General features: G+C 47.3%; 20 protein-coding genes, 1 pseudogene and 1 riboswitch (2 of these 22 running past the window's edge). Of the genes and pseudogenes, 19 read left to right on the forward strand and 2 right to left on the reverse strand.

What is annotated here, in order from left to right; genetic code table 11:
• Positions 1 to 314 carry the 3' end of an ABC transporter permease gene (locus tag JSQ80_RS21660; RefSeq protein ID WP_206096647.1) on the forward strand. Its footprint begins 412 nt before the window's first position, so only the last 314 of its 726 coding nucleotides appear in the window; its start codon lies off the left edge, out of view; the stop codon is at positions 312 to 314.
• Between the two features lie 132 nt (positions 315 to 446).
• On the opposite strand, the gene dcuC is transcribed toward JSQ80_RS21660, so the two are convergent.
• Positions 447 to 1808: a C4-dicarboxylate transporter DcuC gene (gene dcuC, locus JSQ80_RS21665; RefSeq protein WP_206096648.1), complete on the reverse strand. Its 1362-nt coding sequence runs from the start codon at positions 1806 to 1808 to the stop codon at positions 447 to 449.
• A gap of 652 nt (positions 1809 to 2460) precedes the next feature.
• Positions 2461 to 2631: riboswitch (M-box (ykoK) riboswitch) on the forward strand.
• Between the two features lie 332 nt (positions 2632 to 2963).
• Between dcuC and JSQ80_RS21670 the strand changes: the two genes are divergently transcribed.
• Together JSQ80_RS21670 and JSQ80_RS21675 are read left to right on the forward strand one after the other, a co-directional pair.
• Positions 2964 to 3668: an MgtC/SapB family protein gene (locus JSQ80_RS21670; protein ID WP_206096649.1), complete on the forward strand. Its 705-nt coding sequence runs from the start codon at positions 2964 to 2966 to the stop codon at positions 3666 to 3668.
• Positions 3669 to 3708: 40 nt separating this feature from the next.
• A complete protein-coding gene (locus JSQ80_RS21675) occupies positions 3709 to 4065 on the forward strand; it encodes a magnesium transporter MgtE N-terminal domain-containing protein (protein ID WP_206096650.1) in 357 nt (118 codons plus the stop codon).
• A gap of 236 nt (positions 4066 to 4301) precedes the next feature.
• Here JSQ80_RS21675 and JSQ80_RS21680 read toward each other — a convergent pair whose 3' ends face one another.
• Entirely contained in the window at positions 4302 to 5186 is an 885-nt protein-coding gene (locus tag JSQ80_RS21680) for a MoaF-related domain-containing protein (protein WP_206096651.1), read from the reverse strand.
• A 403-nt stretch (positions 5187 to 5589) separates the two neighbouring features.
• Here JSQ80_RS21680 and JSQ80_RS21685 point away from each other — a divergent pair, with 403 nt between their 5' ends.
• From JSQ80_RS21685 to JSQ80_RS29550, 16 genes and pseudogenes are all read left to right on the forward strand, one after another.
• Positions 5590 to 6876, forward strand: a complete 1287-nt coding sequence (locus JSQ80_RS21685; RefSeq protein ID WP_206096652.1) for a helix-turn-helix domain-containing protein — start codon at positions 5590 to 5592, stop codon at positions 6874 to 6876.
• An 806-nt stretch (positions 6877 to 7682) separates the two neighbouring features.
• Positions 7683 to 8204, forward strand: a complete 522-nt coding sequence (gene loaP, locus JSQ80_RS21690; protein WP_206096653.1) for an antiterminator LoaP — start codon at positions 7683 to 7685, stop codon at positions 8202 to 8204.
• A gap of 330 nt (positions 8205 to 8534) precedes the next feature.
• On the forward strand, positions 8535 to 9305 hold the full coding sequence (locus JSQ80_RS21695; protein ID WP_206096654.1) for a 4'-phosphopantetheinyl transferase family protein: 771 nt from the start codon (positions 8535 to 8537) through the stop codon (positions 9303 to 9305).
• A gap of 19 nt (positions 9306 to 9324) precedes the next feature.
• On the forward strand, positions 9325 to 10002 hold the full coding sequence (locus JSQ80_RS21700; RefSeq protein WP_206097682.1) for an MBL fold metallo-hydrolase: 678 nt from the start codon (positions 9325 to 9327) through the stop codon (positions 10000 to 10002).
• A gap of 12 nt (positions 10003 to 10014) precedes the next feature.
• Positions 10015 to 11016, forward strand: coding sequence for an acyltransferase domain-containing protein (locus JSQ80_RS21705; RefSeq protein WP_206096655.1), 1002 nt, complete (start codon positions 10015 to 10017; stop codon positions 11014 to 11016).
• Positions 11017 to 11070: 54 nt separating this feature from the next.
• Positions 11071 to 13338 (forward strand): ACP S-malonyltransferase, encoded by a 2268-nt coding sequence (gene fabD, locus JSQ80_RS21710; RefSeq protein ID WP_206096656.1) that lies wholly within the window; start codon positions 11071 to 11073, stop codon positions 13336 to 13338.
• A complete protein-coding gene (locus JSQ80_RS21715; RefSeq protein ID WP_206096657.1) occupies positions 13335 to 13586 on the forward strand; it encodes a phosphopantetheine-binding protein in 252 nt (83 codons plus the stop codon). Before fabD ends, JSQ80_RS21715 begins: the two co-directional genes overlap by 4 nt.
• On the forward strand, positions 13561 to 14874 hold the full coding sequence (locus JSQ80_RS21720; protein ID WP_206096658.1) for a beta-ketoacyl synthase N-terminal-like domain-containing protein: 1314 nt from the start codon (positions 13561 to 13563) through the stop codon (positions 14872 to 14874). Before JSQ80_RS21715 ends, JSQ80_RS21720 begins: the two co-directional genes overlap by 26 nt.
• Positions 14874 to 16139: a hydroxymethylglutaryl-CoA synthase family protein gene (locus tag JSQ80_RS21725; RefSeq protein ID WP_206097683.1), complete on the forward strand. Its 1266-nt coding sequence runs from the start codon at positions 14874 to 14876 to the stop codon at positions 16137 to 16139. The genes JSQ80_RS21720 and JSQ80_RS21725 overlap by 1 nt, the downstream gene beginning before the upstream one ends.
• A 10-nt stretch (positions 16140 to 16149) precedes the next feature.
• Positions 16150 to 16914, forward strand: a complete 765-nt coding sequence (locus JSQ80_RS21730; RefSeq protein WP_206096659.1) for an enoyl-CoA hydratase/isomerase — start codon at positions 16150 to 16152, stop codon at positions 16912 to 16914.
• Positions 16915 to 16917: 3 nt separating this feature from the next.
• A complete protein-coding gene (locus JSQ80_RS21735; RefSeq protein WP_206097684.1) occupies positions 16918 to 17682 on the forward strand; it encodes a polyketide synthase in 765 nt (254 codons plus the stop codon).
• 39 nt (positions 17683 to 17721) lie between these two features.
• Positions 17722 to 18534 (forward strand): hypothetical protein, encoded by an 813-nt coding sequence (locus JSQ80_RS21740; protein WP_206096660.1) that lies wholly within the window; start codon positions 17722 to 17724, stop codon positions 18532 to 18534.
• 101 nt (positions 18535 to 18635) lie between these two features.
• Entirely contained in the window at positions 18636 to 19379 is a 744-nt protein-coding gene (fabG, locus tag JSQ80_RS21745) for a 3-oxoacyl-[acyl-carrier-protein] reductase (RefSeq protein ID WP_206096661.1), read from the forward strand.
• A 113-nt stretch (positions 19380 to 19492) separates the two neighbouring features.
• Positions 19493 to 25546 (forward strand): annotated as a pseudogene (locus tag JSQ80_RS21750) (SDR family NAD(P)-dependent oxidoreductase); the annotation flags it as partial.
• 52 nt (positions 25547 to 25598) lie between these two features.
• Positions 25599 to 48980, forward strand: a complete 23382-nt coding sequence (locus JSQ80_RS21755; protein ID WP_206096663.1) for an SDR family NAD(P)-dependent oxidoreductase — start codon at positions 25599 to 25601, stop codon at positions 48978 to 48980.
• Positions 48981 to 48984: 4 nt separating this feature from the next.
• Positions 48985 to 57671, forward strand: the 5' portion of a protein-coding gene (locus tag JSQ80_RS29550; RefSeq protein ID WP_418888879.1) for an SDR family NAD(P)-dependent oxidoreductase. The gene runs 15748 nt beyond the window's last position; the window shows 8687 of its 24435 coding nt (coding positions 1-8687); its start codon is at positions 48985 to 48987; its stop codon lies off the right edge, out of view.

Consider the following 57671-nt stretch of genomic DNA (forward strand, 5'->3'; position numbering starts at 1 on the left):
TTGCAATGCTTTATATTGGATTTGGTCTGCTGCTTGGCACTTACTTCACAGACAAGCAAGTTGGCGGGATTTTTGCCATCTTCGTCAATATTACAACATGGTTAAGTGGCACATGGTTTGATCTGGCCATGATTGGCGGAGTGTTTAAAACAATAGCGTATGCGCTCCCATTTGCTCATGCGGTTGATGCAACACGAGCTGCTCTTGCAGGAGAATACGGTGAGCTCGCAGTACCCTTATTATGGGTGATTGGCTATACAATCGTCATAATTGTCATTGCGGTTACTGGTTTCAAGAAGAAAATGAAAAGCTAATTAAGAAAATAAGCTATTTGAACATATTAGTCATAGATAATATGTCAAACAGCTTATTTTTATTGATTTTTTTAAAGTTAGCTCTTGATAATTTCTAAGGGGAGGGGCTAACTTCCTCTGTCTCTTGATGCCTTATGTGAAAAAGATGAACGATAAGATAAAGCAAGAGACGATCCCGACCAGAATCGGCACGGATGTGCGTTTGACGATTTGTATCGGGTTGACCTTAATAATCGAAGCAACGACGATGATGACCGCCGCCACCGGCGATATGGAACGAACCAAGTTCGCAATCAACTGCATCGGCAGCGCGACCATAACGCCGTTTATGCCGAGCTTCTCTGAAATTTCCGGAATGATGTTGATCACGGAGTAGAACACGGCCAAGCCGCTTCCGCTAATGAAAGTGATCAAGCCCTCAACGCCCGCGAACGTGAGCATCAGGATAACGCCTGCACCTTCGATGTGTCTAACCGATTCGATGAGCATATCGATGATGCCCATCGACTTCAAGCCTTCGACCAGCATGCCTGCTGCTACGAGGAGTGAGACAACCTGTGCCAATCCGGTGCCCATACCGGTGAAGAAAATCGAGAGCTGCTTGGAGGTTTCCTTGAAGGAACCTTTGCGGATAATCTCGATGATAAGGGCGATGGCCATACAAATGAATGTAATTTCCACCAACCCGAGCTTGACACTCGTTATGATTAAACCGAATAACAAGACGAGAATGAGCGGCAAAATCGGCAGCAAACCGTAGTAGGCCGGCGGCAAATCATTCTTCACGGCAAGCTTCTCGTCGTTGATCTCGTGCCGGAGCGTGCCCTGCTGCCGCTTATCCATATACTTCTGCCAGAAATAGTGCACGACCGCCATGATAAGAAGCACAGGAATCGAAATCTTGGCATGGTAGGAGAAGACATATTCAACAAGGTTTATGCCTAGATTCTCCGCCGCGACGACGCTGTCCGCTCCAAGGGGCGTCGGCATAATCGTAGCCGTCGTTGCAATGATAGCGCCGGCCGTCAGCGAGGACATGCCCGTATTCTTCAATACCGGATACAGCGTCGCCATAAGCAGGACCGCCAAGCTGGATGCGCTCGGCACGACGAGTGAAAGCAAGTTGCCAAGCAGGAAGACGATAGGCACGAGAATGTACTGCGACTTGATGCGGCCAAGCGGCTTCGTCAACAGATGCACGGCAACATCACTGGCGCCGATATGCGTCATATAGCTGGAGAAACCGAACAGCACCATGATCGTTAAACCGACACCGCCTAATTGTTTGACAAAGATCAGCCCGATTTGCTTGAACGGATCCAACAGGACAAGACCGGTGGAGTCCTCAGGCTTCAATACAGGGTGGCCAAGCAGCACGGCCGCGATCATGATCACGATACCGGCAGTGAGCAGCACGAATTTGGCATCATAGTTTTTGGCGATTAAAAAACCAGTTGCAACAAGGAGAACTAAGCTAATGATAATCTCCAACACGTGGAACACGCTCCTTTTCTAAGATAGGGTTAAATCGCGTTGCGAAGCACTTCGACCGCCCATTCGCGGAAAGGGAATGGAGTCGAATAGAGAGATATGAAATAACGGATACTTGCGATTTTCATATGTGTAACCGGTTACACATCGAACGAAAGAACTTCTTCATCCCAGACGTGAAACAAGTGGCGGCTCCCATCAATGACGATTACGGGCAATCCGTTTCCGCTTGGAACGGGCATGAAGAGTGCAGCATGTTGCGTTTCGCCGATGGAAAGGGGGCGGTTGGCATGTATTATTTCCCAACGGTTGTATTTCTATTACGTCATTATGGCTGACTTGCGCTCTATCGAGTCGTTCCCCGCGTCCTTCATTGTGGTGTAATCCCTTCACTGTGTAACCGGTTACACAACGCGTTTATAGTTATAATACTGCCCATGTATTCGACTTGTCAATCAACTAATATTTATCAATTATGTGAAATGGGTGATATGCACCATATTACGAAGTGACAATAAGAATATAGAAAATATTGTTATATTGAGTTGTAATAAGGAAAAATGTTTTACGCTTTGATAATATTGACTGAGCAAAAAAATTCATGAAAACAGTTGACAATATGAGCCGTATGGCGTAAAGTTCATTTTTGTAATGAATATGTCCTCGTTAGGTGAGGCTCCTATACAAACAGAGGCCACTGCCCAGAAACATCGAAAGATGCCCATGGGTAGAACAGGAATTGCCGGATTAAGGCTCTTCATAAAGTGGCTAAGAGCACCGCTCTTTACGTTGTATAGTGCCAAAACTCGAGCCAGGGGGAACGAACGTGTTTTTAAGTGCGCTCTTTGAACCCTCTGGAAATCTGGAGGGTTTTTTATTTTCTTAGGAAAGGGGAGGGTATCCATGGAAGGAAGTCCGAGTCGGTGTTATAACCCATTATTCTTTTTATATCCTGTGAAGAGGAAGAGTCCTGTTCTAGCGGCCCTCCCATGTTTCCCGCACCTTGTTTTGCGCCTGTTTCGCGATGAACGTTGGGTGTATTTCAGCGGGCGTATTTGACATGTGAGCAAAATAACGCTGGAACGATGTTGCAGGCTCTCTCTTTGCGAGGGAGCTTATTTGCGTGTTGCAACAAGTATAATCAAAGAGGTGATCGCGATGACTATGGAAATGATGATGAAGCTGGGGCTTGCCTTGTTATTCGGCCTGCTGATCGGGCTCGACAGACAAATTAAACAAAAACAGTTAGGGTTAAGACCCAGCATGGTCATCTGCATCGCCAGTTGTCTGCTGACCATCGTCTCGATCCAAGCCTTCGGCAAATTTGGCGGAGCGGATCATCCCAATATGGATCCGATGCGTCTGGCTGCGCAGATTGTAAGCGGAGTCGGGTTCATTGGGGCCGGCGTTATTCTGCGCAGAAGCAATGAAGTCATATCCGGTCTGACCTCTGCGGCATTAATCTGGTCGGCTTCCGCTCTGGGCATTGCGATTGGAGCGGGGTTTTACGCAGAAGCGGCGTGCGGCGCCATTCTTCTCATCGCAGCTGTTAATGTCATTCCCAATCTTATTAAATCGCTGGGATCGGCAAAATTGAACCGGAATGATGTGGCGATGAAAATTGTGGTGGAATCTAATTATCGAATGACCGAATTAATCAAGAGAATTCAACGCAAAGATCAACAGGAGCAATCCGCTAAGGCCGAATTCAAAATCCGGCATTTTAAATTGAAAGACCTTGATAACGAGCGGCAATTAATCGATTTGGTATTGTCCGTGCCGGAAGAGCATTATTTGACGGAAATCTATTATTACATCAAGAAAATTGATCATGTATTAAGCGTTGAAGTAGAACAACTATAAGCTATAGCCTGTAAACAGCTAACAAAGGGAGGGGCGTGCCATGATTAGACTGAACCAATACCCATTCAAAGAAGAGTACACCTATTATATGCTGCAGGCGCTGAAAGCGGGGAAAAAAGGAGCTTTTCGCAAAGACTTTCTGGATTTGCATCCAACCGATCAGGCCGCCATTTTTATCGAGTTGGATAGCAGCAGACGCAGGCGGGTCTATCCTTTTTTGTCGCCTGCAGAATTTGTGAAAATTTTCAGCCGGCTGGCTCTCGCGATGCAGAAGCGCTGTTTGCTGGAGCTTGATCGTCGCTACGTCATAGATATGCTGAATGAGCTTCCTTCCGCAGATGCGGCGTATTTTTCGGGACTGCACACCCATCAAGAAGCAGATTTCGCTCCTGTATAGAGAAATGCCGCTGCCCAGAAATGTCCAAAGACGCCAATGGGTCAACAGAAACCATCGACATAAGGTGTATCAGCATTCACAAGCTGATAACAGCACAAAAAAACCGCGGGCAAACATACCTGCGGCTTGTAATCCTAATCGCTCTTCTGCTTTACGGATGCATGATACGCCTTATCATGAACTGACATAGTATAGGTGCATTTACCGTAAATAAAGGATACAGTCAAAGCAATTGTTTAAAACATCGAGTTTGTGTTAGCCGATTGCTCGGGAATGGATTGAATAACGTCCCAATGCTCGACGATCTTTCCTTTCTCCAAGCGGAAAATATCGACGATTGCCTCTCCTTTTTCTGCCGGGCTTGACTTAAAATGAACGTGCAGCGTCACGTAGTCGCCATCTGCCATCACCCGCTTGACTTGAAAAGTCGAATTCGGAACTTCTGTGTACATTCCTTTCAAGAAACTGATAAAAGCCTGGCGGCCATCAGCAACTGCCGGATTATGCTGCTTGTAATCTTCCGCTACATTCGAAAGCACGGCGTTGATGTTTTTCTTGTTGAACGCTTCTTCGTAAAAGGCTGTTACAATCTTCTTGTTGCGCTCTTCCTGTTGTTGTTGCTCCAGCATCTTTTTCGATACGGATCCGGTGATGTCAGTTACTGTGCCGGCTGTATATGTTTCTGCTCGTCGCCCCTCCACATTGGAGTCATCGTTATAAGTAATATGAGAATATGCCTGCATCTTGTTCAAATCAAGGATTTGACTGACATCCAGACCATCCTTCTCGACCCAGCCGATGAAGTACAATCCTTTGGAAATTTCACGAATCGTGTAACGTTCGCTGCCGCTCTCTCCTTTTGCAGGTCCTTCTATACCTTCCCAGCGCAAACGGTTTGCATCGGCATACTCGATGTTGAATACAGATCCATTATCATAAACGATGCGAAATGTCTTCCCCGTAACGGCCTGATGCGCTTGAGATTCGTTCTTGACAGAAACAGCATGATTGATCGGAGTATCGGAATCTGCTTTAGCTATGGAAGCTTGTCCTCCTGAAAATGCCGTTAACAAGCTCATTGCGGCAATCGTTGCCACTGCAATTTTTCTCCAATGTTTCATGTGAAATTCTCCTTTGATGTTATATTTTGTTCAGAGCATATTCCGGCGTGCATGCCTCTCTTATCGTGCGCCTGCCGCCACGCCATTACACTACAATGTGTAGTGTAATGGCGTGAAAAATATCCGTATACAACGCAAGGAATTCGAGTCCATTCCTCGAAAGATGACATAGAAAACGGCTACTAGATTTTTCTGTCATCATCGCTCCGATTCTCACACTATGTATTGTAGTGTGAGAATCGGTTTCATGTCAACCCTCGGTGTTGGAGAGAACACGCTCGTGACCTGAGTGGAGTGCAACTATGTACTATATAACTAATATGGAAAGTATTGTTTTGTTTTTGTGACAGACATGGTAAAATATAGGTTGTAAATTATTTGCGCCACAAAGGAAGGTGAGGTTGTGAACACCGTTGCTGCGAAGCCTAGAAGCTTGGGGGAGCTAATACAGCATTATCGTCAAAAGAAAGAAATGAGCTTATCGAAGCTGCAAGAAGCGGTTGGTGTTGACAAAGGCAGCCTGTCGAGAATTGAAAAGGGTGAAATTAAACGCCCTGATTTTAACATCATTCAATCCATTGCGGGTGTATTAGACATCCCCGGTGACGACATCGTAGAGCAGTACATCGAGATTGGGCATAAATCAGATGTCATTTACTCCGTTTTGCAAAAAGTTCTCGAAGCGCCAATCAACACATCTTTAGTAACCAAGATAGCGGCCAAGTTTCTCGAATCACCGAATGAAGACAGCTTAGACTTGATTGAGAAGCTGTACCAGACAGCAGTCTCCGTAAAAAATGAACCTATTCAAGTATCTCTATATAACCTCATTGTTAACTACTCACGCTCCCATGGAATTATGCCCTATATTGCAAAAGGACTATACCAAAAGTACATGATTGAACGAAATGATTTCAGCAGATTGAACCAAACCTATCAATCAGGTAAATATGTATTGGACTATGTTAATTTTTTGAGCGATAAAGAGCGCATACTGCTGCATTATGGGCTGAGTGTTCACGCTTATAGTCTTATGAATTATCATGATGCTATAGAGTTTGGTAATTATGTTGTGGAAAATGGAAAAGGCGAGTCTCAAGCGAATGCAACGCATAATGTATGCAGTGCTTATTACCAGTTAGGAAATTACGACGCTTGCCAATCATTTCTTGAGAATTACAGTCGTTATTCGTATTCTTTTGTCACTGATAATGTAAAACTAATGACAGGATTCATTAACGGAAAAACAGGAAATATTGACTTAGCGATTGCTCAGTTTAAAAAATATTTAGACGATCCGTCCGCATATAATTTGATTCATGCTGTGACTGAGTTATTGGAACTTTATCTCAACAAAAACGATCTGCTTGCAGCAAATCAACTCCTTTTTTATGAGAATCAATTGACAGAAAGCATTTCACAATCTCATACTACACCTTATAAAAAGTCAAGATTGGCTTACTACTATCGAATCAAAGGACAATTGCTAATTCGCAGCAATCAAGAAAAAGAGGCAATTGACAGTCTTTTAAAAAGTACGTTGGAATATGCAAAAATAGGACGTTTTACGGAAGCTTTTGATTCATTGTCATTTATTACACAAACAATGATGCAGAACAGTTCTATAATTAACAGCGAGATGATTCAAAAAGTCGATGTTGTATTTAAAACGATTACAGCAAATAACTGAGGGAAGGATTGGATGATATGAGGAAACTTAAGTTTCTTTTAGTCGCTGCCCTACTATCTATAGGAGTAAGCAACATGGAACATATCACTTCACTCATTGATGCTCCATGGATAACCAACGCCTAGTTTAACAAAAAAAGTTGAGGCGCCTGCATAGGCGTCTTTTTGTTTTTAAAACTACAGATAAATTGTTGCATAAAAATCCAAAATTACGAGAGTAATACCAACGGAGGTTATAATCAAGTCAAAGATACAATATTTGGGTAAGTGTGCTAACCATTTACGTTGTCATTACATTCAAAATTTTGCGGACGGACAAATAGCTCTTTAATTCGACAGGATCCTTTTGGGGAAGACCGATCCTATTCAGCGAAAAAAGATGATAATTGAGGGTTATTGCAATAAGGAACTCGAATCCTAGCGAATTAACGCGTAATCAAGTTGAGATATATTGACATATTTCGAGTATTTGTGTAGAATTGATTGTATTAAGTTACCAATTCGTATTATAAATGAATTAGAAGTGAAATTTTATTAAAAAAGTTTATTTATAGTAGATAAGAAATGTTTATATAAAACATTGAATTTCGTTTTGCAGAAGGTTAGATGTATTACATGCAAATATATAAAAGACAAATTTAAGCATATCATAGATTTATTTCAAGCACTTATTGGTTGTTAATCGCTGGCGGGTCACGTTAACCACTGATGAGGAATATAAAGTGAAAGTTATTTGTAGCTTATTGAATAGGATAAGTGAAAGGGCGAAGCTATGTAAAAAAGGAAGCGTATATGTGAGGTGATGAGGTGAAATGGTATGTATTGTTTGTGCGAACGGGCAAGGAACACGTGATCAAGCAACTCTTTAATGAAAGGTTGGATTCTGATGTGTGTAAACCAATTGTGCCACTCCAAGAGAGGTTCTTCAAGATTGCGGGAACAGTAAAAAAGGAACTAAAGCCTTTGTTTCCAAGTTACGTGTTTCTAGAATCTAAATTATCTAGCCTGGAATTCATAAAAAGCACGAACGCACTAATCTACACTTCACGAGATATATTTCGCTTATTGAGATACTCGGAATCAGAGGTTTCAATGAGAGATTCCGAGAGGCAAGCGTTGGTAAGTTTATGTAATGACGACTATTGTATTCGATCATCATGTGGGATTATAGAAGGAGACAGTATACAGATTACAGATGGTCCTCTCAAAGGATGGGATAGTAAAGTTAAGAAAATAAATAGACATAAAAGGCAAGCAGTGATTGAACTGGAATTAATGGGTGACATAAGGTTAGTAAATGTGGCTTTGGAAATTGTAAAGAAGATTTAAGGTGAGCAGTTTTATAATTATTAAAAAAATGATGGGTATCTGATCTTCATATTGATGATGATAAGAATAAGAAGTGAATAAATAATTTATCTATAAAGCATGATATTATCATTATTGCAGGGGATATCTCTGACAACATACTGCTGAATGAAGAAGCTTTTAAAACCATGGCCATAAGGTTTTATAAGGCTTTTTTTGTGCATAGAAATCAATATTTGCGGGTTCGGAAATTGGATGGAAATTTATGCATTAATAATGCCTTTGGATACTGCGTCTAAAGAATTACTGTGTATTTATAACTTTGATTAATATACAGTACAGGGGGCTATCATGAAGGAGTATTCGAGTATTCGCTTAATTGAAAAAGTGATTTTAAGAACGGAAGAAAAGTCGCATCAAGCACGAATATCTTTATGCAACTTCAGTAGTTCTCCGGATTATTACGAGAGAGTTGTTGATTTTTTTCACCCCCTTGAGGTTGAATATTATAAAAGTTTAAAGTCTGAAAAAAGAATCAGAGACTATACAATAGGAAGATATTCTGCAAAATTGGCTATATCCGCTTTATGTGGTCAGAAAAAGCTGGATTCCATTCTTATAAGAAGCGGTCTGTTCTATCAGCCTGTTGTTAATTGTGATCGGGGAAATAATATTCAGGTCAGCATAACCCATTGTGATCAAATCGGCATGGCAGTGGCATTTTTGGAGGACTATCCCTTAGGAATAGATGTGGAAAGAATCAGTGAGAAAAACATTCAAATTATAAAAAAACAGTTTACCCCATCTGAAAATCATTTAATAAAGAGAATGTTCCCAGATCATGAATATATGATGATTGCTTTTTGGACAGCCAAGGAATCACTGTCAAAAGTATTAAAGACAGGTTTGCGGACTCCATTGGAAGTATTTGAAATTGACAAGGTTAGCTTGGATGAGAGGCATATTGTCTGCAGCTTTAAAAACTTTTCCCAGTATCAAGCTCTGTCAGAGAGAATAGGAGATTATGTTTTTTCAATCGTATATCCACGTAATGCGATAATCTTTCTTGATCTAAGTAAGTTGGAAGACGTGATTAGCTTAAGAGAATCTTCTATTGAATAAGATATGGAGCAACAGAGCGATGAATGGAAGTCACAAAGTTTATACCTTAAAACTTTGTTTTAATCATTTTATCAACTATAGCTATATCATACTGGATGAAGCAAGCCGACAGGCTGTCATTGTGGATCCGGCATGGGAAATGGACAAGATATGCAATACAATCGATCGGCTTGATGCGGTATTGGTTGGCGTGCTCTTGACACATTCCCATTATGATCATACAAACCTGGCAGAGCAGATTGCAAAGAAATATCATGCCAATGTATATATGTCAAGCAAGGAGATAGATTATTATCATTTCATTTGCAGCAAGTTACTTCCCCTCCACGATGAAGAGATACTAAGCTTAGGGGATACTGCCATAAAGTGCTTATATACACCGGGACATACAGCAGGAAGTGCTTCTTTTCTTGTGGATGGCAGCTTGTTTTCTGGAGATTTCATTTTCATTGAAGGGTGTGGAATCTGTTCTTCAGAGGGGGCTTCGGCGGAGGATATGTTTTTAAGCATACAAAAAATCAAGTCGATGATTCCTTTGGATACGCGGATCTATCCGGGACATTCCTTTGGCAAATCACCCGGGTACCCTCTCAACTATCTTCTTGAACATAATATTTATTTTCATATAAAAAATAAGGACAGGTTTGTTGAATTTCGGATGCGAAGAAATCAAAAAGGTATTTTTAATTTTAAATAGGATTGGTGAACTATGACAGGGGTTTCAAATGAAACAGAGTTCAATTATAACAAGATCGATACGAATCAAAATATCATGTTTATGTATCCGGGACAAGGATCGCAATATTTTGGCATGGCAAGGACGCTGTTTATTGAAAGCGCTATTTTTAGGAGGTGGATGGAAAAATTAGACGGAGTCGTGGAGAGCATTACTGGAAAATCAGTCATTCAGGAACTGTATTTTAGCGATAAGACGGCGCTTCAAACTTTTGATCGAATTATATACACTCATCCTGCCATATTCATGGTTGAGTACTCGTTGACCCAGATGCTGAAAGCGGAAGGAATCAGGCCTACGGCGCTTATTGGATCAAGTCTTGGTGTGTTTACCTGCCTATCAGCGGCAGGTTCTGTATTGCCTGAAGAAATGCTGGAGTTTATTGTGCGGCAAGCCATGATATTTGAAGATAAATGTCAAAGTGGAGGAATGATCGCAATTATTGATGATTACAGGTTGTTTTGTAATCTTCCACTCATCTATTGCAATGCAGAACTGGTTTCAATCAACTATGATAATCATTTTGTTGTGTCTGGGGATAGGGAAGGTATTAATATCGTCGAGGATACCCTGATCAAAAGCAAAATCACCTATTTAAGACTTCCTGTTTCTTTTGGATTTCATTCCAAAAACTTGGACCCGGCATATGATGAATTTATTCACTTAGCTCGAAAATTGCATATTGTTCCGCCGAAGTTGCCCATTTATGCAAACAAAGATCTTACGATTGCAGAAAATATAAATCCTGAGTTTTTGTGGAAGACAGTCAGAGGAAACATAGAGTTCTCGAATATATTACAAGATCGAAATCTAAATCAATTCAAGATGCTTCTCGATGTTGGACCTTCGGGAACCCTAGCCAACATTGCAAAATCAGTTTTGAGGCAGGAAAACGAAATCGATATATTTGGTATTATCAGTAAATTTCATGAAGAGAAAAATAATATTGAAAAGATAAAGAAAAAAATAAATTAAAGTATGGTGCAATTTTCGAGTTTGTTAAATACAGATTATGAGGTGAATATTATTGTGTTAGCCTATTTATTTCCAGGACAGGGCTCTCAGCAAAAAGGGATGGGAGCGGAGTATTTCGATGAGTTCAAGGGACTTGTTGATGAAGCTGATCGCATACTGGGTTACTCCATAAAGAGACTCTGCCTTGAAGATCCGGAAAACCAACTGGGGTTCACACAGTACACGCAACCCGCACTCTATGTGGTGAATGCAATGAGTTATTTGAAAAAAATACAGGACACGGGCGTAAAACCTGAATATGTTGCCGGCCACAGCCTTGGAGAATATAATGCGCTTCTGGCGGCAGATGTTTTTGATTTTGCAACCGGGTTGAAGCTTGTGAAAAAGAGAGGCGAGTTGATGGGACAGGCATCACACGGTGGAATGGCTGCCGTTGTGGGCCTTAAAGAGCAAGATGTAAGGGAAGTTTTAAAAAAGAATAGACTTGATTCGATTGACATTGCCAACCTGAATACTCCAACACAAATCGTTATTTCAGGTATGGAATCAGACATAGAAGAAGCGAAGCGTATTTTTGAAGAAGCAGGGGCAAGACACTATATTGTAGTAAAGGTTAGCGGTGCCTTTCACTCCAGGTATATGGAAAGCTCGAGGATATTATTTGAAGAATATCTGGAACAGTTTGAATTGAAGTCTCCCGTAATTCCTGTGATATCGAATGTATTCGCAAGACCTTACCAAAAGAAAGATGTCAACATCACATTGGTCAATCAGATCACGTCTTCGGTCAAATGGTCGGAAAGTATTCAATACCTGATGGGAAAAGGTGAAGTAGAATTTGTACAGGTTGGTCCCGGCAACGTCCTGACTGGAATGATTAGAAGTATCCAGAGAGAAGCGAAACCGATTTATGTGAATGAGGATCCAACTGATGATCCAGAGGTACAATGCCATGAATCAAAAAGCAGCTTTATGGGTGAACATCTTGGGAACAGGAGCTTTAAACAGGACTATGGTTTGAAATATGCGTACCTTACAGGTGCTATGTATAAGGGGATTGCATCCAAAGAATTAGTCGAAAAAATGGGCAAATCAGGCATGATGGGCTTCTTTGGCACAGGGGGACTTGCACTTGATGAGATTGAAGAGGCGATCCGGTATCTTCAAAAGCAATTGAGCGGAGGAGTAGCCTTTGGAATGAACTTGATTTACGATCAAAATGACCCCAGTAAAGAAGAGGAAGCCGTCAATCTCTTTTTGAAATACGGAGTAAGAAACGTTAAAGCTTCTGCATTTATAAGCATGACGCCTGCAATCGTAAAATACAGACTGAAAGGAATTAGACGCGATGAGTCGGGTCATGTAGTCGCAACCAATAGAATTGTAGCGAAAGTATCCAGACCTGAAGTTGCCGAAGCATTTTTAAGTCCTGCACCTTCCAGAATTGTTGAAAAATTGTTGAATGAAAATCAGATCACTTCCACGGAGGCAGAGCTTTCAAAGGAACTGCCGATGGCTGAAGATCTATGTGTCGAAGCGGATTCAGGCGGGCATTCCGACCGCGGTGTGGCTTATGCATTGATGCCTGCCATGCTGCGCTTGAGAGACGACATGATGAAAAAGTATAACTACAAAAAAATGGTCAGAGTTGGCGCTGCAGGCGGAATCGGTACACCTGAAGCTGCAGCGGCATCCTTCATCATGGGAGCAGACTTTATCGTTACAGGTTCCATTAATCAGTGCACCGTTGAAGCACGGACAAGTGATTTGGTAAAAGACATGCTTCAGCAAATTAATGTTCAGGATACCGAATATGCTCCAGCAGGAGACATGTTTGAGTTTGGCGCTAAGGTGCAGGTCATGAAAAAGGGCGTCTTCTTCCCCTTTCGTGCCAACAAGTTATATGAATTATACAGACAGTATGATTCCATTCATGAGATAGACGAGAAGACAAAGATACAAATTCAGGAGAGATATTTCAAGAGAAGCTTTGAACAGGTATACGAAGATGTGACAGACTCCTTCCCCCAGAGTGAGATCGATAAAGCGGAAAAAAACCCAAAGCATAAGATGGCTTTGATCTTTAGATGGTATTTCGAATATTCCACACGGCTTGCGCTTAGCGGAGACGTGGATAACAGGGTTGATTACCAAGTACACTGCGGACCTGCCTTGGGTGCATTTAACCAGTGGGTGAAGGGATCTGACCTAGAAGATTGGCGGAAGAGACATGTGGATGTGATCGGCAAAAAATTGATGAATGATACGGCCGAGATTTTACAAAAAAGATTCAGTAAATTAAAGGATGGAGGTATAAAATGACAAAGGATAAAATATTCGGAATAATCAAAGGAAGTATCATTGAATTTCTTCCTGAAGTATCTGCCGATGAGATTAGCATGGAACAAAGCCTTAGAGACCTGGGGGCAAACTCTATTGACAGAATGGAGATCATCGTAAAATCGATGGAGGATCTGAAAATCAAAATACCCATGGTGCAATTCGGAAATTTAAAAGATATTCAGGCATTGGTGGACTTGCTCTATGAAAAGAAATTGGAACTTGGATGATGTGCTGTACAATGGGCGTCCCCGAAGTGTCATCACAGGAATGGGTATAGTCTGTTCGATTGGCAGTAATATAGGGGATTTTTTAACTTCCCTCAAGAAAGGCAGCAACGGCATATCATTTGAGATGCCGGGTGATAACTTGCCTTTGCCATTGGGGATTTCAGCGCGAATCACCAATTTTTCCTTCGATGCCAGGATGAAGGAGATGGAGAAAGAACATCCTCATTTCGTTTACAAGGCAAGAAACGCTGCAAAGAGATCCTCAAAGTCGTTGCATTGTTCGGTGGTGTCAATGATGGAGGCATGGATACACGCCGGGCTTGATACTTGCCCGGCAAGTGCTGAAAAGATCGGAATTGTGGTTTCTGGCAGCAACCTTTCCCAATACGCCAATTTTGGTGCTTATAAAAAGTTTGTTGATTTGCCGGAGTTTGTTTCTCCCGGCTATGCCCTTCAGTTTATGGATACGGACCAGGTAGCAACCTTGAGTGAGATTTTCGGTATCACGGGAGAAAGTTTTACTGCGGGAGGCGCTTCGGCCAGTGGAAATGTCGGGATTATAAAAGCCATGCAAATGATTGAACTAGGCATACTGGATGTCTGTATCGTGGTTGGTCCTCTTACAGAGCTGTCGGATGTGGAGAGGATGGGATTTTATAACCTGGGTGCGCTTGGGGGCAAAAATTTTCAAACTCATCCGGAAAAAGTATGTAGACCTTTTGATAAGAAACATGATGGATTTGTGTGTGGAGAAGGTAGTGCATGCCTTGTGGTTGAATCCTTGAAATCGGCAAAGCAGAGAGGGGCAAAGGTATTGGCCGAGCTGGCGGGAGGGGCCATTGTCCTGGATGCCAACCGTCTTGCCAATCCAAATGAGGATGGGGAAGTTCGAGCTATGATGTTGGCTTTGGAGAGGGCAGGCGTGGAAAGTCATGAAATTGATTATGTGAATGCCCATGCCACCTCAACGCCCATGGGAGACATAACCGAGGCAAAAGCAATTAAGAGAGTGTTGGGAAAAGAGTCCAGAAAAATATGGATCAATTCAACCAAATCCTTAACAGGTCACTGTCTGTTCGCAGCAGGGGTTGTTGAAGCTGTGGCAACGGTGCTGCAAGCGAATGAGGGCTTCGTCCATCCCAATCTGAATCTGGATGACCCCATAGATGATCAGCTGCTTTTTTGCACCGATGGATCAGAAAAAGCCGAGATTGATATTGCGATGAGTAATTCATTTGGATTTGGCGGAATGAATACAAGCATCCTTATAAAAAGGGGGGTTCAATGATGAGCGGACTTTCAGTTGGAATTGAAGCAATTAATTTTTACGGTGGTTCAGCATACCTGAATGTCCGAAAACTGGCACAACACCGCAACCTGGAAAATGAGCGCTTTGAAAACCTGTTAATGAAAGAAAAAACCGTTGCCCTTCCTTATGAAGATCCAATATCCTTTGCGGTTAATGCGGCAAAACCCCTGATAGACTCCCTTACCCAGCCGGAAATAGACCGTATCGAAATGGTGATAACCTGCACGGAATCGGGTGTTGATTTTGGGAAATCCTTAAGTACCTATATTCACCATTACCTGGGATTAAATCGCAACTGTCGGCTCTTTGAATTGAAGAATGCCTGCTACTCGGGAACGGCGGGTCTTCAGATGGGTATCAATCTTGTTCTCTCACAGGTATCTCCCGGGGCCAAGGCGCTGGTGATTGCGACGGATACCGTTCGATTTATAGCCGCGGATGCGGGAGAAGCGCTTTCTGCAGATTGGTCATTTGCCGAGCCGAGTGGAGGAGCGGGGGCAGTGGCAATGCTGATAAGCGAAACCCCTTATGTGTATCAAGCCGATGTCGGTGCGAACGGATATTACGGCTTTGAGGTTATGGACACGTGCAGGCCAATCCCCGACAGTGAGGCTGGAAATGCCGACCTGTCCCTCATGTCCTATCTAGATTGCTGCGAAGCGGCTTACTTGGAATATCAACAACGCGTAACCGGTGCTGATTATGCCGATTCCTTCCACTATCTGGTCTTTCATACCCCATTCGGAGGGATGATTAAAGGAGCCCACCGTACCATGATGCGCAAAATGTGCAAGGCAACACCCGAGTTGATTGAAGAGGATTTTATTAAACGGGTTATCCCGGGATTAACCTATTGCCAGCGAGTCGGAAATATTATGGGGGCAACGGTATTCTTGTCCTTAATCAGCACGATCGATAACGGCAGATTCGATTCCCCGAAAAGATTGGGCTGTTTCTCCTACGGTTCAGGCTGCTGCTCGGAATTTTACAGCGGGGTCGTAACGGCCAGGGGACAGGAGCAGATAAAACGAATGAGAATCAAACAGCAATTAGATGAACGCTATGAGCTGAACATGGATCAATATGAATCCCTGTTGAAGGGGAATGGGGCAGTTCAATTTGGTACCCGCAATGTAAAGCTCGACTTTGACTTGGTGCCTGAGGCTCTTGCTGCCATTAAGGGCAAAGGAAGACTGCTGCTGAGTGAAATACGCGAGTTTCACCGGGAATATGTCTGGGTTTGAGGTGCATTCTATGGACTGGAAAACAATTAAGGTCAGATTTGAAGAGTCGATCTGTTTCGTGCAATTTAACCGACCTGAAGCGAAGAATACGATTGATGCCTTGCTAATAGAAGAATGTCATCAAATTCTTAGGTCGTATGAAGATACAATCAACATCGTCGTATTCGAGGGATTGCCTGAAGTATTCTGTTTCGGCGCTGATTTCCAAGGGATTCATTCCCACCGACAGAGCCAGGAACGGAGCGAAAATAATCCGGCGCCGCTCTATGATTTGTGGCTGAAAATGACAACCGGTTCTTTCATTACAATCTCGCATGTGCGCGGACAGACAAATGCCGGCGGGGTCGGTTTTGTAGCTGCAAGCGATATTGTGCTTGCCGATGATACCGCAACTTTCAGTATGTCCGAGCTGTTGTTCGGGCTTTTTCCGGCAATGGTTCTGCCTTTCCTGATCCGGAGGATCGGATTTCAGAGAGCGCACTATCTGACTCTCATGACCAAACCTATCCCTGCACAGCAGGCCTATAACTGGGGACTGGTCGACGCATACCAAGAGAAGAGCGAGAATCTGCTGCGGCAGCACCTTTCCCGTCTTAAAAAACTGCCTAAAGCAGGAATTGAACAATACAAAAACTATATGGCAAGGCTAAATGATACGGTATTCAAATGTAAGGAAATCGCTATTGCGGCCAACCTCGAGATTTTTTCAGACCCCCGGAACCTGGAAAAGATTTATCAATTTGCGGAAAAAGGAATATATCCTTGGGAGGGTTGAATGATGAACGAGTCCGTAGTGGAGTTAAAAGAATTACAACCGGATATCGCCCTGGTGACGATGCAGGACAAGGTGAATAAAAACACGTTTACCGAAGAATTGATATCCGGTTTGCAACATGCTTTTGAAACTATCGATGCGAATCCCCGGTATAAAGTCGTGATTCTAACCGGTTACGATAATTATTTTGCGTCAGGCGGCACCCAGGAGGGGTTAATCGCCATATACGAAGGCAGGGCGACATTTTCTGTAACATCAACGGGGACTCAGAATATATATAGTCTGCCTTTGGATTGCAAGATTCCGGTGATAGCCGCGATGCAGGGTCATGCAATTGGAGGCGGACTGGCCCTTGGATTGTGTGCCGATTTCATTATCATGGCTTCTGAAAGCATATACACGGCCAGCTTCATGAAATACGGGTTCACACCAGGTTTTGGCGCAACGTGCATATTGCCCGCAAAATTGGGCATAAGTCTGGCTGAAGATTTTTTGATAAGTGCCCGTACTTACCGCGGCGCGGAACTTGAGAAACGGGGCATTCCTTTTGAAGTCTATCCGCGAAAGGATGTCCTGGAGCAAGCGATGGAATTGGCTGCAATAATTGCCGAAAAACCAAGATTCTCCTTGATTACCCTTAAGGACCATCTTGTAGCGGATCTACGCAATAAACTTCCGAGCGTAATCCAGCAAGAACTCAAGATGCATGATTTGACATTTCATCAGCCGGAGGTCAAAGAGAAGATCATGACGCTATACCAGAATTGATAGGGAATACATAGAAGCAAAGATAAAAGGAGAATGCAAATGAAACGGCTGCATTTATTTGAATTTATGGATTATGATTGGTTCCCCAAAATGTTGCGTGATCTTATCACGGATGTGCTTCAGGAAATGGTAACGAAGAGTCAGCTTTTTGACGGAATCATTCCGATCATCCAAAAGGTAATGCAAAAAGCAAATACCAATCAAATTATCGATCTCTGTTCCGGCGGTGGCGGCCCTTGGCTGCGGCTGATTGAGCATCTTCAACATGAGGACAAGTCTGTAAAGCTTATACTTACGGACAAATATCCCAACAAAGAAATTACAGGGAGAATTACCAGTGAATACAAGGGTAAGGCGGATTATTTATCCATACCGGTGGATGCTGCTAAAGTAACGCCTGAATTGAAAGGGGTAAGAACTCTTATCGGTGGATTCCACCACATGAAGCCGCCGATCGCCCGGGCTATACTCGCGGATGCGGCAGAACAGCGCGTGGGGATTGGTGTTTTTGAAACGATGTCTATGTCGCGTCGAATGAAATGGCTTACTCTGCCGATCCAGATTCTGTTTTCCCCCCTGCTCCTTATCTATTTATGGGTCATTTCAGCAAAAGCCATGCGAGGGAGCCTGCCGACTGTCAGTGCCCGGTTGTTTTTTACATATCTTTTCCCCGTTGCTCCCCTTGTCATGATGTTCGAAGCATTCGTGTCGGGTGTGCGAATCTATACAAAAGAAGAGCTCGAAGAAATGACCGCTTCGCTTCAGATCAAGGGCTATACCTGGGAAGTGGGTATGTCACGCGCCCAGAAGAACCTGCCGCCGATTATATACTTGATAGGTTATCCGGAATGAAAACACGGTAATGAAACATCTCTTCTTATTGAATTAATTCACGGGAGGAAAATCCATCGTGATTATTTGTTACTGTTTGTAACAGGATCGGAGGTAAAGAAATGAGTTTAAAAGGAAAAGTTGCCCTTGTTACTGGGGGATCTAGAGGAATAGGAAAGGCAATTGTTTTGAAACTTGCACAAGAAGGGGCAAATGTTGCCATAATATACGCGAGCAATGAGGCAGATGCCATCGCAACCTGTAAAGAGACGGAGAATATCGGAGTGAAAGCGAAGATATATAAGTGTGATGTGTCTGAGTTTGAAATCGTAAAGGAAACGGTAAAAAACATTGTTGCGGATTTCGGTGGAATAGATATTCTTGTAAACAATGCGGGAATCATAAGGGACGAGCTGGTATTTTCTATGACGAGCGAGGACTATGATGATGTGTTAGATACAAATTTGAAAGGTGCATTTAATACAATAAAATGCTGTTATTATGGATTTATAAGAAGGCGCAGTGGAAAAATCATAAATATATCATCTGTTTCTGGTATATTTGGCAATGCGGGTCAGGCAAACTATTCTGCCGCAAAAGCAGGGATAATAGGCCTTACAAAATCTATTGCAAAGGAACTTGCGGAGAGAAATATCTGCTGCAATGCTGTGGCTCCCGGACTCATAGATACAGAAATGATCGAGAGTATCAAAGGAGACCGCAGGCGTTTGGATTTGGAATTAATACCCTTAAAGCGCGTTGGGAAACCTGAGGATGTGGCAAATGTTGTGGTATTTCTAGCTGGCAGTCAAAGTGATTATATTACTGGTGAAGTAATAAGAGTAGATGGAGGAATGGCAATGTAAGCTATCACATTGGATATTTCCGTTTTACTATCATAATGGGCGGAAAGTAGTCATGGTAAACTGCGAAGAACCTTTTATTTTATAATACATAATTATCGAATGAGAGGGATACTATGATAAAAAAATCCAAGAAAAAAACATCAGCGAGTAAAAATAAGGAAATAGATATTGCAATCATTGGTATCGCGTGCAGTTTCCCGGGGGCAATGAATTATAATGAATATTGGGAGAATCTGAAAGAGGGGCGCTCCAGCATCCAAGAAATTCCCGCCGACCGGTGGGATTGGAGGGAATATCATGAAATGCCTGAATTTGAGAGGAATATAAGTGTAAGTAGGTGGGGCGGATTTATTAAGGCTATTGATGCTTTTGATGCCCGCTTTTTTGGCTTATCCAACAGGGAAGTAGATGCCATGGACCCCCAGCAAAGAATCATGTTAGAACTTTCCTGGTCCTGCTTTGAGGATGCGGGAATTTGTCCGTCTACTATAACAGGAAAGAATATTGGTGTTTTTATTTCCGCTTTTAATTTTGATTTTAAAGAACTTGTAGAGAAGAATCAAGAAGCAGTCGAGGCACACCATTCCACAGGTACGTCTTCAGCCTTGATTCCCAATCGTATTTCATATTTTTTTAATATAAAAGGTCCCAGCTTACAAATCGATACTTCCTGTTCGGGTTCCCTTACAGCCATACATACTGCGTGTCGATCCATAATGAGTGGAGATTGCGAGATGGCTTTGGCAGGGGGGATAAGTATGTTGCTTTCTCCTACAAGACAGATTTCTTTTTCTCAGATGGGGATGTTGTCTCCTTCAGGTTCCGTTAAGACGTTTGACAAAAGTGCAGACGGCTATGTACGTGGTGAGGGAGCAGGGGTTATATTACTAAAATCGCTTGACAAAGCTTTGGCAGACGGTGATCCCATTCATGGTGTTATCAAAGGAAGTGCCATCAATCACGGCGGAAAAACGTACACCGTGACCTATCCGAATCCTGATGCACAGGCTGACGTTATCATTGAGGCCATAAAGAGGACAGGAATCCCACCCGAAAGCATCAATTACATCGAAGCTCATGGAACTGGAACCCCGAAAGGTGATCCCATCGAGTTCCAAGGACTTCTAAAAGCCTTCGGAGCCCTTTGTCCCGACGACGAACTCAATCAACCAAAGAAAAATTACTGCGGTCTGGGCTCAGCCAAAACCAATATTGGCCATTTGGAATCTGCAGCCGGAATTGCCGGGGTGATTAAGGTCCTCCTGTCCATGAAACATGGACAGCTGCCGGGATTGTTGAATTTCAATCAATTAAATCCAGCGATTTCAATTGATGAAACTCCCTTCTATATTGTTGATCAAACACAGGAGTGGGTCCGTGTAAAAGATGGAGAAGCGGATATCCCTCGAAGGGCGGGTGTGAGTTCTTTTGGGTTCGGTGGTACCAATGGCCATGTAATTCTGGAAGAAGCCCCCGCGATTCCTAATTCATCCGAACACTCGAATTTCTGTCACCTTATCTGCCTGTCCGCAAAAACAAATGAATCGTTACGGCTAAAAGTAATCGATTTGGAAAATTGGCTGGAAAGAAATAAGCAGGAAACCAATCTCGCTGACATAAGCACCACTTTACTTCTGGGCCGGGATCATTTTCCTAGCAGAATCGCCTTCGTTACAGACAGCGTAACGGATTTAAAGGATAAATTGACAGAGATTTTGAGTGATAAGGAAAATAAAGAATGTATTAGTAGGAGCGATGCAGCAACTCACACCGAAAATCTTGCTCCATCTCTTTCATTACAACAAATCGATAAATTGGTGGAAACAATTAGCGCAAGCAAGGGTTTCCGGGATATTGAATATAGAAAACAACTTCTGATTCTGGCTGAATGCTACATAAATGGATATGATTTTGACTGGAAAAAAGTATTTCCATCCCTTGGGAAGCGAATGAATCTCCCAACTTATCCGTTTATCGGGGAACGCTTCAAGATACCTCGTACTCGTAATTTGCTGAAGAGGGAAAAAGATCTGGACTTGGTGATCCATCCGCTACTTCATCAAAATAAATCGACTTTATTAAGACAATTTTACCGTTCGACTTTCACCGGGGAGGAATTTTTTTTAAAAGACCATGTAATCAATGAAGGACATGTATTGCCAAGCGCAGTTTATTTAGAGATGGCCCGGGCTGCATTGGCGCATGCAGGCAATGGTCTTGCCGAAGAAACAAATAGAATCAGACTTCAGAATGTGGTATGGAATTTGCCGGCTTCTGTTGGCTTGGAATCGATGGAACTTCAGATTAGTGTCTGGCCTGAAGAGGACGGGTCCATTTCCTTTGAAATCTATAGCGACATAGAAAAAAATGGACAAGAACGACTTGTGTACAGCCAGGGGAGTGGAATTTTCGTTCCTGCTGATGAAACCGTTATTTTGGATTTGGAAACGACGAAAACTAGGTGTAATTTGAATTATCTTACGTCTGATGAATACTATAATCGTTTACAAGCGGTTGGCATAAGTAATGGGTTTGGATTTAAGAGCCTACAGGAAATGTATGTTGGTCAAAATTGTGTATTAGCAAGATTGGAACTTCCAGATTGCGTTTCCGATGATTTGGATTCTTTTGTGCTTCATCCGAGTTTGCTCGAGAGTGCCTTACAGTCGGTAAATGGGTTGATGGTGCGAGAGGAGAAAGGTGAAGATCAGATTGCGATTCAACGGACAGTTGCCGTGGCATTCGATGAACTTGAAATTATCGCTGCCTGCAGTAAAAAGATGTGGTCGCATGTAAGCTTGAGTGCGGAGAACAGCAAGGCAGCTTTGGCGCAAGACGTAACTCAAAGGGTAGATATTGTCCTGTGTGATGAGACTGGAAAGGTTTGTATTAGATTGAAAACGTATTCATATCAGGTGCCAGGGTTAAATTCAAGCGAAGAAACAGCAGAAAATATGATGATGGTTCCTGCATGGAATCCGGTCAGAATGGAGATGAACGGGACATATTCATCCCCGGATAAAAACAAGCTAATTGTCGGTGGAACAAAAGAGATCAGAGCTGAATTTTTAAGGGGAAATTCTAACGCCCGGATGTGGGATTGTGAGGACAAGGAAAGTAGTATTGAAGAAATTGCCGAAAAGTTAGAAAGCTATGGAGCTATCGATCATGTCGTCTGGATAACGCCCACTCACGAGGTGAAATCCGTTGTGGATGAAGGGATACTCAAGGCTCAAGCGAGTGGAGTGTTTTTTCTTTTCCAAATGATAAAATCTCTTCTTAAACTAGGTTATAGCGACAAGGAACTGGAGTTGACCATCATCACGATTAACAGCCAAGTTGTATTCCAAAATGAGCGGATAAATCCGGTTCATGCAGGAATTCACGGTTTGGTTGGAACGATGGCGAAAGAGTTCCCTCAATGGGGTGTACGCCTATTCGACATGGGTTCTGAATCGAATTGGCCGGTTACCGAGATGCTTAGCATCCCTGCAGATGCTGAAGGAAACGCACTTGCACACCGAAACGGCAGTTGGTACAGCTTACAGCTCATGCCTTGCCGTATGGGGAAATTTCCGGTAGATAGCGGAGAAACGATTTATCGAGAATCAGGAACCTATGTCGTTATTGGCGGCGCAGGGGGGCTTGGAGAAATATGGAGCGAGTATATGGTTCGCACCTATAAGGCAAACATCATCTGGATTGGGCGAAGACAAAAGAATAAGGAAATAGAGGGGAAGATTAAGAGACTTAGTGCTGTGGGTCCAGCTCCGCACTATATCTCTGCGGATGCGACTGATTTAGAGTCGTTAGAAAAGGCATATGTGGAAATAAAAAGAATATATCCATCGGTGAATGGCATCATTCATTCGGCTGTCGGATTACTTGACCAGAGCCTATCGGCCGTGGATGAGGATTTGTATAAAGCTATCGTAGGGGTTAAAGTCAATGCGAGTGTTTTTATGGCAAAAGTTTTTGAAAAAGAATCTCTTGACTTTGTTGTCTTTTTTTCGTCGATTGCTTCCTTTCAAAAGTTGGCGGGACAAAGTGGTTATGCAACGGGATGCACATTCAAGGATGCATATGCACAAAGACTTTCAAAGGAATGGCTGTCCAAGGTTAAAACCATTAACTGGGGATTCTGGGGGGGAGTCGGCATAGGTGAGGTTATGCCTGAATCATCTAAAATTATGCTTTCCCTATTAGGTGTGGACTCAATTGAGCCTGATAAGGCCATGGAGGCCATGGAATTGATCATGCGTACTTCTACATGTCAGATCGTGTACATGAAAACTGCTAATTCAATAGAAGACAAGGTATCTGAGAATAAAATGGAATGTAAACCAAAGGTGCAAAAAATACAATATAAAGATATGCAGGAAAATTTAGATGCGGCGCGAGTAGAAAGCCTGCTTCGTGAGAAAAGTACAGCTTATATGAAACAGTTGGTCGGAAAAGCACTCAAAATTCATTACCAGAAGTTAGATTCAAGCGCGCCTCTTGAACAATATGGGATAGATTCAATCCTGATTACTCATTTGACCGATGCCTTGCGCAAGGTGTTTCACAATATCAGTAGCACCTTATTCTTTGAATGTCACACCATTGATGATTTGGTGGAGTATTTCATACAAAACCAAAGTAATAAATTGACGGAGCTTTTTGGATTGACGGGAGAGAACTCAGAAAAACTGGAAGAACAACAGACCCGGAAAGAGATTATCAGTGAAAAAGTAACATTACCATTTTTATTGAAACGAGCGGGAAAGCAGTTTAACGATTCTAATCCGTTTTGCCAAATGTCGAGAGTGAATCTTGTGGAAACTGTGGATTCTGCTAATATGCCGATAGCGATTATTGGCATGAGCGGACGTTTTCCTCAAGCTAATAACCTGGATGAGTATTGGGATAACCTGAAATCTGGGAGGGATTGTATCACCGAGATTCCACAGGAACGCTGGGCTTTAGATGGATTTTATGTGAACGATGTAAGAAAAGCATTGGAACAGAAGAAGAGTTACAGCAAATGGGGAGGATTCATTGATGGATTTGCTGATTTTGATCCTCGCTTTTTTAGAATTTCACCCCATGAAGCAATGAATATGGATCCTCAAGAACGGTTATTTCTGCAAGAGTGTTGGCGGACATTTGAGGATGCAGGTTATACAAAGGAAAAGATTGCTCTGCGGCACAAAGGCAAGGTTGGAGTTTTTGCCGGTATTACTAGAACCGGATTTGAATGGTACGGCCCTGATCTATGGAAGCAGGGTGAAGATATTCGTCCAAATACTTCTTTTAGCTCAATAGCGAATCGTATCTCCTATATATTAGATTTGCATGGCCCAAGCTTGCCGATTGACACAATGTGTTCTTCCTCTCTGTCTGCAGTACACGAAGCCTGTAAGCATCTAAGATGGGGAGAATGTGAGATGGCTATTGCAGGTGGAGTTAATGTGTATACGCATCCTTCGACTTATGCTTATCTGTGTGAAATGCGGATGCTGTCGCAGAGCGGTAAATGTAAAAGCTTTGGGAAAGATGCGGATGGTTTTGTTCCGGGTGAAGGCGTAGGAGCCATACTGTTAAAACCATTATTCCAGGCGATTGAGGATAGAGATCACATATATGGTGTAATACGAAGCACCAACATCAATCATGGTGGTAAGACCAATGGCTATACAGTCCCCAATCCTAATGCTCAGCGGGATCTGATTCGCCATGCACTGGATAGAGCAGGCGTGGATGCCCGTACGATCAGTTATGTTGAGGCCCATGGCACGGGTACAGAACTGGGGGATCCGATAGAAATTACTGGACTTACACAAGCATTTAGAAGCGATACAACTGATTCGCAATTTTGTGCCATCGGTTCTGCTAAGTCAAATATCGGTCACCTAGAAGGTGCGGCGGGTATTGCTGGATTGATGAAGATTATTCTTCAGATGAAAAGCGGCCTGCTGGCACCTTCCTTGCATGCTGCGGAATTAAATCCCCATATCGACTTCGCGAACAGTCCCTTTTATGTCCAGCGAGAACTTGCTGCATGGAAGCGTCCCGTGATCGAACATAACGGTATCAAGAGGGAATATCCGAGAATGGCGGGTGTATCATCCTTCGGTGCCGGAGGAGCTAATGCCCATGTCATCCTTGAAGAATATCTTTCGGAAAATGAAAGAACTCAACAGACCCGATCTGGCCAAATAGGGAGGGATATATAAAGTGTTACAGCAACCGAAAAATGAAACAATCCATCAGATTCAATTCAATGACAGCTATCAGGCGATTATCGTTCTGTCCGCGAGGGATAAGGAGCGGCTTCGTGAGCAGGTACAGCAGTTAGCGGCAGTGATAGAAAGTCGCGGGTTTACGGATAGCGATCTCGCTAATATCTGTTACACGCTTCAGGTAGGGCGTGAACATATGGAAACCCGGCTGGCACTTTTGGTGAAATCAATAAAGGAACTTAAAGAAAAACTTCTCTCGTTTATGGCGGGTAAAGATGAAATAATTGATTTGTATCAGGGAATAGTCAATGAAAATAAAGAGACGATGTTTATTTTAAGTAAGGAAGAATTGCAAGACGTTATTGAAAAATTGATTCAGCAAAAGCAATACGGAAGACTCCTTGATTTCTGGGCGAAGGGACTTCATTTTGACTGGGATGCATTATATAACGATATCGAAATTAAGCCGTGCTTAATCAGTCTTCCGACCTATCCGTTCGCCCGGGAAAAATACTGGGCGCCATTAAATATTGAACAGCTATCCACTCAAAAGAGCCAGCGCGATTTCATTCATCCTCTGGTGCATGAGAATACCTCAGACTTTATCGGTCAACGCTTTAGTTCAACTTTTACAGGCAAAGAGGGCTTCTTGACAAACGAAGCAATAGAGGGGCAAAAACGATTGCCAGAGGCAGCGCATTTGGAAATGGCGCGTGCGGCAGTAGCACGTTCGATGGATGGTAAGGGTACAGGTATCCTGCTGAAGGATGTAATCTGGAATGAACCGATTCTCTTTGACGAAAGCCCGAAACAAGTCCATATTGCCCTTAATGTTGGCAACCAGGGTGAAATTGACTGGGAGATATATGAAAGGTCAGAAGAGCAGGAAGAGGAGTTTATCATCAGCACTGAGGGGAAAGCGAGCCATCAGGCAATTGTCCAAGCTCCACCGCTCGATCTTAATGACCTGCGCTCGCGATGCTCTCATAAGATCGATTCCATCGAAGAGGTGTGGGCAGATGGGGCGGTGCTTGCCGAAGGTGCTGGGCAACTTTTGGTCCAATTCAAGCAGCCCGTTGCTGATATGAAGGAAAGGTACAAAGAGCTGATGCTGCTCGATCCGGCTCTGTTGGAATCTTGCCTGCATGCGTTGCATATATACGGCGGTGATCAGTTGCCTGCACGTAGATTGTTGAGCCTCAAGGCATTGGAGGTTACAGCGGAAGCTGGGTCAGGTGTCTGGGCTTTGATCCGCATTACGGCAAATGCAAGTGGATGGAATCTAGACATCGACTTGTGCGATACGAACGGGAATATTGTAAGCCGCATTCGGGGGCTGCAATACGGGCAGGCAACCCGGGCGAAAGCAGAATACCGACCGGAATTGGAGAGCTTGTTGGCTGCCACAAGCCATGCGAACAAGCCCGACGAGCCCTTTGAGATGATGACGTTTGAAGAAGTGTGGCAAGAGGAAGAGGTGCTGGGCACAGAGGAAAGGCAAGAGAACAAAACCTTGGTTCTCTTTTTATCAGAATCCAAGTATCAGCAAGAGGTCAAACAGCGTATAGAGGAGCTTGGTGCGGGTAGTACACGGGTGGTATGGATTGCCCAGGGTGCCGGTTATCAGAAGGAGTCCAATTATAGCTACACCGTTTCCTTAACAGAGAAGAGTGGTTATCTCGCAAGCTTGCAAAGCGTTAAGGATGATTTTGGGAGTGTGGATGGGGTGCTTTTCCTGTGGGCGCTGGAAGACAAGAATTGTGTGACCGATTCTACCGGGATCGTGTACATGCTCCAAGGTTTGGCGAAAGCCAATCTAAAACCGGAAAGGGTTCTGCTGGTCGGCGGTTACGAAGATGGGCTGGAGCGCTGTTACGTAGAATCGTGGATCGGCATCGAGCGATCCATCGGACTGGTCATGGCCGACGCTAACGTGAGTGTGGTCTGCCGGAAAAAGCAGGCGGAAGACTCCTTCGCGGAATGGATGAATGTGCTATGGACCGAACTGCATACGTCAAAGCCCAAGAGCGTGCTGTATGAAGGGGAGCAAAGAAAGGTGTGCCAGATTCGCCCGGTATCGGTTAGCCGTGGTGGCGAACAGCTGCTCAAACGAGGAGGAACCTACTTCATCACAGGCGGTATTGGCGGACTGGGACTAATCTTCGCCCACTGGCTGGCTACCGAGTATGGGGCGCAGCTGGTCCTGGTCAACCGCAGTAAACTGGATGAGACGAAGCAGGCCAATCTTGAAGCGTTGAAGAGAGCGGGTGCGGAGGTTATTTATCTCCAGGCCGATGTGTGTGACGCAAGCCAAATGAAAGAGGCAGTAAAAGCGGGAAAGAAGCATTTTAAGCGGATCGATGGGGTCATCCATGCCGCCGGGATAGAAGGCGGGAAGCGGTTAGTTGATAAGGAACTGGAAGAGTACCAAAGAACGTTGGAGCCCAAGATTAAGGGGACCTTGGTGCTGGAAGAAGCGCTTCAAGGAGAACAGCTTGACTTTATCTGTTACTTTTCCTCAAGCTCGGCGATAATCGGAGATTTCGGCTCCTGCGATTATGCGGTTGGCAACCGGTTCCAGATGTGTTATGCCCAGTATCGCAACAGCAAGGGGGGGACTGACGGAAAGAGGATCGTGATCAACTGGCCGTTGTGGAAGAGCGGGGGGATGGGCTTCGCCGATGAGGCGGGCAGCCTAATGTATCTGAAATCCAGCGGTCAGAGGTTCCTGGAGGCTGCGGAAGGAACAGCCTTGTTCGAGCAGATGCTGAGCCAGGAGCGAGCTCAACATCTGGTGCTGGTGGGGCAGCGGGAGCGTGTACATCGGTTCTTGGGATTGAGTGAAGCGGTATCCTCCGCCCCGCCCGTACAGAAAGTAAAGGCGGCAGGCAAAGGCAAACGGCCGGAGATGAAGGGCTGGACAGTCGAGCAATGCGTGCTATGGGAATTAAAGGATACGGCCGGCCACATAATCAAGATCCCGCGGGAAAAGCTTGATGTAGATGAGAATCTGGCGAATTTCGGCTTTGACTCGATCAGCTTGGCGAGATTTGCAGATGCTCTAAGCAACCGCTATGAACTGGAAATTACCCCGGACCTCTTCTTTGGCTATCCAACGCTGGAGAGCTTGAGTGAATATCTTCTTGCCCAATATGCCATACAGATGAAGCAGTTCTATCAGGAGGAAGAGAAGCATGCTCCTGTGGTATTCAAGGAAATCGCAATATCTCAGGAATTTAGGGAGCGTGCCGTCAAGGGAGGGGGGACCAAGGCAAGGCGGACTCGGTCTGGCAGAAAAGGCTGGAGTGACAACGAGACGGAGCCGATCGCTATCATCGGGATGAGCGGCAGGTTCCCGGATGCGCGGAGTGTGGAGGAGCTGTGGTCGATCCTGTGGGAAGGCAGGGATGTGGTTCGGGAGATTCCCCAGGAGCGTGCCCAGTGGTGGGAAGCATACGGGTATCCGCAGAATGAGGCAGGAAACAGCAAGAGAAGCGGATTTATCCCCGGAGTGGCCGAGTTTGACCCGTTCTTTTTCGAGATATCGCCGCGGGAAGCGGAGAGCATGGACCCTAGACAGAGGCTGCTGCTGCAGGAATCATGGAGAGCGTTGGAGGATGCAGGCTATGGAGCCAAATCGCTCGTTGGTGAAAAGATCGGGATGTTTGTGGGAGTCGAAGAGGGAGACTATCATTTTCTGGCGGGAAATGAAGGGGGAATCACGGCCAATCATAATGCCATTCTGGCTGCAAGACTCTCCTATTTCCTGAATCTGAACGGGCCGAATATGGCCATCAATACCGCCTGTTCTTCTGGCTTGGTGGCTGTGCACCAAGCCTGCTTAAGCTTGCGGAATGGAGAATGTGATACGGCTATTGTGGCGGGGGCTAATCTTATGGTGACACCTGCCGGCTACCTGGGAATGGAGCAGGCCGGAATGTTGTCTGCGGATGGGAAGTGCTATGCCTTTGATAAGCGTGCCAACGGGATGGTGCCTGCGGAGGCAGTGGCCGTGGTGGTGTTAAAACGGCTCTCGCAAGCAGAAGCGGATCGGAATCCGGTATATGCAACGATTGTGGGCAGCGGAATCAACTATGATGGGAAGACCAACGGCATTACGGCTCCGAGCGGCCAATCCCAGACCAAGCTTTTGAAGGAAGTGTATGAGCGTTTCCATATTCATCCGGAAGAGATCAGCCATATCGTCACCCATGGAACCGGGACCAAGCTGGGAGACCCGGTCGAGATCAATGCGTTAGTGGATGCATTCAAGGATTATACCACCGGCAAGGGCTACTGTGCCTTAACCTCGACCAAGTCCAATCTGGGCCATTCTTTGGCGGCATCGGGCATCGTGAGCCTAATCAGTCTGGCGCTAGCCATGAGAAAGGAGACCATTCCCGCCAGCATTAACTGTGAACAGGTTAACGATTATATCCGCTGGGAGGATAGTCCGTTCTATATCAACCGCGAGCGGATGGAATGGACCGATCAGGAAGGGAAGCGGAGACTGGGCGGAGTGAGCGCCTTTGGAATGAGTGGTACGAATGCGCATGTGGTGCTTCAAAGCCATGGTTCTGAGAGCGGCGATAAGAGACGCGGAGGCGAGCAAGAGCCGATGCCTTACTACTTGCTTGCCTTCTCCGCCAAGACCCCCGAATCGCTGCAGAAGCGGATTGAGGATCTGGCGGTGATGCTGGAAGCGGAGCAGGATATCGGAGCAGGAGTGCTATCCGCAATCAGCTATACGTTGTTGGAAGGCAGGCAGCACTTTAACCACCGGTGTGCGGTTGTCATTCGCGATCGAGAGGATGCCATTCGGGTGCTGAAGCAGGCAGGGGGCATGGAGCGCTTGCCCAACCTGTTCAAGGGCTTGGTGGCGAAGAATTTTACCGGTCAGACAGCCATTCAGAAGTATGCGGAAGATCTGTTGACACAAAGCAGGACGCTGCTAAGCGCTCCGGATAAATATCAGGAGATCCTATATGCGCTGGCTGAGCTGTATTGCCAGGGCTATGAAATGGCCTGGAATGGCTTTTTTGGTGATACGCCACCTGGCCTAATCAGCCTGCCGACCTATCCGTTCGCCCGGGAAACATACTGGGCACCGTCAAACATGGAACAGCCATTCACGCAAAGGGGCCAGCGCGGTGTTATCCATCCCCTCGTGCATGAAAACATATCTGGACTTACGGGCCAGCGCTTTAGTTCCACGTTTACAGGCGGAGAGGGTTTTTTGACCAACGAAGCAATAGAGGGGCCAAAACGATTACCAGAGGCAGCACATTTGGAGATGGCGCGTGCGGCAGTAGCCCTTTCGTTGGATGGCAGGAGCACAGGCATCCTGCTCAAGGATGTTATCTGGAATGAACCGGTTATCGTGAGTGGGAAGGGGAAGCAAGTCCATGTTGCCCTCTATCCAGGTAACCATGACGAGATTGACTGGGAGATCTACGAGGGCTCAGAGGATAAAGAAGGCGTCATCGTAAACAGTGAGGGCAAAGCGAAACGTCAATCGATTGTCCAAGCAGGGTCACTCGACATTAATGCTCTGCGGTCGCTTTGTTCCCATAAGATCAATATTCATACTGAGGAAGATAAAGAAAACATCACTTCTCCACTCTCCGGTTTCATGGAGGAGGTGTGGGCAGCTGAAGCGGTACCTGTTGAAGGTGCCGGGCAGTTGTTGATTCAATTTAAACCGTCTGTTGCCAATAGGGCGGGAAGATATAAAGAAGCGGTGATACTTGACCCGGCTCTATTGGAAGCCTGTCTGCATGCAGTGAATCTATATATGGGTAACCGGTGGCCTGCAGGAAGAATACTGGGTATGAAGGAATTGGAGGTTGTCGTTGAAGCCGGGTCCATTGTATGGGCATTCATCCGTATTGAAGAGGAAAGCGAGACCGGTGCAGGGGTATGGAAGCTGAACATGGACCTATGTGATACAAGTGGGGATATCGTTAGCTGCATGAGAGAATTGCAATACGGGCAGGCCAACCAAGTTCAAGAAGAGCATGAACATCGGGTAGCGATGGAGGATCTAACGGCTGCTGCGAGCCCGGCTGGAAAAGGCAGACGGTTGGAGATGAAAGGTTGGACGCTAGAGCAATGCGTGCTGTGGGAATTAAAAGATACGATCAATCTGATACTTAAAATTCCGCAGGAGAAGCTGGATGCAGATGAGAATCTAGAGAACTTTGGTTTCGACTCCATAAGCTTGGTGGAGTTTACGGGCGTGTTAAGCGAGCGTTATGAGTTGGAAATCAAGCCTGATCTCTTTTTCAGTTATCCAACGCTAGAGAGATTGAGTGAATATTTACTTACCCAATATCCTGAACAAATGAAACAGTTCTATCAGGAGGAAGAGGCGCATGTTCCTGCGATATTCAAGGAAATCGCAGTATCGCAGGAAATTAGTGATCGTACCGTCAAGGGCAGGGGAAGCAAGGCAAGGCGGCCTGGGTCCGGCAGAAAAGGCTGGAGTGACAACGAGGCCGAGCCGATTGCAATCATCGGGATGAGCGGCAGGTTCCCGGATGCGTGGAATGTGGAGGAGCTGTGGTCGATCCTGTTGGAAGGCAGGGAAGTAATCCGCAAGGCCCCTAAAGAGCGTGCTGAATGGTGGGAAGAGCATGGGCATGCGGAGAATGGAGCAGAAACCGGTAAGAGAATTGGGCTTGTTCCGGGAGTGGCCGAGTTTGACCCGCTCTTTTTCGAGATATCGCCGCGGGAAGCGGAGATCATGGACCCTAGACAGAGGCTGCTGCTGCAGGAATCATGGAAAGCGCTGGAGGATGCGGGCTATGGGGCCAAACAGCTCGCCGGTGAAAAGATCGGGATGTTTGTGGGAGTCGAAGAGGGCGATTATCAGCTGCTGGTGGGAAATGAGGGAGGTATCACCTCCAATAATAATGCAATCTTGGCCGCGAGGCTGTCCTATTTTCTGAATCTGGACGGGCCGAATATGGCCATCAATACGGCCTGTTCTTCTGGCTTGGTGGCTGTGCACCAAGCCTGCTTAAGCTTGCGGAATGGAGAATGTGATACGGCTATTGTGGCGGGGGCTAATCTTATGGTGACACCTGCCGGCTACCTGGGAATGGAGCAGGCCGGAATGTTGTCTGCGGATGGGAAGTGCTATGCCTTTGATAAGCGTGCCAACGGGATGGTGCCTGCGGAGGCAGTGGCCGTGGTGGTGTTAAAACGGCTCTCGCAAGCAGAAGCGGATCGGAATCCGGTATATGCAACGATTGTGGGCAGCGGAATCAACTATGATGGGAAGACCAACGGCATTACGGCTCCGAGCGGCCAATCCCAGACCAAGCTTTTGAAGGAAGTGTATGAGCGTTTCCATATTCATCCGGAAGAGATCAGCCATATCGTCACCCATGGAACCGGGACCAAGCTGGGAGACCCGGTCGAGATCAATGCGTTAGTGGATGCATTCAAGGATTATACCACCGGCAAGGGCTACTGTGCCTTAACCTCGACCAAGTCCAATCTGGGCCATTCCCTGGCGGCATCGGGCATCGTGAGCCTAATCAGTCTGGCGCTAGCCATGAGAAAGGAGACCATTCCCGCCAGCATTAACTGTGAACAGGTTAACGATTATATCCGCTGGGAGGATAGTCCCTTCTATATCAACCGGGAGCGGAAGGAATGGACCGATCAGGAAGGAAAGCGGAGACTGGGCGGAGTGAGCGCCTTTGGCATAAGTGGTACGAATGCGCATGCAGTGCTTCAAAGCCATGTTTCTGAGAGCAGCGACAGAAGACGCGCAGGCGAGCAAGAGCCGATGCCTTACTACCTGCTTGCTCTCTCGGCCAAAACTCCTGAATCGCTGCAGAAGCGGATTGAGGATCTGTCGGTGATGCTGGAAGCGAAGCAGGAGATCGGAGCAGGGGAGCTATCCGCAATCAGTTGCACGCTGTTGGAAGGCAGGCAGCATTTCAACCACCGGTGCGCGGTTGTCATTCGGGATCGAGAGGATGCCATCCGGGTGCTAAAGCAGGCAGGGGGCAAGGAGCGCTTGCCCAACCTGTTCCAGGGCTTGGTGGCGAGGAATTTTACCGGTCAGACAGCCATTCAGAAGTATGCGGAAGATCTGTTGACACAAAGCAGGACGCTGCTAAGCGCTCCGGATAAATATCAGGAGATGCTCTATGCGCTGGCTGAGCTGTATTGCCAAGGCTATGTAATTCCCTGGCCGAGTCTTTTTGGTAATACGGCACCTTGCCTAGTCAACCTGCCGACCTATCCGTTTGCCCGGGATAAGTACTGGGCGCCGGAGATAACATCAACTCAAGCAGCAAGTCAATCCAAAGCTATCATCATGCATCCGTTACTCCACCAAAACACCTCTGACCTGTCGGAACAGAGATACAGCTCAAGCTTTACCGGAGAGGAATTCTTCTTGGCAAATCATGTCATTAAAGGCAAACGGGTCTTGCCGGGAGTAGCCTATCTGGAAATGGCGCGGGAGGCGGTGCAGCAAGCAACCGGGAGCACAACCGAAGAGCGGGCCGGCATTCGGTTGAAAAACATGGTCTGGGCCCAGCCGATTGCAGTCACTGGGCAACCGGTCAAAGTGAATATCGGACTCTACCCGGAGAATAACGGGGAGATCGGCTATGAAATATATACCGAAACAGAAGTAGGGAGCAATGGTCCCATCGTTCACAGCCAAGGCAGTGCGGTACTCGTTAGGAGAGGGGAAACGCCAACGTTAGATTTGGAGTCCATCCAAGCCCAATGCACCGAAACGATCAGTTCAGCCCAATGTTACAAAACATTTCGCAGGATGGGAATCGATTACGGCCCGGGACACCAGGGGATTGAAGAAATCCGGGTAGGACAAGGCCAAATCTTGGCCAAGCTCACTGTGCCCGGCTCTATAATGGATACCCATGACCAATACATCTTGCATCCCAGTATCATGGATGGGGCCCTGCAGGCGTCTGTCGGATTTATAATCAACACTGAAGTATCGGAAGCAGGAAATCATCTAAACCCCAGCCTGCCATTTACGATGGAAAAGCTAGAGATATATGACCGTTGTGTCTCGCTGATGTGGGCGGTGATCAAGAAGGAAAATGCCAATAAGCAATTGATCAAACTCGATATCGACATCTGTGATGAAACCGGGAATGTTTGTGTCCGAATTAAAGGATACGCCTCACGTGTACTGAAAGGGGAAATAAGTTCAGCAGAAGAAGCGGCAACTGGGACCATGAGGCTGCAAATGAACTGGGAAGAGCAACAGATTTCTCCGGAAACATCAGCCCTTGAATATATCCAACAGCTAGTGATCTTCTGTGAACTGGAAAACGTCCCGAAAGAACTGGAAGATCAACAAAATGGAGCCGTCACAAGCCTTCGCAGCCTCAACCTGAGCAACAAGCAGAAAGAAATTGGTTTACAATTCCAAACCTATGCCGGTCAAGTTTTTGAGGAAATACAGACCATCCTCATGGAAAAACCCGGAGGCACGGTATTGATCCAAGTCGTCGTTCCCTGTCAAGAGGGGCGGAAACTTTACAGCGGGTTGTCAGGACTGTTGAAAACCGCCCGGTTGGAGAACCCGAAACTCATCACGCAGTTGATCGAGATGGAACCAACCGAAGATACCGCCGGAATTATCGCCAAACTCAATGCGGAAAGCAACAGCCCGGCAGATAACCACATACGGTACCAGGATGGGAAACGATATATCCCCGTGTGGAAGCAGGCGCAAGCAACGGGAGAAACCGGCTTACCGTGGAAAGAAGGTGGGATTTACCTCATCACCGGAGGAGCCGGAGGGCTGGGGCGGATATTTGCGAAAGAAATTGCGGAAAAAGTGAAGGAAGCTACACTCATCCTGACGGGACGTTCGCCGCTTAGTGAACGTCTACAGGCGCAACTTAAAGCGATTCAGGCGCTAGGTGCGCGGATTGAATACCGGCAGATGAATGTCACGGATAAGACAGCGGTACAGGGATTAATCCGAAAGCTTCTTGAGGAATTCGGCGGTTTGGACGGGATCATCCATAGCGCCGGAATCATTAAAGACAACTACATCATCAAAAAAACAACGAATGAATTTATGGAAGTCTTAGCACCGAAAGTATCAGGGGTGGTGAACCTAGACGAAGCAACCAAGGACATCCCGCTTGACTTTTTTATACTCTTCTCTTCACTGTCGGGAAGCCTGGGCAACGCCGGGCAAGCAGATTACGCCGCGGCCAATGCCTTCATGGACGTGTATGCCGGACATCGGAACGACCTCGTTAAGCAAGGCCAACGATGGGGTAAGACTCAATCCATCAACTGGCCGTTATGGCAGGAAGGCGGAATGAAGATTGATGCAGAGGCAGAGCGAATGATGGAGCAATCCACCGGGTTAACCGCCCTGCCGACCACAAGCGGAATTCAGGCTTTCTACCAATGCTGGGCCTCGGAGCAGGGGCAAATCATGTGCATGTCAGGGGATTCCAACAAAATTCAGGCTTTAATTAAGAAACCAATTCCGAGCAAAAACTTAGCCAAATATCGATCCGCTGCGAAAGAAGAAAATAGAACCAGTCTGGAAACAGATCAAGAAATCCTCCGGGAAAATGTGGCCAATTACTTAAGAAGAATTGTATCGAGCACACTCAAACTACCAGCCCACGTGATAGAAGCGGATGCACCGATGGAGGAATACGGGATTGATTCGATCTTAGTCATGCAGCTGACCAACCAATTGGAGGAAATCTTTGGCTCATTATCTAAGACCTTGTTCTTTGAATACCAAACCATTTGGGAATTAAGCGGCTACTTTCTGGAATCTTATCGGGAACAACTCAAGGAAGTGCTAGGAGCCGAAGCCAAAGCAGCGGTAACCCAAGAAAGCAGCAACGAAGCCGCGGAGGCGGAAAAGGTGGTTCAACCAGTCACCCGAAACCGGAGACAAACAAGATTTGTGAAACAACAAGCGTTCTCCGAAGAAGATAAACACCGCGGTGCCCTGGACATCGCCATCATCGGAGTATCAGGGCGGTATCCGCAAGCGCGGAATATTCAAGAGTTTTGGGATATTTTGCGTAACGGAACGGACTGCATCACTGAAATTCCCAAAGAGCGTTGGAACCACAGCCTCTACTACGACGAAGACAAAACCAAACCCGGAAAAACTTATTGTAAATGGGGAGGATTCCTGGAAGGAGTAGACCAGTTCGATCCCTTGTTCTTTAACATCTCTCCCCGGGAAGCGGAGCTCATGGATCCCCAGGAGAGATTGTTTTTGGAATGCGTTTACGAAACCCTGGAAGATGCGGGGTATACTCGAGACGAGCTTGGAAAATACCAAGAGTTAGGGTTGGCAGGCAATGTCGGAGTCTATGTCGGTGTACTGTACGAAGAGTACCAGCTTTACGGAGCGCAGGAACAGAGCCAGGGGAGACCAATCGTTTTAGCAGGAAGTCCCTCCTCGATCGCCAACCGGGTTTCATATTACTGTAACTTCCATGGGCCGAGCATGGCGATAGATACCATGTGCTCCTCTTCTTTAACCGCAATCCACCTGGCTTGTGAGAGTCTGAAACATGGGGGTTGCGAGGTGGCCATCGCCGGAGGAGTGAACATCTCGGTTCATCCGAATAAATACCTGTTGCTGGCTCAGGGCAAATTTGCCTCCAGCAAAGGGCGGTGTGAAAGTTTCGGGGAAGGAGGGGACGGTTATGTACCGGGAGAAGGAGTCGGAGCAGTATTGCTTAAACCGCTATCGAAAGCGATAGCCGACGGGGATCACATTTATGGAATCATCAAAGGGACGGCAGTCAATCACGGGGGAAAGACAAACGGATATACAGTGCCGAATCCCAACTCCCAAAGCGGGGTTATCGGCCAAGCACTGAAAGGAGCAGGGATCGATCCGCGCTCTATCAGTTACATCGAAGCGCACGGTACCGGGACTCCATTAGGGGACCCAATCGAAATCACGGGATTAACCAAGGTATTCCATGATTATACTCAGGACAAGCAATTTTGCGCCATCGGATCGGTCAAATCGAATATCGGGCATTGCGAGAGCGCGGCGGGGATTGCCGGAGTGACCAAAGTACTGCTGCAACTGAAGCATGGGAAAATAGCGCCATCCTTGCATTCGAAGGTCTTAAATCCGTTTATAGATTTTGAACAGACTCCGTTCGTGGTTCAGCAGGAGCTCGGGGAATGGGTGCGGCCGGTTTCAGAGGAAAATGGAGTAACCATAGAATACCCGAGAAGAGCAGGGATATCTTCCTTTGGAGCGGGAGGCTCCAACGCCCATGTGGTGATCGAAGAATATGTACCGCCAGAGAACAAGCAGCCAACGATACAATTAAAAAACGAACAGAACCCGGCGATTATTGTTTTGTCGGCTAAAAGCAAGGAACAACTGAAAGAACAAGCGAGGCGCCTAAAGGAGGCTATCCGGGTAAATCAATACAGTGACACTGATTTGCCCGCGATTGCCTATACTCTCCAATTAGGGCGGGAAGCAATGGAACACCGGTTTGGATTGATAGTGGCAACCGTGAAGGAACTGGGGGAGAGACTGACTGATTTCACAGAAGGCCGGGAAGATATCGAAAATAGCTATCAAGGGCAAATGAACCGCAATAACGAGAGTTTAGCAGTCTTGGCAAATGATGAAGATATGGTCAGAACCGTCGATGCATGGGCAACCAAAGGGAAATATGGAAAATTGCTGGGCCTGTGGGTGAAAGGGCTGAGTTTTAATTGGAATGAGTTATATAGCAATACGAAACCCGGCCGGATAAGCCTGCCGACCTATCCATTTGCCCGGGAAAAGTACTGGGCACCGACCGAACAGACATTTGCCCCAAGGGAGCAGCGCGGTGTTATCCATCCGCTCGTGCATGAGAACACATCTGGACTTACCGGCCAGCGCTTTAGTTCCACGTTTGCAGGCGGAGAGGGTTTTTTGACCAACGAAGCAATAGAGGGGCCAAAACGATTACCAGAGGCAGCACATTTGGAGATGGCGCGTGCGGCAGTAGCCCTTTCGTTGGATGGCAGGGGCACAGGCATCCTGCTCAAGAATGTTATCTGGAATGAACCGGTTATCGTGAGTGGGAAGGGGAAGCAAGTCCATGTTGCCCTCTATCCAGGTAACCATGACGAGATTGACTGGGAGATCTACGAGGGCTCAGAGGATAAAGAAGGCGTCATCGTAAACAGTGAGGGCAAAGCGAAACGTCAATCGATTGTCCAAGCAGGGTCACTCGACATTAATGCTCTGCGGTCGCTTTGTTCCCATAAGATCAATATTCATACTGAGGAAGATAAAGAAAACATCACTTCTCCACTCTCCGGTTTCATGGAGGAGGTGTGGGCAGCTGAAGCGGTACCTGTTGAAGGTGCCGGGCAGTTGTTGATTCAATTTAAACCGTCTGTTGCCAATAGGGCGGAAAGATATAAAGAAGCGGTGATACTTGACCCGGCTCTATTGGAAGCCTGTCTGCATGCAGTGAATCTATATATGGGTAACCGGTGGCCTGCAGGAAGAATACTGGGTATGAAGGAATTGGAGGTTGTCGTTGAAGCCGGGTCCATTGTATGGGCATTCATCCGTATTGAAGAGGAAAGCGAGACCGGTGCAGGGGTATGGAAGCTGAACATGGACCTATGTGATACAAGTGGGGATATCGTTAGCTGCATGAGAGAATTGCAATACGGGCAGGCCAACCAAGTTCAAGAAGAGCATGAACATCGGGTAGCGATGGAGGATCTAACGGCTGCTGCGAGCCCGGCTGGAAAAGGCAGACGGTTGGAGATGAAAGGTTGGACGCTAGAGCAATGCGTGCTGTGGGAATTAAAAGATACGATCAATCTGATACTTAAAATTCCGCAGGAGAAGCTGGATGCAGATGAGAATCTAGAGAACTTTGGTTTCGACTCCATAAGCCTGGTGGAGTTTGCGGGTGTGTTAAGCGAGCGATATGATCTGGAAATCACGCCCGACCTCTTTTTTGGCTACCCAACGCTGGAGAGACTGAGTGAATATTTACTTACCCAATATCCTGAACAGATGACACAGTTCTATCAGGAAGAAGAGAAACTTGTACCTGCGGCAGGGAAGAAACAAGTTGTATCCAAGACAATGAGCAAGACCACAATCAGAAAAGGGAGGAAGCCTCATTCCGGCAGAAAAGGCATGAGTGAAAGCGAGGCCGAGCCGATTGCAATCATCGGGATGAGCGGCAGGTTCCCGGATGCGTGGAATGTGGAGGAGCTGTGGTCGATCCTGTTGGAAGGCAGGGAAGTAATCCACAAGGCCCCTAAAGAGCGTGCTGAATGGTGGTTAGAGCACGGGCATTCGGAGAATGGAACAGACACCGGCAAGAGAATTGGGCTTGTTCCGGGAGTGGCCGAGTTTGACCCGCTCTTTTTCGAGATATCGCCGCGGGAAGCGGAGATGATGGACCCTAGACAAAGGCTGCTGCTGCAGGAATCATGGAAAGCGCTGGAGGATGCGGGCTATGGGGCCAAACAGCTCGCTGGTGAAAAGATCGGGATGTTTGTGGGAGTCGAAGAGGGCGATTATCAGCTGCTGGTAGGCGATGAAGGTGGCGTTACATCTAATCATAATGCAATCCTGGCTGCAAGACTCTCCTATTTCCTGAATCTGGACGGACCGAATATGGCCATCAATACCGCCTGTTCTTCGGGATTGGTAGCGGTGCACCAAGCCTGCTTAAGCCTACGGAATGGAGAATGTGATACAGCCATTGTGGCAGGGGCGAATCTCTTGCTTACTCCTGGCGGCTATTTGGCGATGGAGAAAGCAGGAATGCTGTCTCCAGACGGGAAGTGCCATGCCTTTGATAAGCGCGCAAACGGGATGGTGCCTGCGGAAGCCGTCGCTGTGGTGGTGTTAAAACGGCTCTCGCAAGCAGAAGCGGACCGGAATCAGGTATATGCAACGATCGTGGGAAGCGGAATCAACTATGATGGGAAGACCAACGGCATTACGGCCCCGAGCGGCCGCTCCCAGACCAAGCTGTTGAAGGAAGTGTATGAGCGTTTCCATATCCGTCCGGAAGAGATCAGCCATATCGTCACCCATGGAACCGGGACCAAGCTGGGAGACCCGGTCGAGATCAATGCGTTAGTGGACGCATTCAAGAATGAAATCAGCGGCAAGGGCTACTGTGCCTTAACCTCGACCAAGTCCAATCTGGGCCATTCCTTGGCGGCATCGGGCATCGTGAGCCTAATCAGTCTGGCGCTAGCCATGAGAAAGGAGACCATTCCCGCCAGCATTAACTGTGAACAGGTTAACGATTATATCCGCTGGGAGGATAGCCCGTTCTATATCAACCGGGAGCGTAAGGAATGGACCGATCAGGAAGGAAAGCGGAGACTGGGCGGAGTAAGCGCCTTTGGCATAAGCGGCACGAATGCGCATGTGGTGCTTCAAAGCCATGGTTCTGAAAGCAGCGACAGGAGACGCGTGGGCGAGCAAGAGGCTATGTCTTATTACTTGCTTGCCTTCTCCGCCAAGACCCCCGAATCACTGCAGAAGCGGATTGAGGATCTGGCGGTGATGCTGGAAGCGAAGCAGGAGATCGGAGCAGGGGAGCTATCCGCAATCAGTTGCACATTGTTGGAAGGCAGGCAGCATTTCAATCACCGGTGTGCGGTTGTCATTCAGGATCGCGAGGATGCCATTCGGGTACTGAAGCAGTCCGGGGGCAAGGAGCGCTTGCCTAACCTGTTCCGTGGCCGAGTGACAAGGGACTTTACCACCCAGGCAGCCATTCGAAAATCTATGGAAGATTTGCTGAAACAGAGCCGTGCGGCGCTAAACGATCCAAATCACTATCAGGAGATCCTCTATGCGCTTGCTGAATTCTATTGCCAGGGCTATGAAATGGATTGGAATGGTCTTTTTGGTGATACGCCACCTTGCCCAGTCAGCCTGCCGACCTATCCGTTTGCCCGGGAAAAGTACTGGGTGCCGACCGAACAGACATTTGCGCAAAGGGACCAGCGCGGTGTTATCCATCTGCTCGTGCATGAGAACACATCTGGACTTACGGGCCAGCGCTTTAGTTCCACGTTTACAGGCGGGGAGGTTTTCTTGACCAACGAAGCAATAGAGGGGCAAAAACGATTGCCAGAGGCAGCACATTTGGAGATGGCGCGTGCGGCAGTAGCCCTCTCATTAGATGGCGAGGGCACAGGAATCATGCTCAAGGATGTCATCTGGAATGAACCGGTTATCACGAGTGAGAATGGGAATCACGTCCATATTGCCCTTTATCCAGGCAACCATGATGAGATTGACTGGGAGATATACGAGGGATCAGAGGACAAGGAAGGAGTTGTCGTAAACAGTGAGGGAAAAGCGAAACGTCTGTCCATTGTCCAAGCAAGGCCACTCGACATCCATACCCTGCGAGCGCGTTGTTCCCATCAGATAAACATTCATATGGAGGAAGATAAAGACAATTACCCACTCACCGCTTTCATTGAGGAGTCGTGGGCAGCTGAAGCGGCACCTGTTGAAGGTGCCGGGCAGTTGTTGATTCAATTTAAACCGTCTGTTGCCGCTAGGGCGGAAAGATATAAAGAAGCGGTGATACTTGACCCGGCTCTATTGGAAGCCTGTCTGCATGCAGTGAATCTATATATGGGTAACCGATGGCCTGCGGGAAGAATAGTGGGTATGAAGGAATTGGAGGTTGTCGTTGAAAGCGGGTCCATTGTATGGGCATTCATCCGTATTGAAGAGGAAGGCGAGACCGGTGCAGGCGTATGGAAGCTGAACATGGACCTGTGTGATACAAGTGGGGATATCGTTGGCTGCATTAGAGAATTGCAATACGGGCAGGCCAACCAAGTTGAAGAAGAGCATGAACATCGAGTAGCGATGGAGGATCTAACGGCTGCTGCGAGCCCGGCGGGAAAAGGTAGACGATTGGAGATGATAGGTTGGACGATAGAGCAATGCGTGCTGTGGGAATTAAAAGATATGATCAATCAAATACTTAAAGTTCCGCAGGAGAAGCTGGATGCAGATGAGAATCTAGAGAACTTTGGTTTTGACTCCATAAGCTTGGTGGAGTTTGCCGGTGTGTTAAGCGAGCGTTATGAGCTGGAAATCAAGCCTGATCTCTTCTTCAGCTATTCAACGCTGGAGAGACTGAGTGAATATTTGCTTACCCAATATCCTGAACAGATGACACAGTTCTATCAGGAAGAAGAAAAACTAGTTCATGCGGTAGCGAAGGAACTAGTTGTATCCAAGACAATGAGTAATAGTACAGTCAGAAAAGGGAGGAAGCCTAATTTCGGCAGAAAAGGCAGGAGTGAAAGTGAGGCCGAGCCGATTGCGATCATCGGAATGAGCGGCAGGTTCCCGGATGCGTGGAATGTGGAGGAGCTGTGGTCAATTCTGCTGGAAGGCAGGGATGTGGTTCGGGAGATCTCCCAGGAGCGAGCCCAGTGGTGGGAAGCATGCGGGTATCCGCGGGATGGGGCTGGGAACAGCAAGAGAAGCGGATTTATCTCCGGAGTGGACGAGTTTGACCCGCTCTTTTTCGAGATATCACCGCGGGAAGCGGAGATGATGGACCCTAGACAGAGACTGCTGCTGCAGGAATCATGGAAAGCGCTGGAGGATGCGGGCTATGGGGCCAAACAGCTCGCCGGTGAAAAGATCGGGATGTTTGTGGGAGTCGAAGAGGGCGATTATCAGCTGCTGGTAGGCGATGAAGGTGGCGTTACATCTAATCATAATGCAATCCTGGCTGCAAGACTCTCCTATTTCCTGAATCTGGACGGACCGAATATGGCCATCAATACGTCCTGTTCATCCGGCTTGGTAGCTGTGCACCAAGCCTGCTTAAGTTTGCGGAATGGAGAATGTGATACGGCCATTGTGGCAGGGGCTAATCTCCTGCTTACTCCTGGCGGCTATTTAGCGATGGAGAAAGCAGGAATGCTGTCTCCGGATGGAAAATGCCATGCCTTTGGCAAGCATGCCAACGGGATGGTGCCTGCGGAGGCCGTGGCCGTGGTGGTGTTAAAACGGCTCTCGCAAGCAGAAGCGGATCGGAATCCGGTGTATGCAACGATTGTGGGAAGCGGAATCAACTATGATGGGAAGACCAACGGCATTACAGCTCCGAGCGGCCGCTCCCAGACCAAGCTGTTGAAGGAAGTATATGAGCGTTTCCATATCCGTCCGGAAGAGATTAGCCATATCGTCACCCATGGAACCGGGACCAAGCTGGGAGACCCGGTTGAGATCAATGCGTTAGCGGATGCATTCAAGGATTACACCACCGACAAGGGCTACTGTGCCTTAACCTCGACCAAGTCCAATCTGGGCCACTCCCTGGCGGCATCGGGAGTCGTGAGCCTAATCAGTCTGGCGCTAGCCATGAGAAAGGAGACCATCCCGGCGAGCCTCAACTGTGAGGAGGTTAACGATTATATCCGCTGGGAGGATAGCCCGTTCTATATCAACCGGGAGCGGAAGGAATGGACCGATCAGGAAGGAAAGCGGAGACTGGGCGGAGTAAGCGCCTTTGGCATAAGCGGCACGAATGCGCATGTGGTGCTTCAAAGCCATGGTTCTGAAAGCAGCGACAGGAGACGCGTGGGCGAGCAAGAGGCTATGCCTTATTACTTGCTTGCCTTCTCCGCCAAGACCCCCGAATCGCTGCAGAAGCGGATTGAGGATCTGGCGGTGATGCTGGAAGTGAAGCAGGATATCGGTGCAGGAGTGCTATCCGCAATCAGCTATACGCTGTTGGAAGGCAGGCAGCACTTTAACCACCGGTGTGCGGTTGTCATTCGCGATCGAGAGGATGCCATCCGGGTGCTGAAGCAGGCAGGGGGCAAGGAGCGGTTGCCCAACCTGTTCCAGGGCTTGGTGGTGAAGAATTTTACCGGTCAGACAGCCATTCAGAAGTATGCGGAAGATCTGTTGACACAAAGCAGGACGCTGCTAAGCGCTCCGGATAAATATCAGGAGATCCTATATGCGCTGGCTGAGCTGTATTGCCAGGGGTATGAAATGGCCTGGAATGGCTTTTTTGGTGACACGGCACCTGGCCTAATCAGCCTGCCGACCTATCCGTTCGCCCGGGAAACATACTGGGCACCGTCAAACATGGAACAGCGATTCACGCAAAGGGGCCAGCGCGGTGTTATTCATCCGCTCGTGCATGAGAACATATCTGGACTTACGGGCCAGCGCTTTAGTTCCACGTTTACAGGCGGAGAGGGCTTCTTGACCAACGAAGCAATAGAGGGGCCAAAACGATTGCCAGAGGCAGCACATTTGGAGATGGCGCGTGCGGCAGTAGCCCTCTCATTAGATGGCGAGGGCACAGGAATCATGCTCAAGGATGTCATCTGGAATGAACCGGTTATCACGAGTGAGAATGGGAATCACGTCCATATTGCCCTTTATCCAGGCAACCATGATGAGATTGACTGGGAGATATACGAGGGATCAGAGGACAAGGAAGGAGTTGTCGTAAACAGTGAGGGAAAAGCGAAACGTCTGTCCATTGTCCAAGCAAGGCCACTCGACATCCATACCCTGCGAGCGCGTTGTTCCCATCAGATAAACATTCATATGGAGGAAGATAAAGACAATTACCCACTCACCGCTTTCATTGAGGAGTCGTGGGCAGCTGAAGCGGCACCTGTTGAAGGTGCCGGGCAGTTGTTGATTCAATTTAAACCGTCTGTTGCCGCTAGGGCGGAAAGATATAAAGAAGCGGTGATACTTGACCCGGCTCTATTGGAAGCCTGTCTGCATGCAGTGAATCTATATATGGGTAACCGATGGCCTGCGGGAAGAATAGTGGGTATGAAGGAATTGGAGGTTGTCGTTGAAAGCGGGTCCATTGTATGGGCATTCATCCGTATTGAAGAGGAAGGCGAGACCGGTGCAGGGGTATGGAAGCTGAACATGGACCTGTGTGATACAAGTGGGGAAATAGTTGGATGCATGAGAGAATTGCAATACGGGCAGGCCAACCAAGTTCAAGAAGAGCATGAGCATCGCTCCGTGATGAAGCAGCTAATGTCTGCTGCGAGCCCGGCTGGAAAAGGCAGACGGTCGGAGATGAAAGGTTGGACGCTAGAGCAATGCGTGCTGTGGGAATTAAAAGATACGATCAATCTGATACTTAAAATTCCGCAGGAGAAGCTGGATGCAGATGAGAATCTAGAGAACTTTGGTTTTGACTCCATAAGCTTGGTGGAGCTTGCGGGCGTGTTAAGCGAGCGTTATGAGTTGGAAATCAAGCCTGATCTCTTTTTCAGTTATCCAACGCTAGAGAGATTGAGTGAATATTTACTTACCATATATCCTGAACAAATGAAACAGTTTTATCAGGAGGAAGAGGAGCATGTTCCTGCGGTATTCAAGGAAATCGCAGTATCGCAGGAAATTAGTGATCGTACCGTCAAGGGCAGGGGGACCAAGGCAAGGGAGGCAAGGCGGCCTCGGTCCGGCAGAAAAGGCTGGAGTGACAACGAGGCCGAGCCGATTGCAATCATCGGGATGAGCGGCAGGTTCCCGGATGCGTGGAATGTGGAGGAGCTGTGGTCGATCCTGTTGGAAGGCAGGGAAGTAATCCGCAAGGCCCCTAAAGAGCGTGCTGAATGGTGGGAAGAGCATGGGCATGCGGAGAATGGAGCTGAAACCGGCAAGAGAATTGGGCTTGTTCCGGGAGTGGCCGAGTTTGACCCGCTCTTTTTCGAGATATCGCCGCGGGAAGCGGAGATGATGGACCCTAGACAGAGGCTGCTGCTGCAGGAATCATGGAAAGCGCTGGAGGATGCGGGCTATGGGGCCAAACAGCTCGCCGGTGAAAAGATCGGAATGTTTGTGGGAGTCGAAGAGGGCGATTATCAGCTGCTGGTAGGCGATGAAGGTGGCGTTACATCTAATCATAATGCAATCCTGGCTGCAAGACTCTCCTATTTCCTGAATCTGGACGGACCGAATATGGCCATCAATACGTCCTGTTCATCCGGCTTGGTAGCTGTGCACCAAGCCTGCTTAAGCCTGCGGAATGGAGAATGTGATACGGCCATTGTAGCAGGGGCGAATCTCCTGCATACTCCTAGCGGCTATTTGGCGATGGAGAAAGCAGGAATGCTGTCTCCGGACGGGAAGTGCCATGCTTTTGGCAAGCATGCCAACGGGATGGTGCCTGCGGAGGCAGTGGCCGTGGTGGTGTTAAAACGGCTCTCGCAAGCAGAAGCGGATCGGAATCCGGTGTATGCAACGATTGTGGGAAGCGGAATCAACTATGATGGGAAGACCAACGGCATTACAGCTCCGAGCGGCCGCTCCCAGACCAAGCTGTTGAAGGAAATATATGAGCGTTTCCATATCCGTCCGGAAGAGATCAGCCATATCGTCACCCATGGAACCGGGACCAAGCTGGGAGACCCGGTCGAGATCAATGCGTTAGTGGATGCATTCAAGGACTACACCGGCAAGGGTTACTGTGCCTTAACCTCGACCAAGTCCAATCTGGGCCATTCCCTGGCGGCATCGGGAGTCGTGAGCCTGATCAGTCTGGCCCTAGCCATGAGAAAGGAGACCATCCCGGCGAGCCTCAACTGTGAGGAGGTTAACGATTATATCTGTTGGGAGGATAGTCCGTTCTATATCAACCGGGAGCGTAAGGAATGGACCGATCAGGAAGGAAAGCGGAGACTGGGCGGAGTGAGCGCCTTTGGCATGAGCGGCACGAATGCGCATGTGGTGCTTCAAAGCTATGGTTCTGAAAGCAGCGACAGAAGACGCGCAGACGGACAAAAGCCAATGCCTTATTACCTGCTTGCCTTCTCGGCCAAAACTCCTGAATCGCTGCAGAAGCGAATTCAGGAAATAGCGGAGATGCTGGAAGCGAAGCTGGAGATCGGAGCAGGGGAGCTATCCGCAATCAGTTACACGTTGTTGGAAGGCAGGCAGCATTTCAATCACCGGTGTGCGGTCGTCATTCGGGATCGAGAGGATGCCGTTCGGGTGCTGAAGCAGGCCGGGGACAAGGAGCGGTTGCCTAACCTGTTCAAGGGCTTGGTAGCCAGGGACTTTACCATCCAGGCAGCCATTCGCAAATCTGCGGAAGATTTATTGAAACAGAGCCGGACAGCTATTGCCGATGCGAATCACTATCAGGAGATTCTCTATGCACTGGCTGAATTCTATTGCCAGGGCTATGAAATGGCCTGGGATGGCCTTTTTGGTGATATGGCACCTTGCCTAGTCAGCCTGCCGACCTATCCATTTGCCAAAAAAGAATACTGGGCGCGAAACCGAAGGAATCACCACCTAATCCGGAATGATAGCCAGAAGCAGCAGTATCAAAAGGATTCAGCCGATAGTACAGCACAGCAATCTGCTTCGGTTTTTTCAACCAATCTTGAATCGATAACACAGTCATTCGAGAAAGACGGGGCGAAAGCAAAACCTAAAGTATCATTGATGGATTTAAAAACCGAGATGGAATTTCTGCCCGAATCAGACAGCGATGCCGATTATTCAACCGACGCATTGCTAAATGAGCTGATTGGCAGCCTAGCCCAAGAACTTTACATCGATCCGTCTGAAATAGATGTGCATAAACCCTTCACTGAATTGGGATTGGATTCAATCATCGGGGTAGAGTGGATCAGGACTCTCAATAAAAGGTATAAAACGGCAGTTTCAACTACAAAAATCTACCAATATACAAACCTTCTTGAATTTACCGACTATATTTCCAGAGAGCTCGGAAAAGGGAAAGAAGGGAAATGGAAAGAGCCAAAGCATACAAAACCCGTAACCAGTAAACCCGAAAACATATCCCTTATGCCCTTGTCAGAAGGACAACCCTATCCCATGATTCAGGAGAAAAGGGATGTAAGGGCGATTCTTCATGAAGCGTCAACTCGGTCAGGGAATGGCGGCAATCCAGAACAGAATCTCAAATTAAAGGCGGAGTTCTCTATAGAAACGCTGCTAAAGGATTTGTCGGGTAGTTTAGCCAAAGAATTATTCATAGATCTGGAGGATATTGACCTCGAAAAGAGTTTTACAGAGATTGGGCTCGATTCAATTATCGGAGTGGAATGGATTCGTGCAGTCAAAAAGCGATTTAAGACATCGATCGGCACGACCAAGATCTATCAGTATCCGACCCTTCCCGAGTTTGCGGAATACCTGCTGGGTTTACTGGAACAAATGGGCGTAAGACCTGAGGATATCGATCTAAAGCTTGAGGAACGGATTGCATTCAATCAATTATTATTGCAAGTGTATCAAGGGAAAGTGGATATTGAACATGCGGAAAAGCTAATATTCGATATTCAGAAGGAGAAATGAAACCATGGATTTAAGGGATGTACTGAAAGCACTGAAGGAAAAAAAATTAACGCCGGAAGAGGCAAGTAGAGAATTGCAAAAAATCAATTCCGGTCATCATGACAACAGCATAGGCTTGATACCGGAAAAATCGGATGAGCGCGAGTGTAAATTTGAATCAAGCATTCGTATGGACGAACCCATTGAAGATCGGGAAAACCGAAATGTGCCGGAGCAAAGGGAAGCGATTGCCGTCATCGGCATATCCGGACGATATCCGAATGCGGATGACACGGATCAATATTGGGATATTCTCGTTAATGGTAAAAATACCATACGAGAGATCCCTGTTTCACGGTGGGATATAAATCAGTATTATGATCCCCAAATTGCAAAAGAAGGGAGCATATACTGCAAACATATCGGTATGATCGACGATGCCGAATGTTTTGATTCCTTGTTTTTTGAAATTCCGCCGTCGGAAGCCAAGATGATGGATCCCCAGCACCGGATTTTCCTGCAGGAGGGATATAAAGCCTTTGAGGATGCCGGTTATAGCCGACAGGCTCTGAGCAATAGGAAATGCGGTGTATACCTGGGAATTGTCAATGGTGAATATGGCGGACTTCTTCAGCAAAGCGGTAATGAAAAGATAAGTGCTACGGGCAACAGTAATGCCATCGGTGCTGCACGCATTGCTTATTACCTCAACCTGAAAGGCCCTGCCATATCCATTGATACAGCATGTTCCTCTTCACTGGTCGCTACTCATCTGGCCACGCAGGCGCTGTTGGGCGGGGAAATCGATATGGCGTTGGTCGGGGGGGTGAGTTTATATCTCACCCCTGAATCTTATATCGCCATGTGTTCGACCGGAATGTTATCTCCAGATGGCCAGTGCAAAACCTTTGATAACAGTGCGAACGGGTTCGTCCCGGGGGAAGGCGCCGGAGCAGCGGTTTTAAAAAGGCTGAAAGATGCGGTGGCTGATCATGATCATATCTACGGCCTCATTATCGGGTCCGGCATCAATCAGGACGGAAAGACAAATGGGATCACAGCACCCAATTTGGGTAGTCAGATCGAGTTGGTACGGGATATTTATGAACGCTACCGTATTGATCCGGCAAGCATAAGCTATGCTGAGATGCATGGAACCGGCACAAAACTGGGAGATCCCGTTGAGCTTGAAGCCTTGTCAACAGCATTCGGTGAAAAAATCGGTATACGGAATTATTGCGCCATCGGTTCAGCCAAGAGCAACATTGGTCACACTTCGGCGGCAGCGGGTATGGCGGGTCTTCATAAAATATTGTTGTGCCTGAAGCACGGGAAACTGGTGCCGACGTTGAACATCCAAACCCCCAATGAACACTTTAATTTCAAGGATTCTCCGTTTTATATCAATACAGATACCAGACCATGGGAAGGGGTTCAAGGTTATCCCCGGCGGTCGAGCATTAGTTCCTTTGGCTATAGCGGCACCAATGCCCATGCCGTAATTGAAGAGTACGTTGATCCGCATGCATCAGGCATAAAGAAAGCACCGATGACCATCAGCAGCCAACATCCGGGCTTGTTTATCCTTTCGGCACGAAACGAAGCCCAGCTCAATAATTACGTCCAAAAGATGAAAGACTGCCTCGAGGAAAATCATACCATCGATCTTGTCAATCTTTTGTATACCTTGCAGGTAGGCAGGGAACCCATGGATGAACGGCTCGCAATCCTTGTTTCCGGCAGGGAGGATTTATCCGAAAAACTCTCGCTTTATTTGGGGAATGGGGATGGCAGACCAGACATACTCCGGGGCAAAGTGAAAAAGAACGATATTCGGCTCAAAGGTGCTGCAGACCGGCTGAAAAAAGATTTAAGTGCGACCGGAGACAGGAGAACCGGAAATGCTCTCGATTCGCAAAAACTTGTTCAACTGGCACAGCGGTGGATGAACGGCGAGGTCGTGGACTGGGGAACCTTGTATTACGGGTATGCGCCGCGACGGATCCCCCTTCCGACTTACCCCTTTGAAAAGGAAGTCCATTGGGTGCCCCAAAAGGAGAAGAGCGCTCCGCGGAAAGCAGTGGACAAGCCGGATTCAACTTTGATCCATCCATTGCTGCATGAGAATGTTTCTGATTTTTCTGAGCAAATCTTCCGCTCGGTTTTCACCGGTCATGAGTTTTTCCTTGCCGATCATCGGATAAGTGACCGAAAAATACTGCCGGGGGCAGCTGTTCTGGAAATGGCCCGGGCGGCCGGTGAACTGGCGGGCGGGAAAGCGATCCACAGTATCAGAGATATCATCTGGCTCTACCCGATCGAGGTTAATGATGACAGGCAGACCGTAAATATCCGCCTGTATCCGGATGGGGATAGAGCAGCTTTCGAGGTGAGCATTCCGGACGAATCAGGCCGGTATAGCGGAGAAGAGATTCTGTGCGCAGAGGGGAAACTCGAATATGAGTATAGCGCCGATGCTCGGGAGAGCCAAGATTCATTAGACATCGCAACACTTAAAGCCCGCTGTCGCACCGGGAGCGAGGGGCAAAGGATTTATGGAGCGATGAAGGCCGACGGGCTGGTGTATGGGCCTTACTTTCAGACGATTGAGGAAGTGAATTATAACGATAATGAGGTGTTGGCCCGACTTAAGCTTATGGTGACGGATATAAGTGACAGGCGTGAAGAGGTGAAAGATTTTATTTTACATCCCGCCTTGCTGGATGGGGCATTACAGTCCATATCCTCACTTTTCCAAACGAGTGAAGGGCAGAAAGAGCAACTCTACCTGCCTTTTTCTCTGGACAGGATCTGGATACGCTCTCCTCTGCCGGAAGCGGGCTATGTGTACGCAACGAAATCAATAAAACAGTTCAATACCAAAGATGGTGATGATTTAATAAAGAATTTTGATATCAAAGTCGTGGACGACACGGGAAAAATATGTGTGGAGATCGAAGGGTTTCATGTGAAGGCGGTTCAGAACAAGAGTAACCAGACGGATAGGATTGACCCAATTGCCTTATCGCCTGAATCCACACTCTATTTTGAAAACGTATGGGAAGCCAGGGAAAGAGCCGTGAAGGAAGACCGGCTTGAAACGGAATCGCCCGGACCTATATTGCTTTTTGATATAAATGCGGAACTTCGTGCAACGTTACAAACGCTGGCGGGCAAACAGAGGGAACAGGCAAACACGATTCTCTTGGTCAAACCGGGAACGGAATACAAGGCGATCGGCAATCATATCTACGAAATCAATCCCTCGAATCCGGAAGATTACAGGACGTTGCTTGCGCATTTGAAACATCAAGATCTTATCCCGAACCGGATTATCCACTATTGGTCATCCGATGAATCGGTAAGGAAACCGAACCAGATCGATGAAAGACTGGAACGGGGGATTTATTCCGTAGTCGCTTTAAGTCAGGCGCTAATGGAACTGAAACCCCAGAATAAGGTGCGGCTCCTTTATGCATTTCCAGGCGAGGAAGAAGCAACAATTCCGGAATTTGGCGCCATGAGCGGTTTTTCCAAGATTATACACATGGAAAATCCTGCATTTATTTATAAAACGGTTGAGCTGATCACTTCAAGGATGAGTTTATCTGAGATTGCAGCGTTGTTATGGAGGGAATTCCTCGAGAAAGACCGCGAGGTCCAAATTCGCTATGATGGACAGCGGCGCTGGGTCAAGAAAATCAGGGAGATAGGAAGGGAGCATGAGTCTCTTTCCAGCAGCTTATTGAAAGACAACGGTGTCTATCTCATCACCGGCGGTCTCGGAGCGCTTGGAGTACTATTTGCGTGGTATTTGTGTGAGAAGGTGAAAGCCAGAATTGTGCTGGCCGGCCGCAGGGAACAGGATGAATGGGTCTTGAGCCATCTGCAAGAGATCGAAGCCTCCGGTTCAGAGGTGCTTTATGTCCGGGCGGATATATCGAGAAGACAGGATGTCGAAGAACTTGTGTCCAAAGCGAAGGCCCGATTCAATAGAATCGACGGCATCATCCATTCCGCAGGTGTCATCAGGGACGCTTTCATCTTGAAAAAGAGCCGGGAGGATATGGCGGCAGTACTGGCGGCCAAGGTCTACGGGACGAGGTATCTGGATGAGGTATTACAGGATGAGCCGCTCGACTTTTTTGTCATGTTTTCTTCCATAGCTTCAGCATTGGGCAATATCGGACAATGTGATTACGGGTATGCCAACAGTTATATGGATCATTTTGCGGCAAGCCGGGAAGAGCATCGGGCAGAAGGCAAGCGGTCTGGCAAAACCCTTTCCATCAATTGGCCATTGTGGGCGGATGGCGGGATGACCATCGAGCAAGAGTCGATCAAGTGGATGGAAGAGCAGGCAGGGATGATCCCTTTGAACCGGGAAGAAGGCATTCAGGCATTGGAGGATGGGTTGCGCATTCCGGTTCCCCAGTTAATTGTGATGAAGGGAGAGGTGAGCAGGATCCGTCAGGCGCTTCATGTTGCCAGCCCTCATATGATCAGTGGAGGGACAAACGGGCAAAGTTCTGCGCGCAATCGAAAGGTTGCTCATTCAGAAAAGGGAACCGAAGCGTCAGAAATAGGAAGAGAGCAGTTAAGGGAAGAGACGGAGCGCTACCTGAAAGAGGTCTTATCCCAAAAAACAGAAATCAATGTCGATAAAATCGATGTTTCAGAGTCGTTTGGAGATTACGGGATCGATTCGATCCTGATTATGAGTCTTACCCGCTCACTGGAGGAAGCGTTTGGCGAACTGTCCAAGACGCTATTCTTTGAATACCGAAATATTCGGGAACTGGCAAGCTACTTCATTGAGCATAAGACGGAAACTTTAGCACAAATCTTTGGAAAAGTTCCTGTTAAAAACGCAGAGGCCACGGTGGAACCCCCTAGGAAAAGACAGGGTGAAAAAACACCGGTTGTCAGGGACCGATTCCGGTTTTCCGCCTCGGACGGACGGGTTCAACGGGAGGCTGGACAATATGCGGATGATATCGCCATCATCGGTGTGAGCGGGCGCTACCCCATGGCTGATAACCTGGAGCAATTCTGGGAAAACCTGAAAAACGGAAAGGACTGCATCACTGAAATTCCGCCGGAGAGATGGGATTACCGCCGCTATTACGATCCGGACAAGGAAAAGCTGGGAAAGACATACAGCAAATGGGGCGGATTCATAAACGATGTGGAGATGTTCGATCCGCTTTTTTTCAATATTCCACCTATCGATGCTGAATTCATAGATCCGCAAGCCCGGCTCTTCATGCAGGTTTCTTGGCAAGCTCTAGAAGATGCCGGCTATACCCGAACCGCTCTTGAGAAGGATAAGGTAGGGGTCTTTGTTGGTGTCATGTACGGCATGTACGAGTTGTTCGAAGGTGAGATCAAAGGAACGAGAGTTCCGGTCGGATCCTCCTACAGCTCGATTGCCAACCGCGTCTCCTATTTTTTCAACTTCCAGGGACCGAGCATGGCAGTGGATACAATGTGTTCGTCGTCGCTGACAGCCCTCCATCTGGGGTGCGAGAGCATCCGAAATGGCGAGAGCGACCTTGTCATTGCGGGAGGAGTGAATCTTACTCTTCATCCTAATAAATACATTCTGTTAAGCGTAGGCAAATTCACTTCCAGCGACGGCCACTGCAGGAGTTTCGGGGAAGGCGGAGACGGTTATGTTCCTGGGGAAGGCGTGGGGGCCGTCTTGTTAAAGCCACTACGCAAAGCCATCCAAGACAAGGATCACATCTATGCGGTGATCAAGGGCAGTTCCATCAATTCCGGCGGGAAAACCAGTGGATTTACCGTTCCCAATCCGAACGCCCAGGGCGACCTGATCAAAGCGGCGCTTGACCGGACAGGCATCGACCCGCGAACGATCGGTTATATTGAAACTCACGGGACGGGAACTTCTTTGGGAGATCCGATAGAGATTACGGGGCTGACCAAGGCCTTCCGGGAACAGACCATTGACAATCAATACTGCTCCATCGGCTCGGTCAAATCGAATATCGGCCACCTCGAATCTGCAGCCGGAATAGCCGGATTGACCAAGGTGCTGCTCCAAATGCAGCATCGTCAATTGGTTCCCTCCATTCATTCCGAACCAATCAATCCGCACATCAGTTTCAAGAAAACACCCTTTTACGTCCAGCAGACGCTGCAGCACTGGGAGGAGCCGGTTGTCCGGAAAAACGGCAAAGAAAGCCGTTACCCGCGCCGGGCTGGAATCAGTTCATTCGGCGCAGGGGGAGCCAACGCCCATATTATCGTTGAGGAATATCAGTCGATAGATCCGGAGTCTTCCGGAGAGAATAATGTTCCGGAACTTTACGTTCTCTCCGCCCGGAACGAGGAGAGGCTGAAGGAGTATACTGCCTTGCTCCTTGATTATCTGAAAAAGCGAACAGGCTCGCTGCCGGAGGGACAATCGGCACTTACACTATCGTCCGGTGTCTCTCGTCCGGCAAGCGGACCTGCTCTTGCAAGAATTCGCAATGAGATCATCTATATCGCCTCCCAAATCATCGGCGTGAATGAATCCGATATCGATCTGGACAGGGATGTGGAGGAATACGGATTTGATCAGGTTCAATTCCAGCTTTTCCAGAATCAAATTAACCAACATCTGGAGATCGATATACCTCCTGCGGTGTTCAACATCTTGCGTTCCATCGATTCCATTGTGGAATATATCGGCGGCCTTGCGGAAGCAGGAGCATCAGAGCGTCAAACCGTAGATTTATTGCCTTCCTTAAATAGCGCTTCGGTTGCCTATACGTTGCAAGTTGGAAGGGAGGCCATGGAGGAACGGCTGGCGATTGTTGCGAAGAGCATGGATGAGTTGACCGAAAAGCTGGCGCTATATCTGGAAGGAAAAGAGAGGATCGAACAGCTTTACAGGGGGAATATCCTCAACGACAAACGGAATTCAGATCCGATTGTTGAAGGCCATACGGGAAATACGTTTATTTCATCCTTGATTCATGCACGGGAGCTTAATAAACTCGCCGAGTTATGGGTTGCAGGAGCGGATCTGGACTGGCGTCTATTATATGGGGAGCAGACCCCGTACCGTATACCGTTGCCGACTTATCCTTTTGCCAAAGAACGTTGTTGGGTGATGGGTATCGAAAATAGGGAAGAAGGTAAGATCCTATCTGTCGAAACGATTCATCCCCTTTTGCATCGGAATACCTCGAACGTTTATGAATTGCGCTATAGCTCAAGCTTCAGCGGAAGTGAGTTTTTCCTGGAAGATCATCTGGTAGAAGGGAAAAAGATTTTGCCAGGTGTAGTCTGCCTCGAAATGGCTCGCGCGGCTATCCATTGCGCAATGGGACTTAAGGCTGGGGATGGTATATCCATACGTCTAACAAATGTTGTGTGGATCTTACCGGTCGAGGTTGGGGATCAGGCAGTAACCCTCCATATTTCACTCCTTCCCGACGAATCGGGTGAGATCGCTTTTACGATCTATCGTGATGGGGCGGATGAAGAGGCCGAACCCTTGGTATATTGCCGGGGAAATGCCCAATTGGACCAAGCTGCGGATATGTTTCCAATGGATATCGAGTCTCTCAAGTCGCAATGCAGGATAAGCAGCCTGGATGGGGAGGGGTGCTATAACCTTTTCAAAACTTTGGGGATCGATTATGGACCAAGTCATCAGGGGATCGAGAATCTATATCAGGGTGAGAATCAGGTGCTGGCCGGTCTATCCTTGCCGTATTCCCTTGAAAACAGTTTCTCGCAATATATCCTTCATCCCAGTCTGCTAGATGCCGCATTACAGGCATCAATCGGTCTTTCGCTGCCTCTGGTGCCATCATACGGAACGGCATTCACCGGCACCACGGATCACCGGAAAGCAGCACTGCCCTTTGCATTAAACGAATTAGAGATTTTTAGGGCTTGCTCTCCGAAGATGTGGGCATTGATCCGCCCGGATTCGAGTAGTAAACCGGGAGGCAGCGTTAAGAAACTCAATATCGATATGTATGATACCCAAGGTCATCTCTGTGTACGTCTGAAACAGATCGCATTCCGAGCACCTGAAAATGAAGCGAATTTGCTCGATGCAGCGGGCACCGGACCAACTGAACAGCTAATGTTCATCCCGCAGTGGAAAGTGAAGGCGGCATCCGTGTACGCCGAAGATCCTGAATACAGCCGGAGGCTTGTCATACTCTGTGAGCCAAAAGATAAGCTTTTGGAAGGGGTCAAAGCCCGATTGACGGATACTCCGTGCATTGCCTTGAAGTCCGGAGCGTCGAGCGCTGCGGCCCGGTTCCAGGACTATACAGTTCAACTGTTAACAGAAACCCGGGATATTCTCGCAAGCAGGCGGAAAGAGAAAGTCCTGATTCAGCTCTATATCCAAACAGATGACGAGACTCGGGTTTTTGCCGGCCTTTCCGGTTTTCTGAAGACAGCACAGTTGGAAGCTCCCCATCTCCTATGTCAATTGATTGAATCAGAGCGAGAGAGCAATGCCGATGTAATCACCACAATTCTGAATGAAAATAGCAAATGTCCGTTGGACCATCATGTCCGTCACACGGAGCGCGGACGGCTGGTATGGGAGTTGAAGGAATGCGCCGTTGCTTCTGAAGAAAGCCGGAAGCTTCCCTGGAAGGATGGCGGGGTGTATCTTGTTGCCGGTGGCGCAGGCGGTCTGGGGCTTATTGTTGCAGATGAAATTACCCGAGA

The organism is Paenibacillus apiarius, from assembly GCF_017052585.1.
GTDB classification, from domain to species: domain Bacteria; phylum Bacillota; class Bacilli; order Paenibacillales; family Paenibacillaceae; genus Paenibacillus_B; species Paenibacillus_B apiarius.

Coding starts and splice junctions, on each gene's coding strand:
- JSQ80_RS21715 (WP_206096657.1), top strand. CDS start 13,335: ATGACAAAGGATAAAATATTCGGAATAATCAAAGGAAGTATCATTGAA.
- JSQ80_RS21705 (WP_206096655.1), top strand. CDS start 10,015: ATGACAGGGGTTTCAAATGAAACAGAGTTCAATTATAACAAGATCGAT.
- JSQ80_RS21735 (WP_206097684.1), top strand. CDS start 16,918: ATGAACGAGTCCGTAGTGGAGTTAAAAGAATTACAACCGGATATCGCC.
- JSQ80_RS21670 (WP_206096649.1), top strand. CDS start 2,964: ATGACTATGGAAATGATGATGAAGCTGGGGCTTGCCTTGTTATTCGGC.
- JSQ80_RS21675 (WP_206096650.1), top strand. CDS start 3,709: ATGATTAGACTGAACCAATACCCATTCAAAGAAGAGTACACCTATTAT.
- JSQ80_RS21695 (WP_206096654.1), top strand. CDS start 8,535: ATGAAGGAGTATTCGAGTATTCGCTTAATTGAAAAAGTGATTTTAAGA.
- JSQ80_RS21680 (WP_206096651.1), bottom strand. CDS start 5,186: ATGAAACATTGGAGAAAAATTGCAGTGGCAACGATTGCCGCAATGAGC.
- JSQ80_RS21740 (WP_206096660.1), top strand. CDS start 17,722: ATGAAACGGCTGCATTTATTTGAATTTATGGATTATGATTGGTTCCCC.
- JSQ80_RS21720 (WP_206096658.1), top strand. CDS start 13,561: ATGAAAAGAAATTGGAACTTGGATGATGTGCTGTACAATGGGCGTCCC.
- JSQ80_RS21730 (WP_206096659.1), top strand. CDS start 16,150: ATGGACTGGAAAACAATTAAGGTCAGATTTGAAGAGTCGATCTGTTTC.
- JSQ80_RS21725 (WP_206097683.1), top strand. CDS start 14,874: ATGAGCGGACTTTCAGTTGGAATTGAAGCAATTAATTTTTACGGTGGT.
- fabG (WP_206096661.1), top strand. CDS start 18,636: ATGAGTTTAAAAGGAAAAGTTGCCCTTGTTACTGGGGGATCTAGAGGA.
- JSQ80_RS21700 (WP_206097682.1), top strand. CDS start 9,325: ATGAATGGAAGTCACAAAGTTTATACCTTAAAACTTTGTTTTAATCAT.